The 55,449-nt window shown below is 69.4% G+C and carries 53 protein-coding genes, 1 tRNA gene and 7 pseudogenes (1 of these 61 only partly in view); 24 read left to right on the plus strand and 37 right to left on the minus strand.

The features are described 5' to 3' along the window. Window positions 1–186 precede the first annotated feature (186 nt). A complete protein-coding gene (locus ACFT9I_RS30170; protein WP_382569437.1) occupies window positions 187–1,014 on the plus strand; it encodes an SGNH/GDSL hydrolase family protein in 828 nt (275 codons plus the stop codon). A gap of 1 nt (window position 1,015) precedes the next feature. Here ACFT9I_RS30170 and ACFT9I_RS30175 read toward each other — a convergent pair whose 3' ends face one another. The 6 genes from ACFT9I_RS30175 to ACFT9I_RS30200 all read right to left on the minus strand — a co-directional run bounded on the left by ACFT9I_RS30175 (window position 1,016) and on the right by ACFT9I_RS30200 (window position 7,241). Further along, window positions 1,016–1,915, minus strand: coding sequence for an STM4011 family radical SAM protein (locus ACFT9I_RS30175; protein WP_382569439.1), 900 nt, complete (start codon window positions 1,913–1,915; stop codon window positions 1,016–1,018). A gap of 7 nt (window positions 1,916–1,922) precedes the next feature. Beyond that, window positions 1,923–3,299, minus strand: coding sequence for an STM4012 family radical SAM protein (locus ACFT9I_RS30180; RefSeq protein WP_382569440.1), 1,377 nt, complete (start codon window positions 3,297–3,299; stop codon window positions 1,923–1,925). After that, window positions 3,299–4,108, minus strand: coding sequence for an STM4013/SEN3800 family hydrolase (locus ACFT9I_RS30185; protein ID WP_382569523.1), 810 nt, complete (start codon window positions 4,106–4,108; stop codon window positions 3,299–3,301). Before ACFT9I_RS30185 ends, ACFT9I_RS30180 begins: the two co-directional genes overlap by 1 nt. Window positions 4,109–4,193: 85 nt before the next feature. Further along, window positions 4,194–5,342 (minus strand): STM4014 family protein, encoded by a 1,149-nt coding sequence (locus ACFT9I_RS30190; protein WP_382569442.1) that lies wholly within the window; start codon window positions 5,340–5,342, stop codon window positions 4,194–4,196. Next, window positions 5,323–6,297: an STM4015 family protein gene (locus ACFT9I_RS30195; RefSeq protein ID WP_382569444.1), complete on the minus strand. Its 975-nt coding sequence runs from the start codon at window positions 6,295–6,297 to the stop codon at window positions 5,323–5,325. Before ACFT9I_RS30195 ends, ACFT9I_RS30190 begins: the two co-directional genes overlap by 20 nt. Beyond that, window positions 6,294–7,241 (minus strand): STM4015 family protein, encoded by a 948-nt coding sequence (locus tag ACFT9I_RS30200; protein WP_382569445.1) that lies wholly within the window; start codon window positions 7,239–7,241, stop codon window positions 6,294–6,296. Before ACFT9I_RS30200 ends, ACFT9I_RS30195 begins: the two co-directional genes overlap by 4 nt. A gap of 169 nt (window positions 7,242–7,410) precedes the next feature. Here ACFT9I_RS30200 and ACFT9I_RS30205 point away from each other — a divergent pair, with 169 nt between their 5' ends. After that, window positions 7,411–7,740, plus strand: coding sequence for a hypothetical protein (locus ACFT9I_RS30205; protein WP_382569447.1), 330 nt, complete (start codon window positions 7,411–7,413; stop codon window positions 7,738–7,740). A gap of 136 nt (window positions 7,741–7,876) precedes the next feature. Further along, window positions 7,877–8,878, plus strand: coding sequence for a DUF6745 domain-containing protein (locus ACFT9I_RS30210; protein WP_382569449.1), 1,002 nt, complete (start codon window positions 7,877–7,879; stop codon window positions 8,876–8,878). 55 nt (window positions 8,879–8,933) lie between these two features. Here the strand turns inward: ACFT9I_RS30210 and ACFT9I_RS30215 are convergent, their stop codons facing one another. From ACFT9I_RS30215 to ACFT9I_RS30225, 3 genes are all read right to left on the minus strand, one after another. Then, the gene (locus ACFT9I_RS30215) at window positions 8,934–9,815 is read right to left on the minus strand and encodes a carbohydrate kinase family protein (RefSeq protein ID WP_382569525.1); all 882 of its coding nucleotides are present in this window, start codon (window positions 9,813–9,815) and stop codon (window positions 8,934–8,936) included. Between the two features lie 175 nt (window positions 9,816–9,990). Next, entirely contained in the window at window positions 9,991–10,614 is a 624-nt protein-coding gene (locus ACFT9I_RS30220) for a TetR/AcrR family transcriptional regulator (protein WP_382569450.1), read from the minus strand. 70 nt (window positions 10,615–10,684) lie between these two features. Beyond that, a complete protein-coding gene (locus ACFT9I_RS30225; protein ID WP_382569452.1) occupies window positions 10,685–11,866 on the minus strand; it encodes a Glu/Leu/Phe/Val dehydrogenase dimerization domain-containing protein in 1,182 nt (393 codons plus the stop codon). Between the two features lie 312 nt (window positions 11,867–12,178). Between ACFT9I_RS30225 and ACFT9I_RS30230 the strand changes: the two genes are divergently transcribed. Next, window positions 12,179–13,441 (plus strand): MBL fold metallo-hydrolase, encoded by a 1,263-nt coding sequence (locus ACFT9I_RS30230; protein WP_382569527.1) that lies wholly within the window; start codon window positions 12,179–12,181, stop codon window positions 13,439–13,441. A 69-nt stretch (window positions 13,442–13,510) separates the two neighbouring features. Here the strand turns inward: ACFT9I_RS30230 and ACFT9I_RS30235 are convergent, their stop codons facing one another. After that, window positions 13,511–14,302 (minus strand): DeoR/GlpR family DNA-binding transcription regulator, encoded by a 792-nt coding sequence (locus tag ACFT9I_RS30235; RefSeq protein ID WP_382569454.1) that lies wholly within the window; start codon window positions 14,300–14,302, stop codon window positions 13,511–13,513. 138 nt (window positions 14,303–14,440) lie between these two features. On the opposite strand from ACFT9I_RS30235, the gene ACFT9I_RS30240 reads away from it, so the two are divergent. The 6 genes and pseudogenes from ACFT9I_RS30240 to ACFT9I_RS30265 all read left to right on the plus strand — a co-directional run bounded on the left by ACFT9I_RS30240 (window position 14,441) and on the right by ACFT9I_RS30265 (window position 19,706). Further along, the gene (locus ACFT9I_RS30240) at window positions 14,441–15,331 is read left to right on the plus strand and encodes an SIS domain-containing protein (RefSeq protein ID WP_382569456.1); all 891 of its coding nucleotides are present in this window, start codon (window positions 14,441–14,443) and stop codon (window positions 15,329–15,331) included. Window positions 15,332–15,645: 314 nt separating this feature from the next. Further along, window positions 15,646–17,655, plus strand: a complete 2,010-nt coding sequence (locus tag ACFT9I_RS30245) for an ATP-binding protein (protein ID WP_382569458.1) — start codon at window positions 15,646–15,648, stop codon at window positions 17,653–17,655. Between the two features lie 12 nt (window positions 17,656–17,667). Further along, complete coding sequence (locus ACFT9I_RS30250) at window positions 17,668–18,105, plus strand: roadblock/LC7 domain-containing protein (RefSeq protein ID WP_382569460.1); 438 nt, start codon at window positions 17,668–17,670, stop codon at window positions 18,103–18,105. 2 nt (window positions 18,106–18,107) lie between these two features. Continuing rightward, complete coding sequence (locus ACFT9I_RS30255; protein WP_382569462.1) at window positions 18,108–18,479, plus strand: DUF742 domain-containing protein; 372 nt, start codon at window positions 18,108–18,110, stop codon at window positions 18,477–18,479. Further along, window positions 18,457–19,038 (plus strand): annotated as a pseudogene (locus ACFT9I_RS30260) (ATP/GTP-binding protein); the annotation flags it as partial. The gene ACFT9I_RS30255 and the pseudogene ACFT9I_RS30260, both read left to right, overlap by 23 nt. A 140-nt stretch (window positions 19,039–19,178) precedes the next feature. Then, window positions 19,179–19,706, plus strand: coding sequence for a GAF domain-containing protein (locus ACFT9I_RS30265; protein WP_382569464.1), 528 nt, complete (start codon window positions 19,179–19,181; stop codon window positions 19,704–19,706). Between the two features lie 7 nt (window positions 19,707–19,713). Here ACFT9I_RS30265 and ACFT9I_RS30270 read toward each other — a convergent pair whose 3' ends face one another. The 3 genes from ACFT9I_RS30270 to ACFT9I_RS30280 all read right to left on the minus strand — a co-directional run bounded on the left by ACFT9I_RS30270 (window position 19,714) and on the right by ACFT9I_RS30280 (window position 23,992). Continuing rightward, window positions 19,714–21,675 carry a DUF2264 domain-containing protein gene (locus ACFT9I_RS30270; protein WP_382569466.1) on the minus strand — a complete coding sequence of 654 codons (1,962 nt, stop codon included), beginning with the start codon at window positions 21,673–21,675 and terminating at the stop codon, window positions 19,714–19,716. 98 nt (window positions 21,676–21,773) lie between these two features. Then, window positions 21,774–22,934 (minus strand): mandelate racemase/muconate lactonizing enzyme family protein, encoded by a 1,161-nt coding sequence (locus ACFT9I_RS30275; protein ID WP_382569467.1) that lies wholly within the window; start codon window positions 22,932–22,934, stop codon window positions 21,774–21,776. Then, window positions 22,931–23,992, minus strand: a complete 1,062-nt coding sequence (locus ACFT9I_RS30280) for a LacI family DNA-binding transcriptional regulator (protein WP_382569469.1) — start codon at window positions 23,990–23,992, stop codon at window positions 22,931–22,933. Before ACFT9I_RS30280 ends, ACFT9I_RS30275 begins: the two co-directional genes overlap by 4 nt. Before the next feature lie 260 nt (window positions 23,993–24,252). Here ACFT9I_RS30280 and ACFT9I_RS30285 point away from each other — a divergent pair, with 260 nt between their 5' ends. The 4 genes from ACFT9I_RS30285 to ACFT9I_RS30300 all read left to right on the plus strand — a co-directional run bounded on the left by ACFT9I_RS30285 (window position 24,253) and on the right by ACFT9I_RS30300 (window position 27,859). Next, window positions 24,253–25,101, plus strand: a complete 849-nt coding sequence (locus tag ACFT9I_RS30285) for an ABC transporter permease (protein WP_382569529.1) — start codon at window positions 24,253–24,255, stop codon at window positions 25,099–25,101. A gap of 57 nt (window positions 25,102–25,158) precedes the next feature. Beyond that, window positions 25,159–26,175: an ABC transporter substrate-binding protein gene (locus ACFT9I_RS30290; protein ID WP_382569471.1), complete on the plus strand. Its 1,017-nt coding sequence runs from the start codon at window positions 25,159–25,161 to the stop codon at window positions 26,173–26,175. 35 nt (window positions 26,176–26,210) lie between these two features. Continuing rightward, complete coding sequence (locus tag ACFT9I_RS30295; RefSeq protein ID WP_382569472.1) at window positions 26,211–27,059, plus strand: ABC transporter ATP-binding protein; 849 nt, start codon at window positions 26,211–26,213, stop codon at window positions 27,057–27,059. Window positions 27,060–27,328: 269 nt separating this feature from the next. Continuing rightward, window positions 27,329–27,859: a GNAT family N-acetyltransferase gene (locus ACFT9I_RS30300; RefSeq protein ID WP_382569474.1), complete on the plus strand. Its 531-nt coding sequence runs from the start codon at window positions 27,329–27,331 to the stop codon at window positions 27,857–27,859. Window positions 27,860–27,937: 78 nt separating this feature from the next. Here the strand turns inward: ACFT9I_RS30300 and ACFT9I_RS30305 are convergent, their stop codons facing one another. The 4 genes from ACFT9I_RS30305 to ACFT9I_RS30320 all read right to left on the minus strand — a co-directional run bounded on the left by ACFT9I_RS30305 (window position 27,938) and on the right by ACFT9I_RS30320 (window position 34,463). After that, the gene (locus ACFT9I_RS30305) at window positions 27,938–28,819 is read right to left on the minus strand and encodes a sugar phosphate isomerase/epimerase family protein (RefSeq protein WP_382569476.1); all 882 of its coding nucleotides are present in this window, start codon (window positions 28,817–28,819) and stop codon (window positions 27,938–27,940) included. 152 nt (window positions 28,820–28,971) lie between these two features. Further along, the gene (locus ACFT9I_RS30310) at window positions 28,972–32,442 is read right to left on the minus strand and encodes a ThuA domain-containing protein (RefSeq protein ID WP_382569478.1); all 3,471 of its coding nucleotides are present in this window, start codon (window positions 32,440–32,442) and stop codon (window positions 28,972–28,974) included. A gap of 322 nt (window positions 32,443–32,764) precedes the next feature. After that, window positions 32,765–33,670: a transketolase family protein gene (locus ACFT9I_RS30315; RefSeq protein WP_382569480.1), complete on the minus strand. Its 906-nt coding sequence runs from the start codon at window positions 33,668–33,670 to the stop codon at window positions 32,765–32,767. An 85-nt stretch (window positions 33,671–33,755) separates the two neighbouring features. Then, window positions 33,756–34,463, minus strand: a complete 708-nt coding sequence (locus tag ACFT9I_RS30320) for a thiamine pyrophosphate-dependent enzyme (protein WP_382569482.1) — start codon at window positions 34,461–34,463, stop codon at window positions 33,756–33,758. A gap of 148 nt (window positions 34,464–34,611) precedes the next feature. Between ACFT9I_RS30320 and ACFT9I_RS30325 the strand changes: the two genes are divergently transcribed. Continuing rightward, window positions 34,612–34,685, plus strand: a tRNA-Pro gene (locus tag ACFT9I_RS30325). Between the two features lie 98 nt (window positions 34,686–34,783). Here ACFT9I_RS30325 and ACFT9I_RS30330 read toward each other — a convergent pair. After that, window positions 34,784–35,236 (minus strand): annotated as a pseudogene (locus ACFT9I_RS30330) (tyrosine-type recombinase/integrase); the annotation flags it as partial. 249 nt (window positions 35,237–35,485) lie between these two features. On the opposite strand from ACFT9I_RS30330, the gene ACFT9I_RS30335 reads away from it, so the two are divergent. Both ACFT9I_RS30335 and ACFT9I_RS30340 read left to right on the plus strand, forming a co-directional pair. Beyond that, a complete protein-coding gene (locus tag ACFT9I_RS30335; RefSeq protein WP_382569484.1) occupies window positions 35,486–35,827 on the plus strand; it encodes a hypothetical protein in 342 nt (113 codons plus the stop codon). A 92-nt stretch (window positions 35,828–35,919) separates the two neighbouring features. Further along, a pseudogene (locus ACFT9I_RS30340) lies at window positions 35,920–36,358 on the plus strand (IS5/IS1182 family transposase); the annotation flags it as partial. A gap of 339 nt (window positions 36,359–36,697) precedes the next feature. Here ACFT9I_RS30340 and ACFT9I_RS30345 read toward each other — a convergent pair. After that, entirely contained in the window at window positions 36,698–37,849 is a 1,152-nt protein-coding gene (locus ACFT9I_RS30345; protein ID WP_382569486.1) for a hypothetical protein, read from the minus strand. 233 nt (window positions 37,850–38,082) lie between these two features. Between ACFT9I_RS30345 and ACFT9I_RS30350 the strand changes: the two are divergent. Continuing rightward, a pseudogene (locus tag ACFT9I_RS30350) lies at window positions 38,083–38,287 on the plus strand (SLC13 family permease); the annotation flags it as partial. A gap of 469 nt (window positions 38,288–38,756) precedes the next feature. Here ACFT9I_RS30350 and ACFT9I_RS30355 read toward each other — a convergent pair. Then, the gene (locus tag ACFT9I_RS30355) at window positions 38,757–39,191 is read right to left on the minus strand and encodes a DUF6892 domain-containing protein (RefSeq protein ID WP_382569487.1); all 435 of its coding nucleotides are present in this window, start codon (window positions 39,189–39,191) and stop codon (window positions 38,757–38,759) included. 429 nt (window positions 39,192–39,620) lie between these two features. Here ACFT9I_RS30355 and ACFT9I_RS30360 point away from each other — a divergent pair, with 429 nt between their 5' ends. The 3 genes and pseudogenes from ACFT9I_RS30360 to ACFT9I_RS30370 all read left to right on the plus strand — a co-directional run. Further along, window positions 39,621–39,905, plus strand: a complete 285-nt coding sequence (locus ACFT9I_RS30360; protein ID WP_382569488.1) for a methylenetetrahydrofolate reductase — start codon at window positions 39,621–39,623, stop codon at window positions 39,903–39,905. 526 nt (window positions 39,906–40,431) lie between these two features. Next, the gene (locus ACFT9I_RS30365) at window positions 40,432–41,319 is read left to right on the plus strand and encodes a transporter (protein WP_382569490.1); all 888 of its coding nucleotides are present in this window, start codon (window positions 40,432–40,434) and stop codon (window positions 41,317–41,319) included. Between the two features lie 203 nt (window positions 41,320–41,522). Continuing rightward, a pseudogene (locus ACFT9I_RS30370) lies at window positions 41,523–41,636 on the plus strand (IS5/IS1182 family transposase); the annotation flags it as partial. A 152-nt stretch (window positions 41,637–41,788) separates the two neighbouring features. On the opposite strand, the gene ACFT9I_RS30375 reads toward ACFT9I_RS30370, so the two are convergent. The 4 genes and pseudogenes from ACFT9I_RS30375 to ACFT9I_RS30390 form a co-directional block, all read right to left on the minus strand. After that, a complete protein-coding gene (locus ACFT9I_RS30375) occupies window positions 41,789–42,469 on the minus strand; it encodes a helix-turn-helix domain-containing protein (RefSeq protein WP_382569492.1) in 681 nt (226 codons plus the stop codon). A gap of 6 nt (window positions 42,470–42,475) precedes the next feature. After that, window positions 42,476–42,613 (minus strand): hypothetical protein, encoded by a 138-nt coding sequence (locus ACFT9I_RS30380; RefSeq protein ID WP_382569494.1) that lies wholly within the window; start codon window positions 42,611–42,613, stop codon window positions 42,476–42,478. Window positions 42,614–43,189: 576 nt separating this feature from the next. After that, a complete protein-coding gene (locus ACFT9I_RS30385) occupies window positions 43,190–43,519 on the minus strand; it encodes a hypothetical protein (protein WP_382569495.1) in 330 nt (109 codons plus the stop codon). A 73-nt stretch (window positions 43,520–43,592) separates the two neighbouring features. Further along, window positions 43,593–44,459 (minus strand): annotated as a pseudogene (locus tag ACFT9I_RS30390) (IS5 family transposase). Here ACFT9I_RS30390 and ACFT9I_RS30395 point away from each other — a divergent pair. Next, the gene (locus tag ACFT9I_RS30395) at window positions 44,386–44,898 is read left to right on the plus strand and encodes an HAD family hydrolase (protein ID WP_382569531.1); all 513 of its coding nucleotides are present in this window, start codon (window positions 44,386–44,388) and stop codon (window positions 44,896–44,898) included. The pseudogene ACFT9I_RS30390 and the gene ACFT9I_RS30395 overlap by 74 nt on opposite strands. An 86-nt stretch (window positions 44,899–44,984) precedes the next feature. On the opposite strand, the gene ACFT9I_RS30400 is transcribed toward ACFT9I_RS30395, so the two are convergent. From ACFT9I_RS30400 to ACFT9I_RS30420, 5 genes are all read right to left on the minus strand, one after another. After that, window positions 44,985–45,356, minus strand: a complete 372-nt coding sequence (locus ACFT9I_RS30400) for a hypothetical protein (RefSeq protein WP_382569497.1) — start codon at window positions 45,354–45,356, stop codon at window positions 44,985–44,987. A gap of 594 nt (window positions 45,357–45,950) precedes the next feature. Next, a complete protein-coding gene (locus tag ACFT9I_RS30405) occupies window positions 45,951–46,532 on the minus strand; it encodes a hypothetical protein (RefSeq protein WP_382569498.1) in 582 nt (193 codons plus the stop codon). Further along, window positions 46,529–48,958 carry a site-specific integrase gene (locus tag ACFT9I_RS30410; RefSeq protein WP_382569499.1) on the minus strand — a complete coding sequence of 810 codons (2,430 nt, stop codon included), beginning with the start codon at window positions 48,956–48,958 and terminating at the stop codon, window positions 46,529–46,531. The genes ACFT9I_RS30405 and ACFT9I_RS30410 overlap by 4 nt, the downstream gene beginning before the upstream one ends. After that, window positions 48,955–49,308, minus strand: a complete 354-nt coding sequence (locus ACFT9I_RS30415) for a helix-turn-helix domain-containing protein (protein ID WP_382569500.1) — start codon at window positions 49,306–49,308, stop codon at window positions 48,955–48,957. Before ACFT9I_RS30415 ends, ACFT9I_RS30410 begins: the two co-directional genes overlap by 4 nt. A 14-nt stretch (window positions 49,309–49,322) precedes the next feature. Continuing rightward, window positions 49,323–49,835: a tyrosine-type recombinase/integrase gene (locus ACFT9I_RS30420; RefSeq protein ID WP_382569502.1), complete on the minus strand. Its 513-nt coding sequence runs from the start codon at window positions 49,833–49,835 to the stop codon at window positions 49,323–49,325. Window positions 49,836–49,855: 20 nt separating this feature from the next. Here ACFT9I_RS30420 and ACFT9I_RS30425 point away from each other — a divergent pair, with 20 nt between their 5' ends. Both ACFT9I_RS30425 and ACFT9I_RS30430 read left to right on the plus strand, forming a co-directional pair. Further along, window positions 49,856–50,227 (plus strand): hypothetical protein, encoded by a 372-nt coding sequence (locus ACFT9I_RS30425; protein ID WP_382569504.1) that lies wholly within the window; start codon window positions 49,856–49,858, stop codon window positions 50,225–50,227. Between the two features lie 19 nt (window positions 50,228–50,246). Beyond that, window positions 50,247–50,537 carry a hypothetical protein gene (locus ACFT9I_RS30430; RefSeq protein WP_382569506.1) on the plus strand — a complete coding sequence of 97 codons (291 nt, stop codon included), beginning with the start codon at window positions 50,247–50,249 and terminating at the stop codon, window positions 50,535–50,537. Window positions 50,538–51,008: 471 nt separating this feature from the next. On the opposite strand, the gene ACFT9I_RS30435 is transcribed toward ACFT9I_RS30430, so the two are convergent. From ACFT9I_RS30435 to ACFT9I_RS30470, 8 genes and pseudogenes are all read right to left on the minus strand, one after another. Beyond that, window positions 51,009–51,200 carry a hypothetical protein gene (locus ACFT9I_RS30435; RefSeq protein ID WP_382569508.1) on the minus strand — a complete coding sequence of 64 codons (192 nt, stop codon included), beginning with the start codon at window positions 51,198–51,200 and terminating at the stop codon, window positions 51,009–51,011. Next, window positions 51,197–51,787: a hypothetical protein gene (locus tag ACFT9I_RS30440; RefSeq protein ID WP_382569510.1), complete on the minus strand. Its 591-nt coding sequence runs from the start codon at window positions 51,785–51,787 to the stop codon at window positions 51,197–51,199. Before ACFT9I_RS30440 ends, ACFT9I_RS30435 begins: the two co-directional genes overlap by 4 nt. A gap of 268 nt (window positions 51,788–52,055) precedes the next feature. Then, window positions 52,056–52,295, minus strand: a pseudogene (locus ACFT9I_RS30445) (hypothetical protein); the annotation flags it as partial. A gap of 160 nt (window positions 52,296–52,455) precedes the next feature. Next, complete coding sequence (locus ACFT9I_RS30450; RefSeq protein WP_382569511.1) at window positions 52,456–53,043, minus strand: immunity 21 family protein; 588 nt, start codon at window positions 53,041–53,043, stop codon at window positions 52,456–52,458. Between the two features lie 101 nt (window positions 53,044–53,144). Further along, a complete protein-coding gene (locus tag ACFT9I_RS30455) occupies window positions 53,145–53,456 on the minus strand; it encodes a transposase (RefSeq protein ID WP_382569513.1) in 312 nt (103 codons plus the stop codon). A 49-nt stretch (window positions 53,457–53,505) separates the two neighbouring features. Next, complete coding sequence (locus tag ACFT9I_RS30460) at window positions 53,506–54,090, minus strand: DinB family protein (RefSeq protein WP_382569515.1); 585 nt, start codon at window positions 54,088–54,090, stop codon at window positions 53,506–53,508. Between the two features lie 137 nt (window positions 54,091–54,227). Further along, on the minus strand, window positions 54,228–54,509 hold the full coding sequence (locus ACFT9I_RS30465; RefSeq protein ID WP_382569516.1) for a hypothetical protein: 282 nt from the start codon (window positions 54,507–54,509) through the stop codon (window positions 54,228–54,230). 239 nt (window positions 54,510–54,748) lie between these two features. Then, window positions 54,749–55,449: the 3' portion of a glycoside hydrolase family 18 protein gene (locus ACFT9I_RS30470; RefSeq protein WP_382569518.1), read on the minus strand. It continues 673 nt past the right edge of the window; 701 of the gene's 1,374 nt are visible here — the last part of the coding sequence; its start codon lies off the right edge, out of view; it ends in the stop codon at window positions 54,749–54,751.

The following is a 55,449-nucleotide window of genomic DNA, read 5'->3' on the forward strand; positions in this document are numbered from 1 at the left end:
TTTTTGTTGGGGGTTTTTTGGGTTTTTTTGGGTGGCGGTTTTTGGGGTTTGGTGGTTGATGTGTGCCGGCCAACGACCTTTCCCGTATTCCGGCTTGAACGAATTTTGACCGGTGGTGTTTCTCACCGGCGTCAACACCTCCTTACGGTCGCGTAGGTCACATACGCGGGTGAATGATGTTCAGCTGTGGCTGACGATTCGAGATCAAAAACCAGAAGTGCCTTCGGGTCGTACGCCGCCATCGGTGACAGCTTCACCGAGGGCGTCGGCGATCCCGGGCCGGGCGGAATCTATGTCGGCTGGGCGGACCGGCTCGCCGTACTGCTCGCCGACCGGACACCGGACGGGGCGGCCGTCGCCGACCCCGACCACGGTTCGTTCCGGTACGCCAATCTCGCTGTACGGGGACGGCTGCTCGACCAGATCGTGGCCGAGCAGATCCCGCGCGCCAAGGAACTCGCCCCCGACCTGGTGACGTTCTGCGCCGGCGGCAACGACATCATCCGGCCAGGCAGCGACCCCGACGACGTCGCGGAACGCTTCGAACGGGCACTGGCCGACCTGACGAGCGCGGTCGGCACCGTCATGGTCCCCACCGGGTTCGACACCCGGGGCGTGCCGGTGCTGCGCCATCTGCGCGGCAAGATAGCCACGTTCACCGCCCACGTCCGCTCCATCGCGGACCGCTACGACTGCCCGGTCCTGGACCTGTGGTCGCTCAAGTCGGTCCAGGACAGACGCGCCTGGAACGGCGACCGGCTGCACCTGTCACCGGAGGGCCACACCCGCGTGGCACTGCGCGCGGCCCAGGTCCTCGGCCTCGACGTCCCTGTCAGCCCCGACCAGCCGTGGCCGCCGCTGCCTCCCCGCGGCGCGCTGGAGGTGCGCCGCGACGACATGCAGTGGGCGCGCGAATACCTGGTCCCCTGGATCGGCCGCCGCCTCCGCGGCGAGTCCTCGGGCGACCACACGGTCGCCAAACGCCCGGACCTGCTGCCGCTGGTGCGGCACTGAGTCACCGACCGGGGCGGTGAAGTGCGGGTGCCAGGAGCGGAATCGGTCCCACGGGCGCCGCCGCGGCCGGTATCCGTTCCAGGACGCCGCCCGCGAAGACGTCGTACAGCGGCAGTGTCTCCAGGTGGACGTAGCCGATGTGGCAGTCGCAGACCGCGAGCGGGCACGCGCGGGGTTGCAGGGCGGCGCGGTACGAGCCGTCGTAGAGGTTGCCCAGCTCCGCGGGGACGAAGTGGCAGCGGCGGACCGTGCCTTCGCCGTCCACCGAGATCACCGATTCGCCCGTACGGCACGGGAGGCCGGCCGAGCGGTGGGGGTGGCGGCTGTACGGGAACAGGGGGTCGACCGACGTCCAGTCGGCGGCCTCCGCGTCCGAATAGGCGCGTCCCTCCGCCGCGTTGACCCACAGATAGACATGGTCAGGGAGATCGGCGCGGAGGCGGCGGGCCTGGTCGAGGTGGTCGGGGAAGCCGACGACGCCCACGCTGAAGCGGATGCCCGCGGTGCCCAGCTCCCGGCACTTGGTGAGGAAGCGGTCGTACGGTGTCTGGCCGGGGTGGTACGTGCACCACAGGGCCAGCTTCGCCGGGTCGGCGGCCTTCAGCCAGTCCGTACGGCAGCTGAGGTTCGTCTGGATGGCCACCCGCGCGACATGGGGGAGATGGGAGAGGTCGGTGAGCGCCCGCCGGTACCAGGAGCGGGTGAGGCCCTCGCCCCACGGGGTGAACAGGACCGACAACCGGTCGTCCGTCCGCTCCGCTGCCCACGCCGTGAAGCGCGCCAGCGCGGCCCGGTCCGCGCGCAACTGCTCCGTGCTGTCGCGGCGCTTGGCGAACGGGCAGTACGGACAGTCGTAGTCGCAGGAGGCGAGCGGGCCTCGGTAGAGGATCGTCAGGTCCACGTCTGCCTCACTTCAGTTCGTACGAGGCCATCGCGGCCCGGACGGCGGGGGAGAACAGGGCCGGGCCCAGCGCGTCCGAGTGGGCGAGACCTTCCGGCGAGAGGCGCAGCAGACCGGGCCCGGCGTCCGTGTCGAGCCAGCCGAGGCCGGCGAAGCGGTCCAGCTCGACGGGGAAGTCGTCGTCGGGGCGGCTGCCGAACCGTGTCCGGTAGTCGTCCACCGCCATGCCCTCGGCCTGGAGCAGCGACTGGAGGAGGTGGCGGCGGCGCGCTTCGTCCGTGTCGACCGCGCGGCCCACCTCGGCGCGGGAGAAGTCCTCGGTGGTCGTGTAGGCGTCGATGATGTTCCGGATCTCGCGCATGCCGACCGCGTAGTCGAAGGAGTAGTGCAGGTCCGAGGTGTAGGAGCGGGCGCCGCAGCCGAGGCCGATCATGCCGTCGGTCTGGCACGCGTAGTCGTCCGCCCCTTCGCGCGGCGCGCCGGGGAGGCGGAACATGCGCATCGACACCTGCTCGTAGCCCTGCGCGAGGAGATGGTCCCTGCCCTGGCGGTACAACTCCAGCCGCTGGGCGTCCCAGTCGGCCTCACTGGGATGCGCGCGCCGCCCGAGCGGGGTCAGCGGCCGGGCATACAGCGGGTAGAGATACAGCTCCTCGGGCCGCCAGGCGAGCGCCGCGTCGAGCGAGAGCCGCCACGACCGCGGGGTCTGACCGTCGATGCCGTAGATGAGGTCGATGTTGAGGACCGGGATCCGCGCGTCCCGGATCCGGCCGAGGGCGGCCTCGACGTCGGAGCGGCGCTGCGGGCGGACCGCCGCCTTCGCCTCCTCCTCGACGAAGCTCTGCACGCCGATGCTCAACCGGGTGGCACCGCGGTCGGCCAGCACCGACAGCCGGTCGGCCGTGGCGGTCGACGGCGACGTCTCCACGGAGAGCGGAACGGCCCGCAGATCGGCGCCCATCCGCTTCTCGGCGATGTCGCACAGCCGCTCCAGCTCGCCGGCGGTCAGGAAGGTGGGCGTGCCGCCGCCGAAGGCCGCGGCTGCGAAGCGCACCCCATCGCCGTCCCTGCTGTCGTCGCCGTCGCCGTCGCCGTGGAGCGCGTCGGCCACGGCGGTCGCTTGCCGGTCCAGCGCGTCCAGATAACGCGTCGTCAGCTCGTCGGGCGCGCCGATCCGCGTGAAGAGGTTGCAGAAGCCGCAGCGGACCTCGCAGAACGGTATGTGCAGATAGAGCGAGAGCGCGTCCTTGCGTTCACCGGCCCACAGCTCACGCAGGGCCGGCCGGTCGGCCAGCGGGCGGTACGCGGTCTTGTGCGGATAGGCGTAGACGTAACTCTCGTACGGGCGCGGGGCGGCGGTGGTCATGGCGGTCGTGTCGGTCATCAGGGTGCCCCTGGTTCCAGGAAGAAATGGGCGTACGGCACGGTCCAGACGGACTCGTGGCCCAGGCGGTGGCCCGTCCAGCCGTCGTCTCCGTAGGCCGTGCCGTGGTCGGAACAGACGATCGTGAAGCAGCGGCGCCGGCTGCTCGCCGCCGCGAACAGCCGGCCGATGTGCCGGTCGACGTATTCGAGCGCGGCGGCGTGCGTCTGCCGCGAGTCACCCGCCTCACGGGTGGCGCCGGGCAGATGGAACCAGTTCGGCTGGTGCAGCGACGGCACATTGACGAAGAGGAACAGCCGCTGCCCGGCGGGCAGTTCGGCCACGACCCGCTCCGCGCGGGCCACCTGCGACTCGAACGACGTCGGTGACGCGACGCCGAACTCCGGCTCCCAGTGGCTCTCCTGGAACATCCCGGGCAGTACGGAACCGAGCGCGCCCCGCTTGTTGAAGAAGCCGACACCCCCGATGCACACCGTCCGGTACCCGGCGTCCGCGAGACCCGACACGAGGTCGGGCGTGTCGAAGACGAACGTCCTGTCGGCCGTCGACTCGCTCCCCTCGAACCGTGCCGCGAACAGCCGCGGATGCGGTCCCGGCGCGGCGGGCGTCGGCAGGAACCCGGCGAACATCGCCTGGTGCGAGGCGTAGGTGAAGCTGCCGGGAGCGTGCCGCTCCTCCCAGCGCCCGCCGGGGAGATGGCGGGCGAGATTCGGCAGTCGGCCCGCCGCGGCCAGCTCGGCGGCCACGTCGTACCGCAGCGTGTCGAGGGTGACCAGCAACAGGTCGTCGTGGCCCACGACGCGACTCATGTCGGGCAGCCCCGCACCCGCCGTCCCGGAACCTGGCACATCAGCACCCATGACCTCGACACCCGGGACACCGGACCCCGTCATCTCAGAGGCGTGCACGGTGCTCCCCTCCCACGCCCGCCCGCAGAGCCGCGAGCTGCGCCCCGTACGTGTCCAGGCCCTCCGCGCCGCTGCCCGGCAGTCCGGTGAGACCGGGCAGCAGATCGCCGAAGGCGTTGACCTCGCCGACGGCGAAGCGGCGCCAGCCGGTCGACGGCAGCAGGTCCACCCCCACGCAGTGCGTGCCGGGGAAGCAGGCCGCGGCCCGCTCGCAGATCTCCAGGGCGGCGCCCCAACTCGCCCCGCCGCCCGCCGCTTCGGTCGCCGCCCGCACCGCGTTCAGATCGCCGCGTGCCCCGCCGAGATGCAGGTTGGTCATGGGCGACGAACTCGTCCGTACGACAGCGTGTGTCGCGCGTCCCGCGACGACCACCACCCGCAGGTCGGCCGCCCGGCCGTGCTGTGTGGCCTTCGGCAGCCACCGCTCGAGATGCAGCCCGTCCGGGGCCAGCGCGTCGACGATCGCCGCCACCTCGGGCTCGGTGGTCAGCCGCCGTACCCGCAGCGAGTTGAACAGCCGCCCCGCCGCGTCGCGTTCGACCGAGGTCGTCGCGCGCACCCGGCCGGGACCCGCGATCTCGACGGCCAGCACTCCGGAGGCCGAGGAGCCATGAGCGATCTTGACGAACGCCCGGCGCATGCCGGGCTCGCCCATCAGCGCGCGTACGTCGTCCCAGCCACGCACGGGCGGGGCGCCGGGCCCCGAGGTCGGCGACGGCGGTACGGGTACGGAGGCCAGGTCCAGCACCCCGTGGCACAGCCGCTTGTCGAACAGCACCGCCAACTCGTCCGGGTCGTCCAGGAGATGAGCCCCCGCGTCCCGTACGGCACGGCCCAACTCGCGTACGGCGGAGGTGAACCGCTCGTACCAGACCGCGGTGCCCTCGACCCGCGTCGGATCGGCAGCGCCACGCAACAGCCGCTCCACCGCCGCGTCCTCGCCCGGTGACTCGACCCGTACGACCTCACCGCGCCGGAACTCGGCACGCCCGCCCAGCACATCGAGCCAGGCCACCTCACGGGCCGGCGGCAGGCCCGCCGCCCCGACCGCTTCCTGGAACAGCCGGACCCGGCGGTTGGCGGGATTGCCGACGACCGCCAGGCGCGGCTCGCCGCTACTCGGAGACGGCGACATAACGCCAGTCGTCGTCTTCGTCGATGTCGTCGGCCGGCTCCAGCTTCACCCGCACACCGTGCGGCTCCAGAGCCTCCCGGATCCGCCCGGTCCAGTCCGCCGACATGAAGTGGTGGTCCAGGTCCAGCTCTTCGAGGTGGGTGAGCGGCTGGCCGGCGAGGAGCGCCTCGGCGCCCTCGTCGCCGAGCGTGCCCATGGACAGCGCCAGTGATTCGAGCCCGGCCACGACCGGCGCCGAGGCCACTGCGCCGACGATCTCGTCCTGGAGCTCGCTGTTCTGGAGCCCCAGATGGCGCAGCCGCGGGAATCGGCCGCCGTCGAGGAAGGGCGCCAGATCGGCGACGGTGGCGCTGCCGCCGTACTCGGAGACGCCCAGCCACAGCTCCAGATGCTCCAGCGCGGGCAGCTCGCTCGCGCCGACGGCGCGGACGACGGAGCCCGGCAGCCCGCCCGATTCGAGACGCAGCACGCGCAGATGCTCGTGCTTCACCGGCCGCAGTCGCAGATCACCGTCGTCGTACGTGTCGCCGCAGCCCTGCGCACCGAACTCCTCAAGCAGTGGGAACGCCTCGATCGCCGGGGTGACGTCGGTCATCCGCAGCCAGGAGATCTCGCACCGCTCGCCGTCCACGTCCGCAAGGAACAGCCCGCGCAGAGCGGGGAACCGTGCCGCGTCGGCGATGATCAGCTCCATGGCGGGGGCCAGCCCCGAGTAGTCGCCGGTCCACCACGGACCGATGACCAGCGCGCGCACGCGCTCGGTGTCCACGACGTCCGTGAACCGCTGCCACACCCTGGCGAAAGTCCACTGCTCGTCATACCCGCAGTCGAGCCGCCAGGCGACGGCGTCGGGCTCGGGCAGCGCCCCCGGCGCCGGGACCTCGTCGAGGGGGAGGGTGAAGAAGGGCAGTCCGTAGAGCTGCTCGAAGGGGTTGATCTCGACAGCGTCGCTCATTCCGCCACCGCCGTGTAGCGCGACTCGTCGTCCCTCGCGGACTCGCACTCCGAGAGGTCCACGACCACACCGGCCGGCTCCAGCGCCGCGCGGATCCGCTCCCGCATCGGCTCGCTCACGTAGTGGTGGTGCAGATCGAGCTTCTTGAGGTGGGTGAGCGGCTGACCGCCGAGCAGCGCCTCGGCGCCGTCGTCGCCGAGAGTGCCCATCGACAGGTCGAGCGTCTCCAGCCGCGCCACGACCGGCGCTCCCGCCAGCGCCGCCGCGATGTCGTCCTGAATCTCGCTGTTGCGCAGCGCCAGTGACTTCAGTGCGGGCAGCCGCGCTCCGGTGAGGAAGGGATCCAGGTCCGCCACGATCGTGTTCGCGCCGTACCAGGACACGCCCAGCCAGATGTCCAGATGTTCGAGCGCGGGCAGTTCGGCCGCGCCGATGTTCCGCACGACGTCGGCGTCGAGACCGCCGGTCTCGACGGTCAGCGACCGGAGCCCCTCGTGCTTGATGCCGGTCATGTTCAGCTCTTGGCCGCCGCGCACCCCGAACGAGCGCAGCTGCGGGAGTGCGTTGATCAGCGGCGCCATGGCCGTCTGGTTGATCCATGAGATCTCGCACTCCTCGTAGGTGATGTCACCCACGAACAGCGCCCTGAGAGAGGGGAATTGGTCCCTCGCCGTGACGATGGCCTCGATCACCTTCTCGGGAGAGGTGTCGTAGGCATCGCTCCACGAGCCGACTATCAGCGCGCGGACCTCGGTGGTGTCGACGGCCTTGACGAAGCGGGCGAACGCCGACTCCCACTCCTCCTCGCTGTCGTACGCCGGGACGCTCACGCGCCAGGCCACCGACCCGGCGTCGGGGAACTTCGCCTTCCCTTCGGCTTCGGCGTCGGGGAAGTCGAACGCGGGCAGGCCGTCCAACTCCTGCATGTTGTTCGAAACGGTCATGGCGAGTGCTCCAGACACCGGGCGTCGGCGTTGATCGGCTTGTTGCTGAGAGAAGTTGTAACAGGCCCCACTGACAAGCCCGGTTCGGGGGCGGAGGCCGTTGTCAGACCCACGGTCTAGCGTCGTTCACAGGTCGGCGCACTCGGCGCCGCCGGTCGAGGGGAGAGCCATGTACCGGCAGGGAGACGTGCTCATCGTGCCCGTCGCGGACGAGAGTGTGCCGTCCGGGATCGCCGAGGCGCGGAGCGAGCCGAGGGACGCGCGGGGCCGCCTCGTCCTGGCGCTCGGTGAGGTCACGGGACACGCCCACGCGGTGACGGGCCCCGGCCTGCTCGTCCGGGAGACGGGCGGCGAGTTCGGGCCGATGCTGCTGCATCTGCCGGAGGGCGGCCGGGTGGTGCACGAGGAGCACGCGGCGATCCCGCTGCCCAAGGGGTGGTTTCGCGTGGTGCGCCAGCGCGAGTACTTGCCGGGTGCGGTGCGCGTCGTCGCCGACTGAGCGGCGACGACCGACGGCAGGGCAGGGCAGTTCGCGGTAGACGGCAGTACGAAACAGACGGCAGTACGCGGTGCACGGCAGTTCGCGGTACACGGTGGTACACGGGACAGTGACGACAGGGGACGGGGCTTCAGACATGCAGCATGTGGACAAGTGGCGGGGCGTCGCGGCGGCGACGGGGGCGGCCGACCGGCCGGCGGCCGAGGCGGGAATACGGCTCGCCTACCGCACGGCGGGACTGACCGAGCCGGCGCGGATCATCTGGGCGGACTCCCCGCTCGCCGGACTCGCCGCCGTCCGGTCCCTCACGGATCAGGGCAGATCGGTCCGTGAGGAGGTCCGCACCAAGCCGTGGGCGGAGGAACGGCGGCGTATCCACGACGAGTTGGGCCCGGCGGGCTGGGCCGAGTGGTGGAGTGCCACCGGCGCCCGGCTCTGGGACACCACCCGCGCGCTCGCCGAGCGGATCCGCTCCGGCATCACCGAAACACTCGGCACGGAGGCGGCCGACCTTCCCGCGACACGTCAGCTGCTGCTCGACGCGGTCCTCGGTCAGCACGACGCCGCCTGGCTCGCCGCCTTCGACGGTCGCGGCGACCGGCTCACGGGACTCGCCGAGGTGGCGGCCCACGCCGGCTGGTGGTGGCCGTACGAGAACGTGACGGTGGTCTGCGAACGCCCCGTGGAACTGCACCGTGACGAGGCCGGACGCCTCGACCGCGGTGACGGCCCGGCCCTCGCCTACCCGGACGGCTTCGCTCTCTACGCGTGGCGCGGCATGCCCGTCCCGGCCGACTTCCTCGCCGAACTCACCTCGCTCGACCCGGCGCGGATCCGCGCCGAGGAGAACGCCGAACTGCGCCGCGTGATGCTGGAGCACTACGGCTACGACCGCTATCTCACCGAGTCCGACGCCAAGCCGATGGGCAAGGACGAGACCGGCATCCTCTGGCGGATAGCGCTCGAAGGCGACGAGGACGTCGTGATGGTCGAGGTCGTCAACTCCACCCCCGAACCCGACGGCACGAGCCGCACCTACTGGCTGCGGGTGCCGCCGGGGACGCGTACCGCCAAGGAGGGCGTGGCCTGGACGTTCGGCCTGGGCGCCGACGAGTACGAACCGATGAGGCAGACCTGACCGGTTGGGATTCCGGGCCTGTCCTCGGTCGTCGATCGTCCGGACAGGCCACGAATCACCCCTGGCGGGACAGCAGCGCGTCGGCGCCGATCAGCGACGAGCTGCCCTCCACCGTGCAGGCGTAGGCGCCCGCGACCGCGCCGAGGCGCGCGCAGTCGTCCAGATCCCGCCCGGCCAGCCGCCCGTACAGAAAACCGGCGACATACGCGTCGCCCGCGCCGTTGGAGTCCACCACCGGTGCGGGCGGGACGGTCGCCGGGATCGGCCGGGGGGTACGGCTGCCCTCGCGGGTCAGCAGATACGAGCCGCCGGCGCCCGCCGTGGCCACCACCGCCTGCGCCCTGCCCTCGCGCAGGATCTCCCGCATCACCGGCGCTATCCGCTCGCGCGCGCCGGCGGCGCTGAGGAAGACCAGATCCGCGCGGTAGGCGAACTCCCGGTGGTAGGCGTTCACCCCGTCCCAGTCGTGCAGGTCGGTCGAGACCGGGACGCCCTCTTCGATGATGTCGTCGAACAGATACCGGGTGAAGTTCGTGATCGACACATGGACATGGCGGGCCCGCTTCAGGTGCGGCAGGTAGAACTCGCGCGGCATCCGCAGGTCGTCCGGATCGCGCGCGTCGTGGAAGGACATCCTTCGGCCGGTCTTCTCGACGAGATTGACCGCGCGACGGGTGCCGGCGGGCGAGATCATCCCTTCGAAGTCCACGCCGCCCTTGGCGAGATGCTCGCGGACCTGACCGCCCGTCCAGTCGTCACCGATGAAGTCGAGAAATTTGACGTTCAGTCCGAGGGCATGACAGCCCAGGGCCACATTGCCGCCGGTCTGTCCCGGCCATTCGCGGATCGGCCCGACACCGACCGAGTCAGCGAGCGGGACGGGGAGTGAGTCGACACGGACCACGGTGTCGACGCCGCTGCCGCCGAGGACGAGCACGTCATGGCTCGGTTCGCCTTCCGGACCGGCCCCCGGCCCATCGCGATCGACGTCCGGATGTTCGGTCTGCTGCTGAGCCACAGTCTCCACCTTAGTGCCGGATTCCGGATGTCCGCCTCAGTATGGCCGTGGTGGCGCGGGCCGGAGGCGGGTGTCCATCACCCGGCGGGACCGGTCATGACGGGCCTTCGGCGGTGAGTGCCGCCGTGTCGATGCCCAGTTCCCGCGCCAGCGCCTCGTCCGACCACTCCAGCAGGGTGGCGCGGGTGAGCGATCCCGCGTACGACGTCATCTGCACCGCGAGACCGTCCAGCAGCGCCGTCAGCCGCCAGGCCGTCGCGACCGGGTCGGCGCAACGGAACTCACCGGCGTCCACGCCCTCGGTGATGACGGCCGCGAGCGCGGCCTTCCACTGCTGGTCGAGTTCGCTGGCCACCTCGTGGAGCGCGGGCTCGCGCGGCGCCGCCGCCCATCCCTCGATCCACAGCCGCCACCCCTTGGCCTCGCCGGTCGGCGCGTACCAGCGGGTCGCGGCGTGCAGCCGGGACAGCGCGCCGGTACGGCGGCCGAGCAACTCCCGCAACTGCGCGAGATCTTCCTCGGCGGCGTGCCGGAAGGCCGCGGCGAGAAGCTTCTCCTTCGTGGAGAAGTGGTACAGCACCAGGGCGTTGCTCACCCCGAGGACGGCGGCGACGTCGGCGATGCGCACGGCGGCCACCCCCCGTGCCTGGATCTGCTCGACGGCGGCGCGCAGCAGGTCCTCGCGCCGCTCCTCCACACTCAGCCGTACTCTCGCCACAACTGAACCCTAACCCCAGCCGGTTGACACGTACCGCCTGCCTGTACACCGGCGATCACGTACCCGCCGGTCAGCGGTAGTGCCCGAACCGTTCGGCGATCAGGGGCAGTCGATCGGCGGCGATCGCGTGCGCGGCGGCTCTCGGAGTCGTACGCCCGGCTTCCGCGCGTTCCAGCATCAGCTCCGTCAGCGCGCGCATGGAGCGCCGCGTGTGGGCGAAGGCCTCGTCCGCGTCGGGGCCGATGTCGCCGAAGAGGGTCCACCACCACCAGGCGTTCGTGGCGGAGTTGACGACGACGTCCGGCAGTACCGTGATCCCGCGCGCGGCCAGCAGTTCCTCCGCGTCGGCCAGGACAGGCATGTTCGCCGCCTCGACGATCCAACGGGCCGTGACACGGGCCTGGTTGGTGGCGTCGATCGCGTACGACACGGCCGCGGGCACCAGGATCTCGGCGTCCGCCGACAGCCAGGCGTCGCCCGGCAGTTCGCGGTCGCCGGGCCGCAGCACCGCGCGGTCCACCGTCCCGAACGCGTCACGCGCGGCCAGAAGCGACTCGACGTCCAGGCCCTCCGGACAGGCGACGGTCCCCTTGACGTCCGCGACGGCCACGACCGTGAGTCCGGCCCGGACGAGGAACCGGGCCGTCGCCCCGCCCATGGTCCCCAGCCCCTGCACCGCGACCCGTGTCCCCTCGTACGGCACCCCCGCCCGGTCGAGCGCGGTGAGCGCGGACTCGGCCACTCCGCAGCCGCCGGCCAGTTCGTCCAGGCCGATGCCGTCGACGTCCACGGCGAAGGCGTCGGCGAGCCGCCGCCGCGCGGCCGCCTCGTCGTCGAGGAGCGGATGGATCGCCTGGATGGTCGAGACGAGCCCCGCCTCGGCGGCGGCCCTGTCGACCAGGTCCTGGGTCAGCCCCAGGTCCTCGCCCATGGTCCAGACGGTCTCGATGTACGGCCGTACGGCGCGCAGGTAGCGGACGAGGATGCCGTACGCCGCCGGGTCCCGGGGATCGCAGTCGATACCGCCCTTGGCGCCGCCGAGCGGGATGTAGCGCGCCGACGGGTCGTCGTTGTAGTGCAGGGCCTCTTTCATGGTCATGCCACGGGCCAGCCCGGTCACCTCGTCGAGCGAGCAGCCGTCGCGCATCCGCAGTCCACCGCTGGAGACGCCGCGCACCAGCCGGTCGACGACCAGATACCCCTCGCGGCCGGTCACATGGTCGCTCCAGGTCAGCGATATCAGGGGGGACAAGGGTGCCTCCGGGTGCCGTAACCGAATCCGTAACTGAATGGACGGTCAGTATCGGGAGCGGGGTGCACGGCTGTCAAAGACGTCACCGGGTGACTGTCGGGGGACCGTCCGCATGGCCGGATCTCGCCCGTCGGCGGCCGGGTGCGGGAATCCGGGAGATCGTCCGCACGTTGCACGAAGGTGCCACGGACGGCGCAGCCGGCGTGGCACCCGGGTCATGGAAACGGCTCATAATGTGATGAACCCGAACCTTCAGGAGATGCAGTGAACGGCGCCGGCACCCCACCCTCACTCCGCTCCCGGCTGCGCGCGATGCGGTCCGAGGCCTTCGGGGCCGACTCGGCCGGCAAGCGCCTGGAGCGGATCCACAACTCCCCGAACTTCGCCGACGGTGTGTTCCAGAATCCCGAGGGCACCGCCAGAATCAGACCCTCCGGCTCCATGCTGGAGATGTCGAAGGTCTACCTCAGCAAGGAGGCGCGCGTCCGGCGGGCGCCCGCCACTCCGATCCCCGTTCACCAGGACACCTTGGCGGACCTCGCCGTACCTCCCGCCTCCGGGCTGCGGCTGACCTGGATGGGTCACTCCAGCGTCCTCGCCGAGATCGACGGCCGGCGCGTGCTCTTCGACCCGGTCTGGGGCGAGCGCTGCTCCCCCTTCTCCTTCGCCGGACCGAAGCGGCTGCACCCCGTGCCCGTCTCGCTCGCCGCACTCGGGCCGGTGGACGTCGTCGTCATCTCGCACGACCACTACGACCACCTCGATCTGCCGACGATCAAGGGCCTCGCCTCCACGAACACCATCTTCGCCGTGCCGCTGGGCGTCGGCGCGCACCTGGAGCGCTGGGGCGTTCCCGCCGCCCGCCTGCGCGAGCTGGACTGGAACGAGACGGCGGAGGTCGCGGGCATCTCGTTCACCGCGACACCCGCCCGGCACTTCTGCGGCCGTGGCCTGCGCAACCAGCAGCACACCCTCTGGGCGTCCTGGGCCGTCGCGGGACCTGAGCACCGGATCTACCACAGCGGCGACACCGGCTACTTCTCCGGCTTCCGTGACATCGGCGCGGCGCACGGCCCCTTCGACGCCACGATGATCCAGATCGGCGCCTACAGCGAATACTGGCCGGACATCCACATGACCCCGGCCGAGGGTCTGCGGGCGCACGTCGACCTCCAGCAGGGCAGCCCGTCCGGTGTGATGCTGCCGATCCACTGGGGCACGTTCAACCTGGCCCCGCACCCGTGGTCCGAGCCCGGCGAGGGCACGGTCACCGCGGCGGCGGAGGCGGGCGTACGGATCGCGCTGCCGCGTCCGGGCGAGTCCTACGAGCCGACGCTGACCGACAGCATCCCCGGCACCCCGTGGTGGCGCTCCGTCGCCGTCGCACCGGTCGACGGCTGGCCGGAGGCGGTACCGGCCGGGGACAAGGCGTCCGTCTCGGCGACGGCCACGGCGACGGCTTCGGCCTCCGGCGCGGAGCCGGGCAAGGCGGACCAGGCGCCGGGCACCGGCGGCACGACCGGCCCCGGTGCGGGCTCCGCCGGGACGGCACCCTCCGCGCAGAGCGCGCCGTAACGCCAGGTCCGCCAGGTTCGCCGGGTCTTCCGGGCTCGGGGGGCCTTCCGGGCTCGGCGGGCCGAGCGCTCAGACCTGGACCACCGTGACGCCGCGATCCTCGAACAGCTTCGCCTGTTCGGGGGCGCCGGTGTCCGTGATCAGTGTGTCGATGGCGTCCGTCGGGCAGATCCGGGCGAACGCCGGCGTGCCCAGCTTCGAGCTGTCCGCCACCACCACGAGCCTGCGCGCCCGTGCGGCGAGGAGCGCGTTGATGCTCGCCTCGTGCTCGCTGTGCGCACTCGCCCCCGCCTCCGCGTCGACGGCGTCGGCGCCGATGAAGGCGATGTCCAGGCTCACCTCGCCCAGGATGTGCCGGGCCAGCGGCCCCACCAGCTCGTACGACTGCGGCATGGCCACCCCGCCCGTGGTCACGATCTTGATGTGCGGGCGCACGGCCAGTTCATGCGCGATGTTCAGCGCGTTCGTCACCAGGGTCACGGCGGGCTCGCCGCCCCGGTGCGGCATGTCGGCCAGATCGGGCCGCGTGGCGACGGCCCGCGCGACCTCGGCCGTCGTGGTACCGCCGTTGAGCCCGATCACCATGCCCCGGTCCACCAGCGCGGCGGCGGCGCGGCCGATGCGCTGCTTCTCCGCCGACCGCCCCACCGACTTGTAGCGCGGCGGCAGCCCGTACGAGACGGAGTGCGCCACCGCCCCGCCCCGGGTGCGGGTGAGCAACTGCTGCTCGGCGAGATGGTCGAGGTCCCTGCGTACGGTCGCCGCCGACACGGACAGCTCGGCGGCGACGTCGTCGACGTCCAGCCGGCCCCGCTCGGCGAGCAGTTCGAGCAGGGTGTTGTGCCGTTCGTACCGGTCCACCGCATCTCCTTCGTCACGCCTCGGATCATTCAAGCACCTCCCAGCCTGGAAGAGTCTGCTTGAAGATGCTTGAAAGTCTGCTCTAACATGCACGAACAAGCATTCCTGATGCGGTGAGATCGAGAGTGGAGAGCCGACGTGACGTTTGTCCAGACGGAACTGGCCAGCCAGCCCGCGAGCTGGAGCCGGGCGGCGGAGCTGGCCGACGGCCTGCGCGGCTCGGGCCGGCTGCCCGAGGCCGGTGAGCGCACGGCCGTCGTCGGCTGTGGCACCTCGTACTACATGGCCCAGGCGTACGCGGCGCTGAGGGAGGGCGCCGGGCAGGGTGAGACCGACGCCTTCGCCGCCTCCGAGTTCCCGGCGGGCCGTCGCTACGACCGCGTCGTGGCGCTGACCCGGTCAGGCACCACCACGGAGGTCCTTCAACTGCTGGCCGCCGCCCGCGGTACGGCCCGTACGACCGCGATCACCGCGGACCCCGAGACGCCGATCCGTTCGGCCGCCGACGACCTGGTCGTGCTCGACTTCGCCGACGAACAGTCCGTCGTGCAGACCCGGTTCGCCACCACGGCGCTCACCCTCCTCCGCGCCCACCTCGGGCTGCACACCGCGTCGGTGGTCGCCGACGGGGAGCGGGCCGTGGCGGAGCCGCTGCCCGAAGGGGTCACCGACTGCTCGCAGTTCACCTTCCTCGGGCAGGGCTGGACCGTCGGGCTCGCCAACGAGGGCGCGCTCAAGATGCGGGAGGCGGCGCTCGCCTGGACGGAGTCGTACCCCGCCATGGAGTACCGGCACGGCCCCATCAGCATCACCACCGAGGGCACGGCGACCTGGCTGCTCGGGCCCGCGCCCGACGGGCTCGCCGAGCAGGTCGGCGCGACCGGCGGGCTGTGGGTGGCCGGTGAACTCGACCCGCTGGCCGAACTCGTACGGATCCAGCGCCTCGCCCTCGCGCTCGCCGACGCGCGCGGTCTCGACCCGGACCGGCCGCGCCACCTCACCCGCTCGGTGATCCTCGCCGGGGAGTAGGGGAGTGGCCGAGACCCCCGTCGTACGGGGGTGTGAGGCGGGGGCGTGAGGCGGACGAGGGCCGGAGACGTGGGCAACCGCTCCGGCCCTCAGGGTGATTGCACTGTTTCGGACTGTTGTGCGATGGCTCATACCAGAGCGGGATGCTCTGTGGGCAAGTTCGGCAACTGCCCGCCACAACTGACTATTCGCCAACTACCGTGAGTGCTCGGTGATCAACGCTGGGCTTCTTACGCATGTCCGCCCGCCGCCACACACCGACGACACCGCCGCAGAACACCTGATGCCTGGGGCCCCACGTACCGAGGACACTGATGTCTCAACTTCGCGCACCCACCGCGCGACCCGATCGCCGAGAAGGCGGCCGGCACGGCCGGCCGGGCACTCGCGCGCCCTCGGCCAAGGCGTCGCCCGCCAAGGGCCCGCCCACACCAGGGCCCGACGCGCCGGCGCCGCCCGAAGCCCGGATACGCCCCCAACTCCTGCGCGCCGCCGTGCTGCCGACCGTCATAGCCACGCTCAGCGGCCTGCTCGCCCTGCTCGTCACCATCCGCTCCGGCGGAGTGCGGCCGACCCCCGAGATCTGGGCCGCCGTCGTCGGTTCGGTGCTCATCGGCGTCGTCGCGGCCACCGCCGCCGCCGTCGGGGCCGACCGCGCCTCGAAATCCGTGATCGACCGCAGCAACGCGCTGCGCCGGTCGAGCGCCCGCGCCCAGGCCGACCTGCGCGGCGTCGTGGAACAGCTCCGCCGCGGCGAGGGACCGCCGCCGCGCCGCGCACCCGTGGTGCACGCCCCCGTCGGCGACGAACTCGACCTGCTCGCCCAGGAACTGGGGCGGTCCCAGGAGCACGCGGTCGCCGCCGTCGTCCAGGCGTCCCGGCTGTCGAGCAGCGTCGGCAACGAACAGAAGGTCGAGGTCTTCGTCAACCTCGCCCGCAGACTCCAGTCACTCGTGCACCGGGAGATCCAGCTCCTGGACGAACTGGAGAACAAGGTCGAGGATCCGGACCTGCTGAAAGGTCTCTTCCAGGTCGACCATCTCGCCACCCGCATCCGCAGGCACGCCGAGAACCTCGCCGTACTCGGCGGAGCCATCTCGCGCCGCCAGTGGAGCCGGCCGGTCACCCTGACCGAGGTGCTGCGCTCCGCCATCGCCGAGGTGGAGCAGTACCCACGCGTCAAACTCGTGCCGCCGATCAACGGCACCCTGCGCGGCCACGCCGTCGCCGACGTCGTCCACCTGCTGGCCGAACTGGTCGAGAACGCCACGCTGTTCTCCGCGCCGCACACCCAAGTCCTGCTCCGGGCCCAGCAGGTCACCTCCGGGCTGGCCATCGAGGTCGAGGACCGCGGGCTCGGCATGCCCGCCGACGAGCAGAAGCGGATGAACGCGCTGCTCGCCGACCCCGACCAGGTCAACGTCGCCCATCTCCTCCAGGACGGCCGGATCGGGCTGTTCGTGGTGTCGGCCCTCGCCCGCCGGCACGGCATCGCCGTCCGGCTGCACGCCAACATCTACGGCGGAATCCAGGCCGTACTGGTGCTGCCGCGGGCGCTGTTGGGCGCAGAGGACGGCGAAGGCCCGCAGCAGGTCGGCCAGGCGGGGCAGGCCGCTCCGGGAGTGCCCCTGACGGGGAACGCGCCCACGCCCGGACCCACGGCCGGACCGGGGACCGTACCCGAGCCCGTACCCCTCCCCGTCCAGGAAGCGGTCCCGCCACCGACGCCGCCGCCCGTACCTGTACAGGTGTACGAGGCGGGGCCCGGCCCCGTAACGGAAGAGACCCGGCAGCCGTATCCCCAGCAGCCCCGAGGGCAACGCTCCCACCGGCGGACCTCGGGACGCCGGCCGCTGCCCGTACGCGGTGAGCGCGCCGCGCGTACCAGCTCGATCTCGCGGCCCCGGCCGCCCGAGCCGGAACAAACCCCGCAGCCGGACGGCCCTCCGCAGCCCGAGTTCCTGCCCGAGTTCCTTCCCGTGTCGGACCCGTCCTCGGACTACTCCGCACCCGGCGTCGTGCGCGGCACCATGGACCGGCCCCAACTGCCCAAGCGCCGCAGCCAGGAGCACCTCGTCCCCCAACTGCGGGACGCCCCCGCCCCGCCGGGCGATGACGAACCGGTTCTGCACGATCCCGGTCTGATGGCCGCCTTCCAGCGCGGCATCGGCCTCGCGGAGGCCCAGCCCGCCAGGGACCCCGGGCCCGATCCCACCCCAACCCCCGCCGCAGTCCCAGCTCCCGCCCCCAGTCCCGCGCCCATTCCCGCGCCCGTGACGGGCCTGCCGGATCAGCGACGCCAAGACCCGGACAACCCCCACTAGGAGTAGATCACCATGGCGAGCGATGCGCCGACAGGCCACGTCTCCGACCTCGACTGGCTGCTCAGCGGCCTGGTCCAACGGGTGCCGTACACCCGCAGCGCGGTACTTCTCTCCTCCGACGGACTCGTCAGATCCGTCCACGGCCTCGACCCGGACAGCGCCGACCACATGGCCGCTCTCGCCTCCGGCCTCTACTCGCTCGGCCGCAGCGCCGGTGCGCGCTTCGGCGACACCAGCGAGGTCCGCCAGGTGGTGGTCGAGCTGGACTCCACCCTGCTCTTCGTCTCGACAGCGGGCTCGGGCACCTGCCTGGCCGTGCTGGCCGGCCGCGAGGCGGACGCCGCCGTCCTCGGCTACGAGATGGCGATGCTGGTCAAGAGCGTCAGGCCCTACCTGGCGACGCCGGTCAGGCAGGCGGCCGGCACCACATCGAGCGTCACGGGGCCGTGAACGTGACGGTCCCGACGGACGGGCCGTGGCTGGACGACGCCGCGGGCCGGCTCATCCGCCCGTACACGGTCAGCGGCGGCCGTACCCGCCCGACGGCGGAGCTGGATCTGATGTCGCTGGTCATGGCCACGGGCGCCGCGAGCCAGATGTATTTCGGCCCCGAGCACAGCGAGGCGCTCGGCCTCTGCCAGGGGCCGACGTCGGTGGCGGAGATCGCCGGACATCTGCGGCTGCCCGCCGTCGTCACAAAGATTCTGCTCTCCGACCTGATGGACAGCGGCGCGGTCACCGTGCGGCCACCGCACAACTTCGACAATCCCAGCGACTGTTCCCTTCTGGAGGCAGTACTCGATGGTCTACGACGACAGCTCTGACTCCTTTCCCACCCCCTTTCCCACCGCGCTCAAGGTCCTGGTGGCGGGTGGCTTCGGGGTGGGCAAGACGACATTCGTGGGATCGGTCAGCGAGATCGCGCCGCTGAGCACCGAGGAACTGCTGACGCAGGTCGGGGCGGAGACGGACGATCTGACGGGCGTCGAGCTGAAGACCTCGACCACCGTCGCCATGGACTTCGGCCGGATAACTCTCGACGAGCGCCATGTGCTCTATCTCTTCGGCACTCCCGGCCAGGAACGCTTCTGGTTCATGTGGGACGAACTCTGCCGGGGCGCACTCGGCGCGATCGTCCTCGCCGACACGCGGCGGCTGGAGAACTCCTTCTCCGCCGTGGACTTCTTCGAGCAGCGCGGCATCGGATTCATCGTCGCGGTCAACGAGTTCGACGGCAGCTTCCGTTACGACCCGGAGGAGGTACGGGCGGCGATCGACCTCCGGCCGGAGGTGCCCGTCGTGATATGCGACGCGCGCATCGCCAGCTCCGGGATCCAGACGCTGGTCACCCTCGTCCAGCACCTGCTCACCGCCGTTCCGGCCGGCGGCGCCGCCGAAACCGCCGCTGAGGCCGCCGGGGACAGCGCAGTCGGTACCGCCGTCGAGAGCAACGCCGTTGACAACAACGCCGTCGACAGCAACGCCGTCGCGAGCGGCGTCGGCCCGGACGACGGGGGCGCGTTATGAGGTACGACCCCATCGGTCGGCTGCTCCTCACCCCCGTCGACCGGGACGCGCCCGACCGAGTACGGCGGCTGCGTCTGCTCGGGCTCGGCGAGTGGCCCGAGCCCGCCTTCGACGCCTTCGCGCTGCATCTCGCCCAACTCGCGGGCACGCCGTACTCGATGGTCAACTTCGTCGACGAGGAACGGCAGTTCTACGCCGGGCTGCACACCCCGGCCCCCGAGACGGGCCGCTTCAGGGACCGGGACCACGGCTACTGCCCCCATGTGGTGGTACGGCGCAAGGCTCTCGTCCTGGAGGACGTACGCGACTTCCCGCGCTTCGCCGGCAACGCCATGGTCGACGAGACCGGCCTGCGTTCCTATCTGGGCGTGCCGCTCATCGACCGCACCGGTATCGCGCTCGGCACCGTGTGCGTCATCGACACCCAGCCCCGGCAGTGGGGGAGAGCCGGGCTGGAGACCGTCAAGTCGCTGGCCGCGGAGCTGTCCGAGCAACTGCACCGGAGGGAGGACGGCGGCATCTGAGCGTGCGTCACTCCTGCTGTACGCGCACGGTCTCGCCGTCGGTGAAAGTCAACAGCACTGCTTCGTCAGTCACTTGTACGCGTATGGCGTCGCGCAGCTCCTGCGGGTCCGGTGCCGCCGACGTGTCCCCGACGAGCGCGATCAGTGTCACCAGGACGTGCACCCCGCCCGGATGGCTCTCCAGCCGCAGGCAGGGCGTCGCCGAGTGCGTGCCGTACGCGTTGGCATTCACCCGCCGGACGACCGCCCCCTCTTGCTCGGCGTCCCAGCCGTGCAGCCCCACCACCGCGCTGGACAACCCCGTTGCCGTGCGAGCGAGCGCCCAGCCGGGGCCGGAGCCGGTCACCGGGGCATCGGCGGCGGCCACCGTATGACCGCCCTCACGGACCGCACAGCCCGCCGGAGCGGCGACACGGTGCACCCGGATCTCCCACGCGCCGTGCAGCACACTGGTCGTATCGATCCGGAACGGCCCTTCCTCGCCCGGCAGTTCAGCCTCGTACCAGGACGACGCGGTACGACCCTCGCACCGCTCCGGATGGATCCGGCGCCGCTTGCTGGGAGTGCCGTCGGCCGCGAGCAGCGCGAGATGGTTGCCGAGCCGGTCGGCCCACGCCTCGTCGGACGTGTCGGGCGCGGTCGCCGACGAGTAGCCGAACGTGGCGTAGTGCGGATCGTCCTCGCCCGCCCCCCGGCCCCACGACCCGGGGTCCTGACGGTCACTGCCGTGATTCACCAGCCGTACGATCCCGTCGCGCCGGGTGCCGTGCAGCAGCCAGCCCGGCGCGGGCAGCGCGGTGTACTGGTCCGACTCCTCGACGGGCAGGGGCAGTTCGGGCTCCGTCCAGACGGGGTGGTCGGCGGGCAGCAGCAGACCGACGAACGCCTTGCTCGCCCAGTACGGCGACGCGGGACCCGAGTAGAGCTGAGTGACCGGGAGGAACTCGTCGTACCAGCCGAGAGTGAGCAGCCCGCGCTCGTCCGGCGCCCCGCGCTCCGCGAAATGCCGCACCGCGCCCGACGCGAGCCGGCGGGTGAGCCCCGGCGCGAGCGGGGTGCAGTCGGCCAGCGCCCCCATCCACACCGGCGTGGCGGCGGCGAAGCGGTACGTCAGCGAACGCCCCTGGTGGACCGGGCCGCCGTCGGCCCCGAAGAAGTGGGGATAGGCGGTGAGGAAGCGGTTGAGCCGCCGCCGGTAGACCTCGGTGCGCCCGCCGTCGTCGCCGGACGCCCCTCCCACCATCCGCGACCAGAGCAGCGGATACAGATGCATCGCCCAGCCGATGTAGTAGTCGAACTTCCGGCCGTCGCCGTCCGTGTACCAGCCGTCGCCGACGTACCAGTCCTCGATCCGGTCCAGCCCGTTCTCGATGTCCGAGCGGCTGTGCGGAGCGCCGACCGAGGCGAGGAACTGCTCCGAGACGACTTGGAACAGCCGCCAGTTGTTGTCGTGCGTACGGCGGCCGACGAAGCCCCCGAGCCAGTCCGCGATCCGCTCCTGCACACGGGTGTCCAGTCGGTCCCAGATCCACGGGCGCGTCTCGTGCAGGCCGATCGCGATCGAGGCGGCCTCCACCATCGGCTGCGAGCGGTCGGCCAGTCGGGGCCATGCCTCCCCGCTGCCGGGATCCGTACCGGCGACGAGTCCGGCCGTGTACCGCTCGATCAACGCCTCGTCCACCTGCCCGCGCGCGCCCGCGATCCGGAAGGCGGCGAGCAGGAAGGACCGGGCGAATCCCTCAAGCCCGTCGGAGAGTTCGCCCGACTTGCTGGTCCTGCCGGGCAGCCGATACTGCGCGCGGCCCGGTGTGGCGTACGGGACGAGTGCGTCCAGCAGTTGGTCGGCGACCGACTCCCAGTGGGCGCGGGACCAGCCGGTACGCGGGGAAAGGGCGGTGTCGGCGGGCGGCAGGATCAGCCGCGACCGCGACCCCGCGGGAGGAAGGGTGAAGGAAGGGGAATCGGACATGTCCGCGCTGCTCCTCGTTCTGCGGTTGTCGCTCGTGGCTCGTCGCTCGTTGTGTGGTCGACCCTCGGTCTGCGGTCGTCACCCCGCCCCGTACCCGGTCAGGCACGGCGTTCCAGTACGTCGACGGCCAGTTCGCGTACCACCGACTCGTCCACCTCCACCCCCAGGCCCGGCCCGCGCGGCACCCACGCGGTCCCGTTCTCGACCCGTACGGTCTCGCCCGCGTACGGCGAGCCGATGAACTGGCGCCCGTTGAGATCGACCGGCGTCGTGATGCCGTACGCCGCGAACAGGTGCAGCGAGGCGGCCAGGCCCAGGTCCGACTCGGTGAGCCCCGACCCCATCAGCTCGACCCCGCAGTCCCCGGCGAGCGAGCACAGCCGCCGCGAGAGCGTGAGGCCGCCGCTGCGCTGGACCTTGGCGATCGCGACGTCGACCGCCCCGAGCCGTACGAAGGTCGCCAGATCGCTCGGATGCCGCAGGCTCTCGTCGAGCGCCACCGGCACGGCCGAGAGGTCCCGCAGCCGCCGCAGCCCGGCGATGTCGTTGGCGGGCAGGGGCTGTTCGAAGGCGGTGACACCGAGCGCGTCGAGCCGGCGGGCCATCCGCAGGGCGACGGGCACCGTGTACGCCTGGTTGGCGTCGACCCACAGCGGCGCGTCCGGGGCGTGTTCACGTACGGCGGCCACCACGGCGGCGTCGGTGTCCTCGTCGTGCAGACCGATTTTCACCTTGAAGGCGCGATATCCCTCATCCCTGCCCTCGGCGACACTGTCCCCCACCTCGGCGGGCGACTGGCCCGACACGATCCAGCCCAACTCGACCGTCTCCGCGCGCCGTCGCCCCCACAGCACCCCGAGCGGCACGCCCGCCGCCCGGCCCAGCAGATCGTGCAGTGCCACGTCCACGGCGCTCTTGGCGAGAGGCGCGCCGATGGTGAATCCCCGGTTGATCGCCCGGTCGAAGGCGGTGTCGACGGCGTCCAGATTCCACACGGGCGTGCCGATGATGGCCGGCGCGAGATAGCGGTCGATCGTCGTCACGATCGATTCGGCGGTCTCGTACGTCCAGGCGGGGATGGGCGTCGCCTCGCCCCACCCGTACATCCCGTCCGCGCCGACCCGGACCAGGATGCGGACGGACGGGGTCCCGGCGACGGCCACGGAGCCGCCGGCGACGCCGAAGGAGCGGTGGGTGGGCAGTTCGACGGCGAACGTCTCGACGCGGTCGATCCTCAGGGCGGCCAGATCCTCCGTCATGTCGACTCCACCGGGTCCGCGGTGTCCGCGGTGTCCGCGGTGTCGGCGGGCGGCGGCCCCGTGCTGGCGCGCAACATCACTTCGCCGCCCACCCGGAGCACGCGCGAACGCGGCCCGTGCGGCTCACGCAGCGCCAGCGAGATGGCGTGCTGTCCCATCTCGGTCAGCGGCAGGGCGACGGTGGTGAGCGGGGGAGTCAACTCCCGTACGAGCGGGATGTCGTCGAAGCCCGCGAGCGAGATGTCGCCGGGCACGTCGATGCCCGCCTCCCGGAACGCGGCGAGTGCGCCCACCGCCATCACGTCGGTCACGCCGAAGACACAGGTGGGGCGGGTCGGACGGGTGAGGAGTTCGCGGGCGGCCGCGTAACCGCCGTCACGGGTGAAAGCGCCCACGACGACGCTGTCGCGGTCGAGCGTGATCCCCGCCTCGGCCAGCCCGGCGCGGAAGCCGGCCAACCGGTCGGCGACGGTGGTGAGTTCGGGTGGCCCGCTCAGGACGGCGAACCGCCGGTGGCCGAGCGCAAGCAGCGCGCGGGCGAGCGCCGCCGCGCCCGCGCGGTTCTCGGGCAGGACGGCGTCGGCGCGCACGCTGCGGTGCCGGCTGACGACGGCGACCCGGCCGCCCGCGCGGATGTACGGGTCCAACTCGGCGCTCAACGCCCGTTCCCAGGTGCGGTCCTGGAAGCCGGAGCCGATCAGCAGGATGGCGCGGGCGCGCTGGGCGCGGAGGATGGAGACGTACTCGATCTCCCGCGACGGTTCGCGGAACGTGCTCGCGAGCATGACCAGGACGTCCTGTTCGGCGGCTGCCCGCATCACACCGCCGGCGATCGCCGCGAAGTACGGATCGCCCACGTCGTGACAGATCAGGCCCACCGTGTTGCTCGACGAACTGGCCAGCGCCTGGGCGTGCGCGTTGGGGATGTAACCGAGCAGATCCGCCGCCGCCCGCACCCGGTCCCGCAGTTCGTCCCGGACACGCGTGGTGCCGTTCAGGGCTCTGGACGCGGTCGCCAGGGAGACACCCGCGTGACGTGCCACGACGTCCAGCGTCACATGTGTCCGTGCTTCCCGTTCACTCAAGACGGCCCCCGAGTCGCGGTGGCGGCAGGGCCCTTGGCAGGGCCCGGAAACTTCCGGACGACCTATTGACCGTTCGGACAAGCAGTCATTAGCGTGGCGATCACCGTACCAGAAAGCGCTTTCTGAAAGCGCTTCTTCCGGTCCGGCAGTACGGCAACCGACACAGCAGAGGATCGGACAGCGCTTCGTAACCGCTCCTGATTTCCGAGGAGTTCACTGTGAGCCAGAGCGTCATGCCGGGACCGACCAAAGAGATCGCGGGAGTCGCCACACGCAACAGGCCAGGAGCGGGGGAGCGGTTCGGCAAGGCCGTCGAGACCAGCTGGCGGCCCGTCGCACTGCTGCTCGCGTGCTTCGTCGCGTGGTGGGCCGTCGCCGCCGCCGAGTTGGTCGAGCCGTATCTCGTCCCCTCGCCCGGGGCGACCCTGGACGTGCTGACGGGCAAGACCAGTTACATCTGGGAACACACCTGGGTGACCACCTACGAGACCCTGCTCGGCTTCGTCATCGCGGTCGTCGTCGGGGTGCTCGCGGCAGTCGTGATGGTCTACTCGTCGACCGTCGAGAAGACGCTCTACCCGATCCTGCTCTTCGCCCAGGTCGTACCGAAGATCGCCATCGCGCCCCTGTTCGTCGTCTGGCTCGGCTTCGGCATCACGCCGAAGGTCCTCATCGCGGTGCTCATCGCCTTCTTCCCGGTCGTGATCTCCATGGTCACCGGCCTCAAGGCGGTCGACCCCGAGATGCTCCAGCTCTCGGCGACGATGGGCGCGAAGCCGTGGCAGACCTTCGCCAAGATCCGCTTCCCGGCATCGCTGCCGCATCTGTTCTCGGGCCTCAAGGTCGCGGTGACGCTCGCGGTCACCGGAGCGGTCGTGGGCGAGTTCGTCGGCGCCAACGAGGGCCTGGGCTATGTGATCCTCCAGGCCAACGGCAACCTCGACACCCCGATGCTCTTCGCGGGCCTGCTTGTCATGTCACTGATCGGCGTCGTCCTGTTCGTCCTGGTCGAGATCGCCGAGAAGCTCCTCCTGCCCTGGCACGCCAGCCGCCGGGACAGCAATGTCACGACCTCGTTCTGAGTACTGAGCACCGAGCACCGAGTTCCGATGAGATCTCTCCTCCGAGAAGGGCCAGCCATGCACTCCCGCAGACTCCTGATCGGCCTCGTGCCGCTTCTCCTGGTCGCCACCGCCTGCGGCGAGGACGGCGGCGAGACCACCACCAGCGACTCCGGCAAGAAGCTGGACAAGGTGACGCTGACGCTCAACTGGTACCCGTACGGCGAACACGCGCCGTTCTACTACGGCGTCAAGGAGAAGATCTTCGAGAAGCACGGCATCGACCTGGAGATCAGGGCGGGCCAGGGATCGCAGAAGACCGTCCAGGCGACCGCCGCCGGGCAGACCCAGTTCGGCTGGGCGGACACCCCCGCCGTGCTCAGCGGCGTCGACCAGGGCGTGAACGTCAAGAGCCTCGGTGTGATGCTGCAGACGACGCCTTCGTCCGTGCAGTTCTTCGCCGACCAGAACATCAAGACGCCCGCCGACATCAAGGGCAAGACGGTCGCGGGCACCGCAGGTGACGCGCTCACCAAGACGTTCCCGATCTTCCTGGAGAAGAACAACCTCAAGCTGTCCGACGTCAAGATCCAGAACACCGACCCGGCGGGCAAGATCGCCGCGGTGATCTCGGGGAAGACGGACGCGCTGCTCGGCTACGCGAGCGACCAGGGCCCGACCATGGCGGACAAGGCCAAGAAGGACGTCGAGTACCTGCGCTTCTCCGAGAACGGGCTCAACTTCTACTCCAACGGTCTGATCGCCGGCCAGAAGATCCTCAAGTCGGACGCGGACCTCACCAAGCGCATGGCCACGGCGGTCAGCGAGGCGTGGGCCGCGGCCGAGAAGGCGCCGGAGCCGGCGGTCGCCGCGATGGAGGGCGCGTCCGAGCAGCTGCCGCCGAAGGCCGTACTGACCGAGCAGTTCGCGACGACGATGACGCTGCTGCACACCGAGTCGACCCAGGGCAAGGCTCCCGGGCTCAACACCGAGGCCGACTGGCAGGCGACGATCGACGTCTTCGCCGAGGCCGGTCTCGTGAAGAATCCGAAGGCGCCGGCGGATTACTGGGACAGCTCGGCACTGAAGGGATGACGATGCCCAGGGAATCGACTCTCCGGGAGCGCGGCGTGAGCAAGTCCGGCAAGTTCGGCAAGACCAGTCTGAGCAAGGACGGCGGCACGAGCGGCGACGCGGGTGCCGACGGCACGGCGGCCGTCTCCCTGAACGACGTCGCCGTCCGGTTCCGTACGAAGGACCGCGACGTCACCGCCCTGCGGGATGTGTCGCTCGATGTGCCGATGGGCGAGTTCGTGGCGATCGTCGGCCCCTCGGGATGCGGCAAGTCGACCCTGCTCAAGCTGGTCGCCGGACTGCTGAAGGCGTCCGCCGGTGACGTACGGCTGCACGGGGAGCAGGTCGACGGGCCGCGGCCCGACATCGGTTACGTCTTCCAGCGGGCCGCCCTGCTGGAGTGGCGCAGCGCCCGGCGCAACATCCTGCTCCAGGCGGAGATGCGCCGGATGCCGAACGTGGAGGCGCGCGCACGCGCGGACGAACTCATCAAGATGACCGGCCTCGGCGGCTTCGAGGATGCCTACCCGCACGAGCTGTCCGGCGGGATGCAGCAGCGGGTGGCCCTGTGCCGGGCGCTGCTGCACCAGCCGCCGGTGCTGCTGATGGACGAGCCGTTCGGCGCGCTGGACGCGCTGACGCGCGAACAGATGAACATGGAGCTGAACCGCATCTGGCGGGAGACCCGCACGACCGTGCTGCTGGTCACGCACTCCATCTCGGAGGCGGTCTACCTGGCGAACCGGGTCGTGGTGATGAGCCCGCGACCCGGCACGATCACGGAGATCATCGACGTGGGGCTGCCGCCGGAGCGCGACTATGTGGAGACGCTGGCCCGGCCGGAGTTCCGCGAGGCGACGACGCACATCAGGGAACTGCTGGGGGCGGCGTCGTCGGAGGACTGAGCGCGGGACCGGTCCCTTGAGCGGGCGGTGGCGGCACGACCTGTCGAAGTGCGGCCACCGCCCATGTACGCCGCGTCGCACGGTGCCCGTGCCCCGTACCGACCGGGGCTCGCCCACCCGGTGAGACCGCGTGGCGCACACTCGCCGCCCTTTCCACCCTGCTGGGTGGGAAGGGCGGCTCGCTGTCGGCCCGGCTGTCCGGCTGTCCGGCTGTCCGACGGCCCCGATACCCAGGTGTCCGCAGGTCGACGCTGTGATTGGCTGCGTCGGTGAGCGAAGAACGTATCTCCGTCAGGCGCCGTGACTCGTCCGACCTCGACGCGTGCGTACGCGTACTCGCCGAGGTCCATGAGAGCGACGGCTACCCCGTCAACTGGCCGCAGGATCCTGCGGGTTGGCTCACCCCGCCCGGGTCGCCGCCCGAGTCGCCGGCCGCCTGGGTGGCGCTGCTGGACGGCCGGATCGTCGGTCACAGCTGCCTTTCCCCCGCCCGCCCCGGCGACGCCGCGCCCGACATCTGGAGCGGCCGTACCGGCATGGGCCCGGAGCAGACCGCGGTGGTGAGCCGGCTGTTCGTCTCGCCGAAGGCCCGGGGCCACGGAATCGGCGCGCTGCTGCTGACCGAGACGGTCCGGGAGGCCCGCGGGCGCGGGCTGCATCCGGTGCTGGACGTCGTGACCTCCGACCGCGCGGCGGCGGCGCTGTACGAACGCCAGGGGTGGACGCTGATGGCGACGGGTGAGCAGCGCTGGGGTCCCGACCAGACGGTGCAGGTCCACTGTTTCGCGGCGCCCCTCTGAGCGGCCCGTACCGACACCGCACCCCCCGACCGGCCGTGCGGCCCGTCGGGGGGTGCGGTGTCGAGCGGGGTTATTACTTCAGTACCGCAGCCTCGCCAGATGGCCGTAGCTGTTGCGCGCCGTGGCGAACGGGTCCTTCGGCGAGTCGTGTTCGACCAGCCACTGACGTACGCCGCCCCGGTGCGCCGTCTCGAACATCTCCGCGAAGTCCAGGACGCCCGAGCCGACGTCCGCGAAGTCGCCGTTCGGAGCCATGTCCTTGACGTGCAGCGCCGGGAAGCGCGGGCCCTCGTCCACGAACAGACGGCGCGGGTCCGCCCCGCCCTTCGCGGCCCAGTAGACGTCCAGCTCGAAGCCCACGTACTCGGGGTCCGTCTCGTTGAGCAGGATGTCGTACAGGACCTCGCCGTCGACGACCCTGTGGTCCGCGTCGTGGTTGTGGAAGAGCACCGGGCCGAGGCCCGCCTCCCGCGCCGCGCGCCCCGCCCGGTTCATCGCCGCCGCCGCCTCGCGGTAGCCCGCGGGGGTGTGCATCTCGGTCGGCAGGCTCGGTACGACGACCCACTCGCCGCCCAGCGTGTGGACGTCCGTGATGGCCTGCTGGAGGCCGGCGCCCGCCACGATGCCGTAACCGACGTGCTCCAGCACCGCCTTGAGACCGACGTTCTCCAACACCTGGCGGATCTGCGTGGCGTTGCGGCCGAACCGCCCGCTGACGCCGACCGTCGCGTAACCGATGTCCGCCAGCTGCTCCAGCGTCCCCTCGAAGTCCGTCTCAAGGACGGACCGCATCGTGTAGAGGTGCATGCCGATCCCGCCGCGCGGGATCCGCCGCCGGCAGCGCGGGTCGTGGTGCCGGCCGGACTCCGCCGCCTGGGCGGTGGCCGCCGTCGACGCCAGCCCGACCGCGGCCAGGCCCGCCGCCGCCGTACCCAGGAACGCCCTTCGTGTGCCGTTCACCCTCACGTGACCTCGTCTCTCAACTCGCTTGAATGCGGCTCGTATTGATCAGTCGCGCAGTGATCAGTGCGCGGTGGTCACCGCGCACTGATCAGTTCTGCCTCGATCAGTTCTGCCTCGATCAGTCCCGTACCGGTCCCTCGCGCGTGGACTCAGCTCGCGGTGATCTCGACAGCGCCCGTCGTCGTGTCGCCCTTGTCGTCCGTGACCGTGAGATGCGCCGTGTACGCGCCCGGCCGTGCGTAGGTGTGGCTCGCGCTCGCACCCTGCTGGCCGGTGGGCTTCGTGTTGTCACCGAAGTCCCAGCGGTACGAGGCGACGGTCCGGCCCTCGGCGAGCTTCACCGTGCCGGTCAACTCCGCCGCCAGCGGCGCCGCGCCTTCCGTCTTCGGTGTGCTGACGGTGACGCTCGTGCCCGGCTTCTTCTCGACCCCGCGGCCGTTGAAGTGCAGCCAGTCGATGGAGAGCACGTCCTGCCCGTCCGGCTTCCAGTCCGGGTTGCTGAACACGGCGTACATCTTCACCGTGCCCCCGACCGGCCTGAGTTGAGTCGTCGGTGAGACGAAGTTCGTCCAGGCGCCGGTGTGGGGAATCGTCACCGAGCCCATCAGCGGGCCGGTGGGCGAGCCGTTGCGGAACTCGACGGTGCCACCTGTACCGCCCGAGGACCCGCCGACGGTGACCGACTGGACTCCGGTGAGATTCACCGGGTCGTACGCCACCCAGTCGCCGTGCTCGATCTCGATGACGCGCTTGCCGCCGGACGCCTCGGGCCGGGCGCCCACGGTGACGCCGCCGTTCTCGCCGCCGGTCTCGCTGAAGAACTCGCCCTCGCGGTAGGAGGCCTTCAGATTCGACGTGGCGGTCCCCGTCAGCGCGGGAACATCCGGGTCCTCGCCGCCGTCGTCCTTGTAGCTGGCGGTGACCCGGTAGAAGAGGTCCTGGTTCGCGTGCTCGTCCGTCGTCGGGACGGTGAACTCACCCACGCAGCCCTGCTTGGACTGCACCGGGTGCAGCGTGGCCGCGTGCCCCAGCCGCCCCTCGACGGTGACGCGCTCGCAGTCGATCTCCGCACCCTTGCCGTCCTCGCGGTCGGTGACCTTCACCGTGAAGGGAACCGTGTCGCCGAGGCTGAACATGCCGCCGTCCGGGGCCCGTTGGACCGTCAGCACCGGCCGCGTGTTGCCCACGGTGATCTCCCGCGCTGCCTGCGCCGAGAGCTTGTCCGGTCCGGTGACCGTCAGCCGCGCGCTGAAGACACCGTTGTCGGTGTAGATATGAGTGGGGTTGGCCTTCGTGGAGTCGACGGTGCCGTCGCCGTCGAAGTCCCAGGCGTACGTCACCGGCTTGCCCCCCGACAAACCGGAACCGGCGCTGGAGAACTTCACGCTGCGCGGACCCGGCCCGGTGTCGGACGTGGCGGTGATCTTGGCGGTGGGCAGCTCGCCGTCACCGATGTAGTCGACGCGGTAGATGCCGGTGCCCGGGTTGTTCACACCCGTACGTCCCGCACCCGAGCCGACCCCGAAGTCGATCACGTACAGGGAGCCGTCCGGACCGAACTGGGCCTCGAAGAGCTGGTTCCACTTCATGTCCGTGAAGATCTTGTTGATCGACTGGATGTCCCCCGCCTTGGCCGGCGGGAAGCGCGGGTCGCTGAACGACTGGTCCTTACGCTGGATCGAGAACGTCTTGAACCAGTTCTGGCCCAGCTCGTAGTTGAACCACTTCGAGTCGAAGTACTCGGGGAACTTCGTGGGCGACGGGTTGTCGGGGTCGTAGTCGTACACGGGACCACTCATCGGCGCCCCGCCGCCGCCGACCTCGGGGAAGAGGGGCGAGCCGGAGTACTGGTACGGGACGGTCGCCGACGCGGCCGGCGGCAGCTCACGCAGACCCGTGTTGTTCGGCGAGTCGTTGACCGGCTTGGCGCAGTCGAACTTCGCCCCCGAGACCTTGGTCGCGAAGTCGTAGTCGTTGAACGGGGTGTTGGCGCCGATGCAGTACGGCCAGCCGAGGTTCGCCGCCTTCGGAACCCGGTTGAACTCGACCGTGCCCTCGGGCCCGCGGTTCGGGTCCGCCGCCCGCGAGTCGGGTCCGTAGTCACCGATCAGCAGCGCCCCGTCCTTCGGATCCGTGGTGATGCGGAACGGGTTGCGCAGCCCCATCGCGTACACCTCGGGACGGGTCTTCGCCGTGCCGGGCGCGAAGAGGTTGCCCTCCGGGACGGAGTACGTCCCGTCGTCCTCCGGAGTGATCCGCAGAACCTTGCCGCGCAGGTCGTTGGTGTTTCCGGCGCTGCGCTGCGCGTCGAAGACATGCCGGCCCGCACGCTCGTCGATCGGCGTGAAGTTGTCCGAGACGAACGGGTCGGTGTTGTCGCCGGTCGCGACGTACAGATCGCCGTCCTTGCCGAAGGTGAGCGAGCCCGCCATGTGCACGTTGGCGCGCTGCTCGTCGCGGTCGGTCGGGATCTCCAGCAGGAGCTTCTCGGACGCCGGGTCGACGGTGTTGCCCGTCAGCGTGTAGCGCGAGAGGTTCAGCTGTTTCTTCTCCTTGTCGGAGTGCAGGAGATAGAGCCAGTTGTTCGTCGCGAAGTCCGGATCGAGCGTCAGCCCGATGAGCCCGTCGGACTGCTCCGTCATCTTGAGGCTGTACTCGAAGTCCAGCGCCGTGGTGGTCTCCGACGTCGACTGGTCGAGGACCTGGAGCTTTCCGGTGCGCTGGATGTAGATCACCCGGTTGTCGGGGGTGACGGCCAGCTCGTACGGGTCGGAGAGGTCGGTCGCCAGCTGCGTCCGCTTGAAGGACCCGGTCTTGGTGGCGGAGCAGTCGCCGGGCTTGTTGCCGGCCGCCCACTGGATGCCGCCGAGCAGGTGCTTGCGGAAGTTCTCCTCAGAGAAGGCGGACGCGTCATGGCCGCCCGCGGTGAACCAGGAACGTCCACCGTCGTAGTTCTGGCACCACGACCACGGGTGGTCGACGCCCTCGTCGAGCCCGGTGATGCCGTCGTTCACCTTGATCTGCGCGAGCGTGTGCACCTTGCCCGTGGGGTTGGTGCGCCAGTTGTACCACTCCTCCGAACGCTCCCAGAGCTCCGGAAGGCCCTTGGTGGAGGGGTGCGCCTGGTCGAGGACCTTGACGCGACCGGTCTGGATGGCGGGGTGCTTGTCGAAGATGGCCCCCGTCAGCCCCTCGTACCAGTCCCAGTCACGCTCGCTCGCGGACGCGGCGTGCAGTCCCACCCAGCCGCCGCCCGCGCGGATGAACTTCTGGAGGGCGGTGCGCTGGGGAGCGTCGAGCAGATCGCCCGACTCCGGCGTGGAGTTGGTGTTGTTGAAGACGATCGCCTGGAAGCGCCCGAGGTTCGCGTCGCTGAAGACGCTCGCGTCGTCGGACGCCTCGACCTCGAAGCCGTTCTCCTCACCGAGCTTCTTGATTCCCTCGATCCCGGCCGGGATCGACTCGTGCTCGAAGTTGGTGACCTTGGAGAAGACCAGCACACGGAACGGCGCGGCGTCCGCGGGAGGGGGCGAGGCGACCCCGAGTCCGAGCACGAGAGCGAGCAGGGCCAGGACGACGGTGAAGGGCGTCAGAGCCCTTCGCGGTCGGCCGGTGCGCATGGGGGATCGGTCTGGTGGACGGCTACTCACGGGCGCTCCCGGTGCAGGTGGCGGCTACGAATGGGAAGAAAGCGCTTTCTTAAGTACGCCGCATAGCGTAGGTTCCCTGCTTCCGGGGGGTCAATGGGTCGGAAGCGTCCACTGTGGTATAGGAGTTGGGGGTACCGGAGCCGTCCCGTCCGATCGGTCGTTTTCTGACGCGGTGGGTCGTATGTGTCCGACGGCCGTTCAAAAGTCCGCGTCAGAAGGCGCCGTCAGGACGTCTCCGCCAGGACGTTTCCGCCAGGACGTCTCCGTCAGGAGTCCGTGCCGAGAGTCCCCCTCAAGACGCCCTCGTCAGGAAGGCGGAGATGCGGGCGCGGAGCGACCGGGGGTCCAGGCCGTGCGCCGTGAGATGTTCGTCCATCTCCCCGTACTTGCGCAGTTCGCGCCGTCCCACACCCAGCCCGAGCACCCGGTGCGGTACGTCGGCCAGTGCCTCGTCGGCCGCCGCTGTCGACGTCCCGGCGAGGTACGGCTCCACGATCACCGCCTCGGCGGCGCCCGTGTCCCCGACGGCGCGGCGCAGCGCGGCACCGTCGAAGGGGCGGACGGTCGTCGCGTACAGCACCGTCGTGTCGAGCCCTTCCGTCGCCGCGAGGACGTTGTCCAGCATCGGCCCGACGGCGACCACCACGCCGTGGTTCCCCTCACGCACCGTCAGGAAGCCGGCCCCGGTGACCGGCAGCGCCCGCGCGTTGGTCTGCATCGAGAGCCGTACGTACACCCGGTCGTCGCCCTTCGCGGCCTGCCGCAGCAGGACCTCGGCCTCGTCCGGGTGGCCCGGCACATGCACGGTCCAGCCGTCGAGCGTGTCGAGGAGCGCCACATCCCCCGGCGACATATGGGTGAAGCCGCCGGACGGCCAGTCGTACGACGCCCCGGCGCTCACCAGCACGCCGCCCACGCCCTGGTGGCCGAAGTCGAGCTTCACCTGCTCGAAGGGGCGCTCCACGAGGAAGCTCGCGAAGGTGTGCACGATCGGGCGCATCCCGGTGAGGGCGATGCCGCCGCCCGCGCCTACGAGGAGTTGTTCGCGGATCCCCACGTCGATCACCCGGTGCGGATGACGGCGTTCCGCCTCGTGGAAGCCGTCGTGGCCGATCACGGCGAGTACGACGGCGAGGCGCGGGTCCTCGTCCAGCAGCCGGGACGCGGTCGAGGCGAAGCGTTCACGCATGGTGTCCATCAGAAAACCTCCGAGTGGTCCGAGTGGTCCGAGCGGGTCTGGTAGCGGTCCGAGCAGGTCTGAGCGGAGCTGGGGTCGGTGGCGGTCAGGACCGGGATTCGACGCGGGCGACGACGGCCCTGGCCTGACCGGGATGGGGCGCGGTGAACGCCTCGTACAGCGCCTCGTGGTCCCGCCCGTCGACGGTCACGGCCGACCAGCCCGCCGCCGTGAACCGGGAAGCGATCCCGCCCGGCCAGCCGTGCGTGGCCGACGAGTTGTCGATCACGAGCGTGTGCAGCTGTTCGAGACCGGCGGGGCCCGCGTAGGCGATTGCCTCGTGGTTGCTGCCCTCGTCCAACTCGCCGTCCCCGATGAGGACCCAGACCTTGGAGTCGGTACGCCCCTGCGCCCGCAGCCCGAGCGCGCTCCCGACGGCGAGCGGCAGCCCGTGCCCGAGCGACCCACTGCCGATCTCGGCCCCCGGCACGAGCAGCCGGTCGGGGTGATGACCGAGCGGCGAGTCGTACGAGCCGAAGCCGGCCAGCAGCGACTCGGGGAAGAAGCCCTTGGCGGCGAGGACGGCGTAGTACGCCATCGGCCCGTGCCCCTTCGACAGCAGGAAACGGTCGCGCGCCGGGTCGTCGGCGGTCGCGGGGGAGACGTTCAGGACCCGGTCGTAGAGCACCCAGATCGCGTCGAGGGTGGAGGTCGCGGCCGGCCCGTGCTTCTCGTCGCCGGTCATCAGCGACAGCAGCCGGTCGAGATCCCGGTAGGCGTACGGTGCTGTGGTGGTCCGTGTCGATGTCGTCATACGGACCACCGTGCTACCTCAACTTAACTTGAGGTCAAGCGCCCGGCCGAGGTCGCAGAACGGAAAAAGCGGTTCGTGACCACCGGTCGGAGTGCGGTATTGTTCTTATGCGCGTTCAGCCGGGGGAAACCCCAGGTCAGACGGGCATCGGGACGTGGCGCAGCTTGGTAGCGCACTTGACTGGGGGTCAAGGGGTCGCAGGTTCAAATCCTGTCGTCCCGACTGGAGACAGTCGCAGATCAGGGCCGGTTTCGGAGAACTCCGAAACCGGCCCTCGATCATTTCTGGGGACCAGTTGAGGGTCGGCGTCCTTGACTGGGTCAGCGGGTCATGACGATTGGGCTCGGCAGTGAGCGCGGCGCGCGCAGCACGCTGAAGTGGGCCGAGAGCGCCGCCCCGGCTGCCGTGATCTTGTGGACGTCCGGGTGAAGGTAGCGCTGGGTGGTGGTCAGTGAACCGTGGCCGGCGATCCTGCGGAGTACGTGCACCTGGACTCCGGCGTCGGCGAACCAGGTCAGTCCGGTGTGCCGGAGGTCGAGGCGGCGCAGGTGTTCGTAGCCGAGGCGGGTGACGACGTCGTCCCAGTGGGTCGCGTCACGCAGGACGGCGGTGGAGATGCGCCCGCCACGTGGGCCGGTGAACAGGCGGGCGTCGGGGTTCGGCCCGGCGGACAGAAGGCGTTGGGCGACGAGTGGGCGGATCTCCTCGATGATGGGGACCTTGCGGGCCCGCTTGCCCTTGGTGCCCTTGTCGGTGAGCCCGCCGGGTGCGGGGATGGCCCCAGAAACGGCGTTCAGGATGAGTCTGGGGCTGAGCGTTCTCTACAGCGTGGTCATGGTCCTGAGGCGGAGGGGTTGAGGTAATGGCGAGATATACGGTGGCTCTGCACGGTCACGCGGCGCTGCGCGTCGAGGCGGAAGCGGAGTCCGTGCAGGAAACCGCCTGGCGGTCGCGAAGGCGCCGAAGGTGAAGTACGTGCAGAGCCGGACGCCGGTGACGACGAGCAGACTGGAGGGGCCGAAGTGAGCGAGATCAGGCGCGACGAGTGGGTTGGGATGACCAAGTCGGCCAGGAGGTACGAGCCGTTCTGGGAGAGCGTCCGGGAGGCGGAGGCGCAGGGTCGTCCGGTGATGAACGTCGTTAAGGTCGGCAAGTTCATCATGCAGGCGTCCACGGACATCGAGCTGGCCAAGCTGTTCGCGGAACACCAGGTCTTCGACCAGGATGAGGTCGGCGAGTTCGACTGGGTGCCGGACGAGTTCGAGGTGCTGCATCTTCGGTTCAAGAACACGCGGACAGGGGAGTGGGAGTCCACCATCCAGTCCATCTCGACGGTGCCGGCGCTGCCGGAGGCGCCGAAGTGAGTGAGCCGCAGGTCGATTGCGTGCGCTGGAGAGCGGCCTGCTGCGGCGGGCTCTTTCAGAGGTATGTGATTCCGTACTGCTTGGGGGTGACCGTGGCACGGCGGAAGCCGTGGGAGTCAGTGACGAGCTGTGGGCGGTGATCGAGCCGTTGCTGCCGAAGCATGAACGACGGTTCCGGCACCCGGGGCGCAAGCGGATCGATGACCGCAAGACGCTGCAGGGAGGAACTCCAGCGCGTGCTGCTGGACCGGCTGCGGGCGGTGGACTGCCTGGACTTCTCCCGCGTCCCCGTTGACGCCTTGCACGTGCAGCCCAAGCGGCGGCGAAGCAGCCCCAAAAGTCGGTCCGAGCCTGGTTGACCGTGGACGGCTGGGCTCGGAGCACCACGTGCTGACCGACGCGCACGGCACCCCGCTGCGGGTGTAGTTGACGGCCGGGCGAAACGACATCACGCAGCTCCTGCCGCTGGTCGACGGCCTGCCGCCGGTGCGGGGCAAGCGGGGCTGGCCCCGGCGCAAGCCCCGCACCTTGTGCGGCCGAGACGAGCAAGGGGGATCTCGACCCCGCTGGTGAGCGGTGACTTCGGTCGGGGATCCTCTGGGAAATCGGCACCACTCTCGGCGCCCTCGGTGCAACCGGGGAGGCTCCATCGTCGCCCCGGACAGGCCACACCACCATCGTCGACATTCGCATCGACCTGATGGAGTCACCACGTTGGGCTGTCGGCGAAACTCGTGTCGCCGGACCAACGGGGACAAGCCGATCTACACAGCGCGTGGACCGGGACAGCGCCTGACAGGACCTCGGCGGCGTCCACACCGCGGCGGTGAATCTGCAGCGGCCGTAGGGTGCCCGGCGGCCGTCCATGCCTCAGCCCTCGAGGAGATCACCCTGGGGGAGGATTCCCGGCATGTAGCCCCTGGCAGGGGACAGGTCCCGCCAGTCGAGGTCCCCCTCCTCCACAGACGCCACTCGCCAGTCGTCCTCCTCGTTCATGCTACGGAACGCCTCGTGCAGGAAGTCGGGGAGCACTTCGCTATCCCGACGGCCCGGGCGGCGCCGGTCCTCAGGAACCGTCCAGTCTGCCGCGAAAAGAGTGCCGTCGATGTAGAGCGTGCGCTCCTGGCGAGGCCGGTGGCGGGCGAGCAGGCCCAGGATGTCGTCGCGAAGGCCCGCGATTTCGTTGCGTCGAGCCGCCCGTTCCACACGCTGCAGCACCGGCGCCAATACCCCGAGCGTCACGCCGAGCGCCGCGAAGCCAGCCACGACGTAGTCGCCCAGAATGAGTGGTTCCTGATGGGCGAAGGCGTCCAGGAACGGCGTGTAGTAGGCCAGCACATGTAGGTCGGGGTCGACGGGAAGGTCTACGGCGCGAGGGTCTGCTGTGTCCGGGTCGATCGCTGTCAGACGCATGGGGCTATGGGGGGAGGAGAAGTGCACCGCGCTCGCGTATGCGATCTTCGGCACTGCGCCCTTGATGGTCTTGACTGTCCTCTTCTGTTCCTCCATGGCTTCGCGCAGCTTCTTCGTCAGCGGGCCTGAGCGGCCCTTGGCTTCTGCGACGACATAACCGCCGACGGTCCGCTCTCCGAAGAAGTCCGCCCGGCTCTGGCCGGGGGCGAAGGTGAGATTGTAGGCGGAGGCGTAGCGGGCGACGTGCATGAAGAACCGGACGGATAGCTGCCTCTCGGCGAAGATCTGGCACATGGCCTGCCCCAGGGTGTAAGACAGCATGCCCTTCTCGGAGGGGTCGAGCTCGCGGGCGAGGTCGGTACGTGTAATGCGACGGACCGGATCATCGCTCCAGCTGAGATAGGCGGGCAGGACCGCCACCCTGTGGCACCACTCGTACGCAGATGACCTCCCGTGCTTGGTTTGGTCGTACGGGGCCCTGCCCGTGATGAACAACGCGCGCGCCAAGTCTTGCGGCAGGACTGGCAGATCCTGCTTGACGGGGACGCCGGTACTGGCCGGGAAGAGCGTGGCATCGGTGCGCACGTGCGCGGGGCCATTGAAGAACATCGTCGCCGCTTTCCGGGTTCAGGGCCGTCATACACAGACCGTGAGGATCGTCGTACCGGCATCTCTCTATCACCCCGGTCCGCAGTCCGCCCCGGCATCAGGGGAGACGGAAGCGATCCCCCGGGAATCCTGGCTTGCCGCATGGCTCCGGCCACCCCAGGCATCCATGATCAACGATCAAGGACTCGACGTCTCACCGCCAACTATGCACGAGCTCGTTAGATCCTCACGGGGCCGCCGCCGTCAGCAAGACCGGACTCGCGGGCCGTGCCGCCGCCTGGCTGGTCGGCGGGGGCGGGCACCGAACGGCAGTTGACGCATCAGACCACGGCCGGGCTGGTCGTCACGGCCTTCGCGGTGCCCGCGACCTCCGGCCGCGCCGCCTTCGCCCTGCCGGTCTTCCTGGCGCCCGCCGCGCCCCTGAGCCGAGGCCGCAAGCCAGGGAGCCGCTACCGCATCCAGTACAGCGACCAGGCCCTCGCCCAGCGGAAGTCCATGGACGCGCAGACCCGCGCCACCGTCGACAGACAGCATGCGCTGACTCACCGCGGACCCGTACAGGCGCGGCTCCGTGCCCGCCCCGCGCAGCCGGGACAAGGACCGTCGGATGCTCACCCTGCCCACGGCGATCATCGTCTACTGGGTCCATACCGATGTCCTGGTCATCACCGACGTCGACATCGTCCCCTGACCCACCCGCCACCACGCCCGACGGTGGTCCGTACCACCCGCCCCGGTGTCAACGGCCAGGCCGACAGCAACTGGTGTCGGTTCGTCAGCGACGGAACGGTCCAGAGCGTACCGCTGGCGGCGAACAGCCTCAGGCCACTACCGCTCTCCCGCTGTAGGGGCAGCTGGACCGCCTCCGGAACATTGTGCCCGTCGACAGGGCGGCGGGTGGCGGGGCTCAGTCGGTGTCGATGCCGCGCGCGGCGAAGACCTTCGCCGCGTCCGGCACCGCCAGGACGCCGTCCTCCACGAAGGTGACCTCCCGCAGGTTGGGCAGCAGGTTGAGGTCATCGAGCGAGTGGACGTCGAACAGATCGTCCTCGCCGTCCCAGGCGGGGGCACAGTGCCGGAAGACGTCCGCCCCGGCGTCGAAGCACAGCTCCTCGACACGGGCGAGCAGCTCGGCCGGGATCTTCAGGGCCTCGAAATGGGCCCGGGACTCCGGCAGCACCTCCGCGTGGAGGGCGTTCTCCAGGACGTAGGACGCCGGGTCGCCGATCCCCCGCCCAGCCAGCCGCACGGGCAGGTCATAGACGGGGAGGAGCGGGTCAGGGCCGTACATGAGCTCCTCGATGACGAGCAGCTTGAGGTTGAAGTCTCGGAACTGGCTCATGGAACATGAGTACCACCTAGGTACGACACCGGCCCTCCGCGCGGCTTCCGGCCCAACTGGCCGGGTGCCCGTCGCTCCCGCATGCGCGGGCACCCAGGTGCGCCAGCGACACCGAGCTCCAGGAGATCGCGGCCGAAGCACTCAAGGACGTCTACTTCCAGGACGGCGGGCCGCCACACAGCGGATGGAGCCGGAGTCCGGCTGCATCCGTGTCGCTCCGGTTACTCGAGGACCACGGCGGAGTCCACCAAGTCGTCCGGGGCGGTCACCTGTTCCAGCGGGATGCTGAGCACCTTCTCCTCCCGGCCTCTGAGGTTGGTACACGTCGCCGTCCAACGACAGACGGCTGTTCCCGTGCTAGTCCCCGCGAGCGATCAACGAGCACGCGTCCCAGGAGCGATGGGGTGGCGGGTCGGCTTCGATACACGGGTGCCTGACGCCGATCATCCCGGAGATCGTGCCAATCACCACGATCCGCTCGCCGCGCCGCGCCGATTCGCGGGCCTGAGCACCGTGGTCGTCCCGCCGGGGCTCGCCGAGCGGATGCTCGGCGACGAAGACAACCCCAAGGCGGTCAAGGCGCTCGGTATCGACCACGCCACCGAGATGTGCCGACGGCTGATCAGAGAGGAGGCTCCGGGTCTGCACTTCATGACCATGAACTTCTCCGAGGTGACGAGGGAGATCAATCAGAATCTGGGACTGCGTTCGTGACTACCCGTGGAGCGCGACCACGGCCGCTACCCCTGGTCGGACTCGGGTGTGAAGGGCTTCTGACCAGGCACTTTGTGGCCTGTCCAGCGCCGGCGAACCACTTCTGACGCGACAGCACCCATACCCGGGGAGTTGACTACCACCAGTCCCGATCGGAGAGGTCGGGACGCAACCCGCTCGGACGTGGAGCGGCTGCCCGTCTTGCGGTGGCGGTTGCCCCTGGTCAGGGAAACCGTTATCGGCGTTTCCGCTGCTGAGGAAGTGCTCTGTGGAGCGAGCGCTTAGAAGGCACCTGTTGCATCCATGGCCCCCTTGTTCTGACCTGCGGCTTTCCGGTGCCTGATGTGGCGTCAGTCGTTTTGTGGGACGTATGTGGGATCAGGCGACCCGTGGGATTCGTGGGGCGCCGGCGCGTCCCATTGGCTCGGGCGTAGCCTCTCACACCATCTTCACGCGCTCGAAGGCGATCGCGGAAACAAACGCACCCCTCCCCGGCGTTTTCGATCTTCGAGCCGAGGAGGGGAACGTGTCGGGCCTGAAGCTGTTCCACACGACGAATGGCGGCGTGACGGAGGTCGCGCCGCAGCTTGCTGAGGCCGAGGCAGATGTGCAGGCCCTCATCGAGGCGCACATGGAGACGATGCTAGGGGTGCGATTCCTGGCGAGCGAGTACAGCACCGGCCCGGTGCACGGGGGCCGGATCGACTCGCTCGGCCTCGACGAGAACGGTGCCCCTGTGATCGTGGAATACAAGCGCGGCATCGACGCCGGCGTGATCGACCAGGGCCTCTTCTACATGTCCTGGCTCCTCGACCACAGGGACGCCTTCCACCGGCTGGTGCGCGAGCGGCTCGGATCGGCGGTCGGGGCCCAGGTCGTGTGGAGCGCGCCGCGGCTGATCTGCGTGGCTGGCGACTTCACCCGCTACGACGTCCACGCCGTGCGCGAGCACCGGCGCAGCATCGACTTGGTCCGCTACCGCTTTTACGGCGCCGAGCACCTCGGCCTGGAGACCGTGGCTTCCGTGACCGGGCAGCCCGTGGGTTCCCCGGCAGGGAGCCGCGTGGCGGGAGCCCCGCGCGCGCGTGCGGGCACGGGCGCGATGGAGGAGCTAGCGGCGGCGGTCGACGAGGTGCTGCGTGGTCTGGGCGACGACGTGATCGCGGTGCAGCGCCGACAGCACCGCGCCTTCCGGCGCCTGCGGAACTTCGCTTGCGTGTGCACGCCGCGGCAGTCCAAGGTCCTCGTGTACCTCAAGGTGGACCCCAAGCAGATGGACCTGGTGCCGGGGTTCACTCGTGACGTCACGGGGCTTGGGCACCACGGCGCGGGAGACCTGGAGGTGCAGGTTCGCACGGACCGGGACCTGGAGCGGGCCGAAGAGCTGTTCCGTCTGGGCTACGCAGTGGCATAGCGGCTTAGCAGCTGGGAGCACCGCAAGGCGAGTTATTCGGTTGTGAGTGGTCGTCGTGCGCTGTCCTTTCACAGTGGCTGTCAGAGATTTGGCGGTGGACTACCAATGGTGCGGGGGAGTCCCGGTTTCGGTAACCGGGACTCCGCCGATATAGTGCGCGCCTGCATCTGGCACGGCAGTACGAGCCATTGATGGCTTGGATGATCGGCCGGATGAAGAACTACAAGATTCTTCGTGACCGTCGGCAGCGCGGCGACGGCCTCCATCACGCCGTCCAAGCCGTCACCCGCATGCACAACCTCACTCTCGCCGCATGATCAGACGAGCCGACGGCATACTTCAGGCTGCATGATCACAGCCTTCTGCAACGCGCTCTATCGGCCGAGAACGGATCAATAACGTCGCTGCGCACGAGTCAGACCCACTTTTCTGGCAAGTGGGTCTGACTCGTTGACACCGCATCAATGCCTCAGTTGCTCCAGGGAATCCCATAGGGCTTCAGAAGCCGTTCGGGCTCACGCCCCAAGTACTCGCGCGCGGCCGGCGATCCATCCCGGGCTGCCTGCCGAACGTCTTCCATCCGCGCGATACGCCAGGCCGACTCCCACTGCGGCCACTCCTCCTGGGGAACATCGCTGACCGCGAGAACGGCAAACATGATCGTTCGCGTGGGAGAAGTACGTCGAGTGACGAAGTTATGGAAGGTGGAACGACTGATCGGCTGCTCAATCACGCCTCGAGCAGCCAGGCGCTTGGCCTTCTCTTCTGCCCTTCGGTAAGTGAGCCCAGAGAGCGCGTACTGTGATACGAGCGCGTTCCATAGGTCAGCAGGTGTCACCACGAAGTCTCGTGGATTCCTCTTCTCACCCTGGAGCATCTGCCTGATTCTGAGTTCCCACAGTCCTTTTCGATGCAGTCGTCTGCCGGCGTTTACATCGGCGCCGCATGCCCGGGCGATCTCCTCGACCATCGTGAGCGACGGCAACGTGGTACCACTGACCGCCCTACTCAGAGTGGACTTGTTAACCTCCAAACGTTCTGCCAGTTGCGCATAGGTCAAGCCTGTTCGTTGCCGCTGTTCGCGCAGCCAGCGCGCTAGTTCTACAAGAGGAGACGGCTGCTCGGGCAGCTCTTGCAGCTTTCGTCCCATCGGCCATCACGGCCGCAGGGCGGGGACGACCAGATCAGGCGTGCCCGCCCTGAACAAGGTCGAGATCACCGCCATTCCGCCGAACATCTGCAGTACGTCCGCCACCGGGTGCCCCAGGACGACCAGAACTGTGGCTAGCGTCATGGCAATCACCACGATGACGACTACCTGTGTGCTCGGGGACTCGGGTGTCTCACGGGCCCCATGAACAACACACTCGAGATGAGATGTCCTGCCAGCTGCCATTGCACCTCTTCCTTTCCGCCCTGCCTGTTGGCCTGCGGGCCGTCTTGCGCCACGTCCCTACGAGGCGTCGTGTGACCCATGTTCAGCGCGTTGACGACCTCAACGCCACTCGCGTTGTTGCGCAGATGTCCAACACCTGGACTGCAACAATCCGTCTTGGTCACCCGGAGGGTTCGTCAACTTGGAAAGAGAAACAGCAGGTCAGCGACTTGTCGAAATAGCCCAGGCGTTGGGATCCTGCCAGGCTGTCCACGAAGCCAATGTGGTCTACATCACTGGCTCCATACGTGCGCTCACCTCTGCGGCATGCCAAGTCTATTGTCAAGAGCAAGACTTGGCGCGCACTCAGCAATCCCCGATCACAGGCCCAAAGCCACGACGAGCCCTCCGAGGGTTGTGGACCATTCCTGGACACGGCCCAGACGACGAGTCGGCTGCAACCCGGGGTCGAGCAAGACTCAGCTAGGCCGTGTTTTAGAAGTTGCTGGTGTGCTGGGTGGGCCGTCCGGGGAGGTCGCGGGTGGCCATCCAGATGGTGAGGTCGCGGGCGATCTGGTCGATGCTGGTCTCGGTGGCGACGTCGTGTTCGCGGCGGGTGGTGTCTCGGCGGACGACCTCGTAGCCGCCTTCGTCCAGGACAGCGACGGACGTGAACCAGGCCGGGTCGTCTTCGTCGGGCTGGACGACGACGAAGGTGTTGTCTGTGTCGTTGAGGTCGTCGATCAGCATGAACAGCGCGTCCTCGGACGGGTCCTCGATATGGTCGCCGCTCTCACTCTCGGCCCGGTAGTACTCAGCCCCCATCGGCCCCATCTCCCCTCAACCCGCTGACCTGATCGCGGCCAGAATGACATGCCGGACCGACACCCCTGGCAGGTCACAGCCATTCGTTGATCGCGGCGATGAGAACAGTCGCCTCGAAGCGGACCGCGAGCTTGTCGAACCTGGTGGCCACCGCCCGGTTCCGCTTCAGCCGGTTGATGCCGCACTCGACCGCGTGCCGGGCCTTGTAGTCCTCACGGTCGAAGGCCGCCGACCGCCCGCCGACCGCCCGGCGCTTTCGGTGGCCGGCCTGATCGGCAGGTTCCGGGATCGTGCAGCGGATCCCGCGCCGACGCAGGTAGGCGCGGTTCGCGCGCGATGAATACGCCTTGTCGCCACGGACCCGCAACGGACGAACCCGTGGCCGGCCCGGCCCGAGACGGGGAACCCGGATGGCTTCCTACACGGCTGTGAACTGCGGGCTGTCTCCCCACTGTCCGGCTGTGACCAGCAGCGACAACGGCTTCTGACCTTGTTCGCAGGCCAGGTGAATCTTCGTGGTCCAGCCGCCGCGGGAACGGCCCAGGCCGTGATCGTCGGGTTCGGCCTGGTGGCCGCCCGGCGGTTCCTTCTGGGTCTGGCCGTCACGCCGGGCACCGGCCGCGTGCTGATGGGCCCGGCAGATCGTGGAGTCCACGTTCACCTCCCAGGTGATCAGCCCGGCTGCGTCCGCCCGGGCCTGCAATCCGGTCAGCACCGCCGACCAGACCCCATCGCGCTGCCAGCGCCGGAAGAGCCCATAGACCGTCTGCCACGGACCGTACTCGGGTGGCAGATCACGCCACGGGGCCCCGGTCCGCACCCGCCAGCGGATCCCGTCGATCAACCGCCGTCGGCCGACGGACGGCCTGCCCAACACCGCAAGCGGCAACAACGGCCCCAGCACCGCCCACTGCTCATCTGAAAGATCCCCTCTCCCCACACCGAGATCATCACGGCACGCACGAGGCGAGACACGGACCCCAGTTCTAAAACACGCCCTAGACGCGCTGGCCGTCGCGGGCGTCCGGCAAACCGTGGTCACGGGCAACGTCCGCCCTGTCGCGGAGATCAAGTTGGGCGTCTTTGGCCTGGACACCCATATCGAGTGGGACGCTGGGGCGTACGGAGAAGACGCTGACCTCCGGCCCGCCCTCGTGGATTTCGCCCTCACCCGTTCGTCCACCGCAGCGGGGGACGCGGTACTGATCGGCGACACCCCGGCCGATGTCGAAGGCGGGCGCGAGAACGGCGTCCACGTCATCGCCGTTGCTACCGGCCGCAGCTCCGCTACCGAGCTGCTCGGGGCAGGCGCTCATCACGTCCTTGACGACCTCAGTGACATCGAGCGCCTGCTGACTCTCATCGCGAGCCGGGCCTAGGCCGCCCTCGGGGGGAGTGTCAGCCGCGCACCGTACGGTAGTCACATGCCCCTCTCCTTCCAGGCCGCGAGGCGCGCTGTGCCCTGTTAGCTTCTCCCCCTCGCCGCGGTGAGGCCGTTCCAGATCAGGACGTCTGCTGCGGCAAGCAGGCCCTCGCGGGGGCCTGCCGACGCCGGCAGGGTGTCTGGCTCGCTCTGGGACGCATTGACGGGGAGGTCTGGCGCCGATGGTGGCGTCTCCTCCTTGGTGTCGTCGGGCTCGGCGCCATCGTCGGCCGCCAGGCGTCGGTTGACCGACGCGGCGAAGTCGGCGAGGCGTACGCGCCGCTGCTCCTCGGGCATCTTGGCGAACTCCGCGAGCCGTGCAGCCTGATCCTTCCTGCACACCCGCGGCGGCACCCCACCCTTCTGTCCGATGCAGCTTCTCCTGCGTGCGGCATGCTCGACTGGGTGATTCATGTGTGGCAGCGGCGTTGCCGTCGTTGAGATCACGACCTGCGGCAGCTCCGCCTCACGCAGGCAGAGCCAGACTATGTCGTAGACCTCTTGCGCTATGTGCCGCGACCAGGCTGCGTACTCGTCCAGCCATGCCGTGTTGAGCGCCTCGCCATGCAGAGTCCTTGGCCCTCGGCGGTATGGTCCCGGCTTCGCCCTGGGGACCAGTTGGGGACCACGCGGTGTCGGCACAGCTGAACGGCATGCACTGCAGAGCACGCTGATCTCCCTGATTTCTAGCCGTATGTTCAGACAAAAGGGATCAGCCTTACTCCTGGGGGTCAAGGGGTCGCAGGTTCAAATCCTGTCGTCCCGACTGGAGACAGTCGCAGATCAGGGCCGGTTTCGGAGAACTCCGAAACCGGCCCTGATCATTTCTGGGGACCAGTTGAGGGTCGGCGTCCTTGACTGGGTCAGCGGGTCATGACGATTGGGCTCGGCAGTGAGCGCGGCGCGCGCAGCACGCTGAAGTGGGCCGAGAGCGCCGCCCCGGCCGCCGTGATCTTGTGTACATCCGGGTGTAATGGTGGAGTCGGGTATTGGAACTGCCCGAATGCCTCAGCCGGTGCGGACCCACGCCGTGAAGTCATCGGCGAGTCCTGGCGGGTTGGCGGCTTCAGTCCGGCGAGCGATCCCCTCGTAGTACTCCAGCTCGTGGAGGACCACGGGCACCGGCTTGCCGATGGCGCTCTTGATGACGCCTTCGTTGTGGAGGTCGCGAGCGAGCTGGACGCATGCCTGGTTGAAGTTGGCCTCGATCAACGAGGCGGTCGGCCCCACGGTTGTCATCCAGTCCTCAGGGCGCGTGGGCTCGTCGTCGTACCAAAGTCTGAGTTCAGTGATCCACTGACGGCGTGCTGTGGCTCCGCCGGGGTCTTGGGCGACGTCGCCGATGACCGTGAGCTCGTTCTGGAGCCAGAAGGCATAGTTCCAGCGGGCTTCCGCCTCGTCGGAGGCGTCCGCGATGCTGCGTCGGAACTGAGCTGCGGTGTTGTATCCGATGGTCAAGGTGGGCTGTCGAGGGTCGTCCCTCTCATTGTCGATGAAGAACGAGATGACGTAGACGTCCTCTGCCTCGGCCGCTGGGATCGAGCTGATTGCTCGCTCGGCAAGGGTTCGGAGGTGGTTCTGGAAGGTCACGGGGCCGGAGCCTTTCGAATTCGGTTGCTGACGTCGGCGGCGTAAGCGGCCCAGTCCCCGGCGGCGGCTCGCTGCCACTTGACGGCGACGGTGATGTCGATGCCGAGAGTGCGGGCAAGGACCGCGGCAGGCAGCTCCGTGGCGAGCTGGAACAGAGCAGTTGAGCTGGTCTCGGCGAGCCGGATGCCGAGCTTGCGGAGACGTTCGCCCATGGCCCAGACACTGATCGGGCGGCCGGGCTGACCGCCAGGGAAGAGCCAAGGGGAATCCGTCCGGGCGAGAACGGCATGACTGCGGCGAACCGCGACTTGTTGGAGGGCCAGTTCAGCGACGAGTGCGGGCAGCTCGACCGGGACGGCACCGAGGCGGAGGCGTACTGCTCCGTCGGTCTCCTCGATGTGGTCGACGGTGAGCCGGGAGATCGCAGCGGGCCACTGGGCATAAAGGAGCAACAGCAGTCCGGCGAGGCGGTCTTCGGACTTGAGAGTGTCGTCGTGCAGCAGACGGCGGGCGGTGGTCCAGCGGGCCTCGTCGTCCATCGCCCGGGCGGGGGCGTTCCATCTGACGGCCGGGAAGCTGAGATCGCGTGCGATCTTCTGGGCGAGAGCCCAGCGCACGAAGTGGCCTGCCTCCCGGCGGTGACGGACGTCGTCGCTGGTCATCCAGCGTTCGAGGTCGGCCTGGCGGCAGGTCGTGAGCGTCAGACGCTGGTCGTTGAGCCAGTTGAGGAGGTGGACGGCTGCCCGCAGATGCTGGCGGACGACGGTGAGCTGGGTGTGCGTGATGTCGTTGCCGCGGCTGCGTCGGCGAAGCCGTCGCAGGAGGTGCCAGGTCGCGTACCGGTGCAGGATCTTCCGTCCCTCAGCGGTGGAGTGGGAGGTGACGAGATCGTTCACGTGCCGTTCCAGGCGGACCATCTGCTCGTCGCGCTGGGGCAGCGTGCCGGTAGCAACGAGCACGCTTCGGATGTGCTCGACGACCTTGCCCGCCGGGAGTCCGTCCGGGGCCTCGTGTGTCAGGGGTCGACGGCCGGATCCGAGATCGGACAGAACGGTGGAGACGATGCCGCCGGAGAGCCAGCGCATCGCCGTGCCGGCCCGTTCCGTCTCGGCCAGGGCGTCGTTGAGGGGCTGCAGCTTCGGGGGTATGGAGCCCGAGTCGTCGGCGAGAAGCTCGTGGAGCCGTTGTTTGAGAGTGCAGCGAGGGCACGGGCCGGCGGCTCGCAGTCGTTCCGCTTCCCCGCAGGTGGGACATGGGCGCCAGAGCTCGGCGTCTGGTGCGGTGCAGGGGCCGCAGACCGGTGCGCCGGCGGTCCCGGAGTGGATGCCTCGAAGCCGTCCGCATGCGGTGCAATGAGCCTGGCGCCGGTCGCAGCCGCCGCAGCGGGGCAGGCCGGTCAGACGGGAGTGGGTGCCGAGTGCGGTGCGGCCGCAGATCGAGCAGACGAGGACGGGCAGGGGGCAACAGTTCGAGCAGAGAGGACCGTTGGAGGTGCGGTTCTGTACTCGCTTCCGCTTCCCGCAGTTGATGCAGACCTCGACGTTCGCAGGATCGTTGACCAAGCAGTTCGGACACAGCGGGCGCCCCTGGTCGTCACGGGTGGCCGGCTCGCGGCGGGCTCCGCAGCGTACGCATTCTGCGACGCGGGAATTGGCGATGCAGTTGCGGCAGACCCGCTGACCGTCGAGCGGCTTGTCGATGCGAACCACCCGGTGGCAGCGAGGGCAGGACGGTCGGACGATCCCGGCAACACCAGCCTCGTGCAGAAGGTCGATGAACCTCAAGATGGCGCGATGCGGGGCGCGGTGGGTCTCGCCGGTCAGCAGGCGGGGGTTCTCCTCCGGGGCCCAGACGACTCGCTGCCGATCGTGAGGACGGTGGGGTGCCGACTGGCGGAGAGCTTCCGCGACCACGTCGCGGTCGGCGCCCGGAGCGATCGCGGTTATCACCTCGTGGACGACTGCGGCCGGGTCACGGTCATCGCGGTCGGGACACATCGAACAACGCGGCAGGCCCTTGCGGTCCCGGAAGGTGAGGCGCCGGGTGTTGCCGCAGGCGGCGCACTCGGTGGTTTCCTTGATGCAGACCGAGCAGTACCAGTCCTGGCCCTGCCGCTGGAGACTTCGCAGGCTCTTTCCGCACTCGGCGCAGACCGGCGCCGAGATCGCCGAGGCACCAGCCTTGCGGAGCGATATGAGGAGGTCACCGACGGCCCGTGGCGCCGGAGACCGTCCATCGGTCAGCATGGCGGGTCGCGTCGCCAGGGCCTTGGCCATGTTCCGTGACTTTGCGCGGCCGCCCGTGACCGCGGTGACCACGATCCGGATGGTCTCGGAGCCGAGCTCGCTGTCGGCATCCGCGACCAGGTCCGTGATCAGGCCGATCGGGTCCGTGATGGCGCGGTCGAGAGATTCGGTGGTGGTCATGGCCCGTCAACACCCCTGATCCGGGCCGGCTTTGGCCTCAGCCCGCCCAGTCCTTCTGTGTCGAGTGCCGAGCCGCCGCCGGCGGCGGCCCTCTTCGGCTTCTTCGCGGCGCCGACCGTCGCGATGGGCTCGATGAGGTCGTCCATGGTGCAGTCCAGGATGTCGAGCAGGGCCATGAGGATCTTCAGGCTCAGTCGCTCAGGTCGCTCGACGACGAGCCGGTAGACCTGGCTCGAGGACAGCGTGATCCCGCGCTCGGCGAGCGGAGGGATGAGGTCGGTGGTGGAGAACATCCTGCGGTTGGCCATGACTTTGCGCAGGTGCCAGTGGTAGTCGAGCTTGGCGGCCATCGCCGGATCCCTCCTCATCGGACCCCGGCGAATGCCGGGGCCAGTGCCTTGTGCAGGGAAGTGTTCATGAAGTCGTCGCTGACGTGCGTGTAGATGGCCAGGGAGCTGTCGCACTCGTGGCCGACCTGCTGCTGGATGAAGCGGCGGTCCACCCCGTCCTCCGTCAGGTGCGTGACGTACGAATGCCTCAAGGAGTGCGGGACCAGCGCCTTCGGCAGCTTGAGGGCGTCGGTCGTTGATCGAGCCGGGCCGCAGACGGCCACCACGTTCGGTGATCCACAGAGCAGGGTGGTGGGGAATCCGAAGTGCGGCCGGACGTTCTCGACGTAGTCGGCGACCGCCTCGACGGCCCAGTCCATCGCCGACAAGACGTTCCGCCGCCGCGGTGGCTGCCCCTTCTTGGCCTTGCCATAACGGACGTAGAGCGTGCCGTACCGGCCGAACTGACGGGCTTGCGGGTTGCGTCCGAAGTCGACGACATCGAGCTTGGAGGTCTCGGTCCGGCGAAGTCCCCACCCGTAGATCACCTTGAAGAGGGTGACGTACCGTGCAGGCCGCGTCGACGGAGAAGAATCCTTGCAACTGGAAGCTTCCCCCGGGTGTCGGAGTCCCCGTGCTTGACGAATGGGCGATCAAGGGGATCAGGGACACACACTTCCCCGGCGGGCCGGCAGCAAATGGCAGCAAGGGACTCTTCAAGGACGAGGTGACCAACGAACATCTCCAGAAGATCTTCGAGGCGGGTATGGAGGACGCGGCACCCTTCAGGGAGAACAAGGACTTCTACTACGAGAAGGAGTTCGACTACTCGGAGGTCGTAGGGTTCACATCCGCGGACTCGGGGGCAACTCCGACGAAGCGCGTCATCCTCGTCATCAGCAAGTACGAAAGCGTTGTCAACATGTTCCCCGTCCGATAGCCCGTCAGGGAGGGAAGTAATGAGCCTGTCGATCCATGTCAGAAACCCCCGGCATCACGAGATCGACTCCTTCGCAGATGACCCGGAAGACTCCTTCCGGGAGATGTGCCAGAGGGCGCCGGACGACAGTTTGCGGCGGGGAGTCATGCAATTCGCTGACACCATGTTCAACACGGTCCAGCTGCACCGCTTCGTCGATGAGCTCGAATCTCTTCCGGCGAGCGAGATGACGTCGTCGATTCAGAAGGCATTGGACTGCGCGAAACTCGCCATCCGAAAGTCCGGGTACCTGTACTTCGTGGGTGACTGACCTGGCCGGCCCGCAAGGGCCGGGCAGTACGTGAGAGGTGCCCGCGGATCAAGCCTGATCCGCGGGCGTCCTTTTGCGCCCGCGCCGGCTGGAGCAGGTCCCAGAGGTTGCCGTACAGGTTCTCGACCGCCTGGCCGGCAAGGACCGGGATCATCCCCGCGCGTACGGGGAGCACGTCGCGTCCTGCACGGTGATGCTGGCCGCCCGGGGACCATACCCGGCGCGTGCGGGGATGGTTCGTCCACTGGTTGCCCTCGTCGCGCCGATGTGCTCGAAGTCAAGCCGAATGCGTCCTGGAGGCCGGCTCGTAGGATCGGCCGGCCCCGTTCGGCGCGGTCCGTTCGGAGCGGTGCCGTGCCGCAACTGCCACCTGGGCCGCCGCCCTTCGGCGCGCGTCGTCCGCATCGCCCACCAACCCCTGTCTCGCCCGGTTCGCCGAGGTGATCGAGCAGCAGACGGGGTGTTGCGCGCCTACAGGTCGAGTACTGCCCAGAGTCGGCGGCCGTCTTGCGCGGTGTCGGCACCGCAGCTCGATGCGCCGAGCGCGGCGACCGCGGGCAGGACCCGTTCATCGGTCACCGCGAGGCCCGTCCGATGTGACAGCACCACGATCAGGGCCTGACGGTCCTGGTCGGCCAAGTGCAGGCTGACGGCGTCGGTCACCACTTTCTGCCCGTGGTGTGCTCGACCTCGGAGAAAACGAGCTCCAGGAGCCGCGGCCCGGCCATCGTCCCGGTGAGGAGACCGCTCACCCGGTGCACGATCCCCGCGACCGCATGGGCCTGCGCGACGAGCGCCCGTTGACGGGGCGCCAGGGGAAGCCCGCGCGGTGCGCTGAGGCCCGTGCTCAGAATGTTTACGGTGTCCATGAGCCACAGGACCAGGACCTCGCGCAGCCAGCCCGCGCGTTCATGCGCGGGTACCGCCGACACCTGGCGGGTGAGCGTGGAGGCGATCCCCCGCACGATCTGCTGTCCGGCCTCGCGGTCGGGGTGGCCGGTCGCGAGAAGCAACGAGCGGCCGATGAGCTTCGCGATGTCCGGGTGCGGGCCGCCGGCCCACTGCACGGCCGGGTCGATGACGTGCAGACGCGGACCGTCGATGGGGACGTGCTCAGGCTTGAGATCCCCGTACACCGCCACTTTCCGACCGGACGAGATCGCGCTGGAGCCCCGTTGAGGAAGGTCATAAAGCGCGCCGACTGGACTCTCGGTGTCGATACCGAGCCCGGTGCTTCCGGTCCGGTGCATGAGATCGAGTGCACGACGTGCGGTGAGTCCTCGGGGGCGGCGGAGGAGCGGGCGAGCCCCGAGGAGTGGGCGCTCGGCCACACCGGTGGCCATCCTTCTCATCGTGGCTTCCGAGGACTCACCACCGCGTTCTTCCGTGTGACGCCGTGACGCCGGCCCCGGGCAATCCGTACACGGACACCTCGCCCAGCTTTCGGCGGGTCCGCCCCAAGCTGGGCCCCGATCCACCTGAGTTGATGGCATGAGCACCCCACACCTCGATAGTTCAGTCGATGAGCCGGTCGTCCAAAGAGACCCGCCAGGTTTCCGCCGGCACTGACGTCTCACAGCGGGCCTCGACGCAGTACCGGAAGAGGTAGCGCAGGTGGGACGGCGCGATGCCGGTGCGGGGATCCGCCGTCGCGTGGACGATGACCTCGTAGTCGCGCATGTAGTTGGTGTATCCGTGGTGCACGACGGCGTGATCGAAGGTCTCGTCCAGCATCTGTTCAAGTACGGCGGCATCCATACCGCCCTTCTACCTCACCCTGCGGGGCCTTCGGCAACGAGATTCACGGACGTCGGGCACCGTTGCTCAGGGATCGCCCGGACGAGTCCTGGACCCGGCCGGGTCACGGCCGTGACTGCCGGCTGAAGGGCGAAGGCGTTCACCACGCGATGCTGCCCGTTCAGGATTCGACGGGCAGGAGCTGGACCAGGCCGACCCGGTTCCCCTCGTCCGCCTTCGCGTGGGTGGCACGGACCCTCCAGCGGCCGGCGGGTAGCGGGACCGATGCCTGGGCGGGTATCCCGCCGCCGGGATACCCGACGTCCAGCTCGCCGCCTGCTTCGGCGGAGTCCATGAGCATGGCCGGACCGTCCGACACCCACGTGCCGCACTCCTCCCATTGAGTTACCGGATCTGCGAAGACAGCTCTGGCGGCGGCCTTCAGCTCGGCCTCGGAGTCGGAGGCAAGCCACCGCAGGAAGGCTCGGTGCTCGGGCAGATAGCAGGTGGTAGCCGGTTCGTCGGCCAGCACAAGCGCCTGTGCACCCTCCTTGCCAACGGAGATCACACCAGCCAGATCGTCCACCGCGCAGGCGCGGTCGTAGTCGTCTGGCGTAGTGGCATCTCCCGCCATGACTCCGGCCTCCGTACACCCACACCATGCGGCCAATGCTGAGACGGGGATGACGATCAAAGGCCCGCCCATCGACTCCACCCAAACAGGAGAGGCATTGGACGCATCGACCGCGGGAGACGAAGAAACACTCACGACGTCAGTGTGCCCGTGCCCACTGACAACGCCTACGGTCGTCCACCGGAGCACAGGGCCTGCGTGGACCAGCAGCTACGGGACAGCTCTCGGAGGTTGTCTCACGTGGCAGGTTTCGGCCCGCGCTCGCGCAGCCAGGCCAGGTGTTCGGCGGAGAAGTACGCCTTGTCCGCGCGGAGTTTGACGGGTCGGCGCCGCCGTGGTCCCCGGCGGGACCGGACGGCGGGTATGCCGCGGATGAGCGGTTCGAGGGCGAGGCTGTCGTGCATCTTCGCGCCGGACACGGCGACGGCGAGCGGGATGCCCTGGGTATCGGACAGCACGTACAGCTTGCTGCCCTTCCCATGCCGTGAAGCGGCGATGCGCGGTGGCGGGCGACGTGCCGAACGTCGGCGGCAGATGCCACCAGGCACCCACGACCGGCAGCATGCCGCACGAACATCACGTCACGTGAGACAACCTCTAGGCCTTGATCGGTGTGGCCGGCCTGGCGGCCTGCTCGATCTTCGCGCAGTGGGCTGCGCGGGCTTCCTCGTCGATCCGCTTCTCGTGTTCGGGGCGCATCCCGGTCCGGCCGTCGAGGCTCTCGCGCAGGATGTCGGCGTGCCCGGCATGCCGGTTGGTCTCGCCGAGGACATGGACCGTGATGGCGAACAGGTTCGTGTTGGGATGAGGCTCCGGCCACCACGGCACGTGGCCGGGGGCGTCGAGGGGAAGCTCGTTGATCGTCGCGTCCGAGTGTTCCCACGTGCGCCGGTAGAACCCGATGATCTGATCGCGGGTCTCGTCCTCGGTCGCCCACAGATCGCTGCCGTCGGAGTCCTGCCACCGGGGCAGCGGTTCCGGGGAAGTGCGGTCGAAGACCTCGCCGAAGTATCTGGCCTCGACGGTGGCCACGTGTTTGACCAGGCCGAGGAGGTTGGTCCCGGTCGCTGTCAAAGGCCGGCGGGCGTCGTATTCGGACAAGCCGTCGAGTTTCCAGAGCAGCGCCTGGCGGTCCCGCCGCAGTCTCCCGTGCAGGTTGTCCTTCGCGAATTCATCGATCATGCGGCATGAGCCTGCCATGGGCTGCTCGTGGTCTCAAGATCCCGCAGCTGGTCCGCAACGACTGGCAGAGAGCCGGTCCGGAGGTGGTGCGGGGAGCCGAGACCGCCCCAGGCAATCACCTCCGGACCGGCGGGACCTCACTCCACTGCGGGAAGCAGGCCGGTTACCGGCGCCGCCAGGTCGGTGAGCTGGTGCAACTGGCTCAGATCGTTCAGGTGACTCAAGCCGGCCAACTGGTTCTTCACCTTGGGCAGTTCCGCCTGGTGCTCCGCCGGAATACCGGTCGCGGCGATGGCGTCGAGTTCGCTGAAGGGGTTCACCGGCGTAATCAGCTCGGTGGACCCAGCGGCGTTCGCCGTCGAGACGGCAAAGGGTGAGAGGGCGGCAGCCGCAGCAAGAACGGTCGTGATTCTGCGCATTGATGTCATACCTGCGCAAACGACGTGAGGCGTGAACGGACACGTGGCCGTGTGGGTGTCCGCGGCAGCTCAGCGCCGTACGAGTGGAGCGCGCGTTCCACGACCGACGTCCACGTCCCGTCGCGCTGCCGGCGATCGCCTCGCCCCACGCCGAGATCGTCACGTCACGGCATGGGGCAAGTCACGGAGAGAGCCACTCGGAGAAAGCCTCTGAACTGCCGGGGACTCCTTGCCTCAGGTCACTGGCGGCGGCCGAGGCCGCGGTCGACGGCCTTGATCAGCTCGCCGTCCGGGGTGTCCCCGTCCAGTGACCAGAACATCGCGCCGCCGAGTCCCTTGGCGCGGACGTACGCCGACTTGGTGCGCAGCACCTGCGGATCGTCGTACGTCCACAGTGTCGTGCCGTCGAAGAGCCAGGCGTGGCCGTTCCTGACGTCGCGGTGCACGGTGTACGCCCCCGAGTCCGCGAGCTTCTTCAGCGCCTTGTAGTCCTCGTTGCCGTTCGCCCAGGTGCCCGGGGCGGGGCCGGTCGCGGGCTGGCCCATGCCGGTGCCGCCGCCGGAGACGCCGGTCCAGCCCTGGCCGTAGAAGGGCATGCCGACCACGAGCTTGCGCGCCGGCGCGCCGCGCCGCAGCCAGTCGTTGACCGTCTGGCTGACGCTGAAGTCGTCGGTCTTGGCGAAGAGCGCGGACTGCTGGGCGGTCGTGGGCTCCCAGGTGCCGTGGAAGTCGTATCCCTGGAGGTTCACGAAGTCGAAGTCCCGCATGATCTTGGAGACTTCGAAACCCGCGTCGATCTTCGCCGGGGCCGTGGGGACGAAAGCGGTCAGCTCGTAGTGCTTGCGCTTCTGCTGGTCCTTCCGGGATTTGGCGTACGCGTCGAGCTGTCTGCGGAACTCCCGTACGAGCGCGGTGAAGTTCTGCTTGTCCTCGGGGCGGA

It is taken from the genome of Streptomyces sp. NPDC057137, assembly GCF_042670825.1.
GTDB lineage: Bacteria > Actinomycetota > Actinomycetes > Streptomycetales > Streptomycetaceae > Streptomyces.

What these genes read in the sequence shown, in the direction of transcription:
- ACFT9I_RS30180 (WP_382569440.1), bottom strand. Translation starts at nt 3,299, where the DNA reads ATGACCGACACGACCGCCATGACCACCGCCGCCCCGCGCCCGTACGAG.
- ACFT9I_RS30185 (WP_382569523.1), bottom strand. Translation starts at nt 4,108, where the DNA reads ATGAGTCGCGTCGTGGGCCACGACGACCTGTTGCTGGTCACCCTCGAC.
- ACFT9I_RS30190 (WP_382569442.1), bottom strand. Translation starts at nt 5,342, where the DNA reads ATGTCGCCGTCTCCGAGTAGCGGCGAGCCGCGCCTGGCGGTCGTCGGC.
- ACFT9I_RS30195 (WP_382569444.1), bottom strand. Translation starts at nt 6,297, where the DNA reads ATGAGCGACGCTGTCGAGATCAACCCCTTCGAGCAGCTCTACGGACTG.
- ACFT9I_RS30200 (WP_382569445.1), bottom strand. Translation starts at nt 7,241, where the DNA reads ATGACCGTTTCGAACAACATGCAGGAGTTGGACGGCCTGCCCGCGTTC.
- ACFT9I_RS30205 (WP_382569447.1), top strand. Translation starts at nt 7,411, where the DNA reads ATGTACCGGCAGGGAGACGTGCTCATCGTGCCCGTCGCGGACGAGAGT.
- ACFT9I_RS30210 (WP_382569449.1), top strand. Translation starts at nt 7,877, where the DNA reads ATGCAGCATGTGGACAAGTGGCGGGGCGTCGCGGCGGCGACGGGGGCG.
- ACFT9I_RS30230 (WP_382569527.1), top strand. Translation starts at nt 12,179, where the DNA reads ATGCGGTCCGAGGCCTTCGGGGCCGACTCGGCCGGCAAGCGCCTGGAG.
- ACFT9I_RS30245 (WP_382569458.1), top strand. Translation starts at nt 15,646, where the DNA reads ATGTCTCAACTTCGCGCACCCACCGCGCGACCCGATCGCCGAGAAGGC.
- ACFT9I_RS30250 (WP_382569460.1), top strand. Translation starts at nt 17,668, where the DNA reads ATGGCGAGCGATGCGCCGACAGGCCACGTCTCCGACCTCGACTGGCTG.
- ACFT9I_RS30265 (WP_382569464.1), top strand. Translation starts at nt 19,179, where the DNA reads ATGAGGTACGACCCCATCGGTCGGCTGCTCCTCACCCCCGTCGACCGG.
- ACFT9I_RS30270 (WP_382569466.1), bottom strand. Translation starts at nt 21,675, where the DNA reads ATGTCCGATTCCCCTTCCTTCACCCTTCCTCCCGCGGGGTCGCGGTCG.
- ACFT9I_RS30275 (WP_382569467.1), bottom strand. Translation starts at nt 22,934, where the DNA reads ATGACGGAGGATCTGGCCGCCCTGAGGATCGACCGCGTCGAGACGTTC.
- ACFT9I_RS30285 (WP_382569529.1), top strand. Translation starts at nt 24,253, where the DNA reads ATGCCGGGACCGACCAAAGAGATCGCGGGAGTCGCCACACGCAACAGG.
- ACFT9I_RS30290 (WP_382569471.1), top strand. Translation starts at nt 25,159, where the DNA reads ATGCACTCCCGCAGACTCCTGATCGGCCTCGTGCCGCTTCTCCTGGTC.
- ACFT9I_RS30310 (WP_382569478.1), bottom strand. Translation starts at nt 32,442, where the DNA reads ATGCGCACCGGCCGACCGCGAAGGGCTCTGACGCCCTTCACCGTCGTC.
- ACFT9I_RS30315 (WP_382569480.1), bottom strand. Translation starts at nt 33,670, where the DNA reads ATGGACACCATGCGTGAACGCTTCGCCTCGACCGCGTCCCGGCTGCTG.
- ACFT9I_RS30320 (WP_382569482.1), bottom strand. Translation starts at nt 34,463, where the DNA reads ATGACGACATCGACACGGACCACCACAGCACCGTACGCCTACCGGGAT.
- ACFT9I_RS30345 (WP_382569486.1), bottom strand. Translation starts at nt 37,849, where the DNA reads ATGTTCTTCAATGGCCCCGCGCACGTGCGCACCGATGCCACGCTCTTC.
- ACFT9I_RS30355 (WP_382569487.1), bottom strand. Translation starts at nt 39,191, where the DNA reads ATGAGCCAGTTCCGAGACTTCAACCTCAAGCTGCTCGTCATCGAGGAG.
- ACFT9I_RS30375 (WP_382569492.1), bottom strand. Translation starts at nt 42,469, where the DNA reads ATGGGACGAAAGCTGCAAGAGCTGCCCGAGCAGCCGTCTCCTCTTGTA.
- ACFT9I_RS30380 (WP_382569494.1), bottom strand. Translation starts at nt 42,613, where the DNA reads ATGACGCTAGCCACAGTTCTGGTCGTCCTGGGGCACCCGGTGGCGGAC.
- ACFT9I_RS30385 (WP_382569495.1), bottom strand. Translation starts at nt 43,519, where the DNA reads ATGGGGGCTGAGTACTACCGGGCCGAGAGTGAGAGCGGCGACCATATC.
- ACFT9I_RS30400 (WP_382569497.1), bottom strand. Translation starts at nt 45,356, where the DNA reads ATGAATCACCCAGTCGAGCATGCCGCACGCAGGAGAAGCTGCATCGGA.
- ACFT9I_RS30410 (WP_382569499.1), bottom strand. Translation starts at nt 48,958, where the DNA reads ATGACCACCACCGAATCTCTCGACCGCGCCATCACGGACCCGATCGGC.
- ACFT9I_RS30415 (WP_382569500.1), bottom strand. Translation starts at nt 49,308, where the DNA reads ATGGCCGCCAAGCTCGACTACCACTGGCACCTGCGCAAAGTCATGGCC.
- ACFT9I_RS30430 (WP_382569506.1), top strand. Translation starts at nt 50,247, where the DNA reads ATGAGCCTGTCGATCCATGTCAGAAACCCCCGGCATCACGAGATCGAC.
- ACFT9I_RS30440 (WP_382569510.1), bottom strand. Translation starts at nt 51,787, where the DNA reads ATGCACCGGACCGGAAGCACCGGGCTCGGTATCGACACCGAGAGTCCA.
- ACFT9I_RS30460 (WP_382569515.1), bottom strand. Translation starts at nt 54,090, where the DNA reads ATGATCGATGAATTCGCGAAGGACAACCTGCACGGGAGACTGCGGCGG.
- ACFT9I_RS30465 (WP_382569516.1), bottom strand. Translation starts at nt 54,509, where the DNA reads ATGCGCAGAATCACGACCGTTCTTGCTGCGGCTGCCGCCCTCTCACCC.